51 protein-coding genes and 3 tRNA genes (1 of these 54 running past the window's edge) are annotated in these 55,953 nt (G+C 62.7%); 28 read left to right on the top strand and 26 right to left on the bottom strand.

From position 1 onward, the window contains the following. The first annotated feature begins 38 nt into the window (after nt 1–38). The 5 genes from ACIQH5_RS04640 to ACIQH5_RS04620 all read left to right on the top strand — a co-directional run bounded on the left by ACIQH5_RS04640 (nt 39) and on the right by ACIQH5_RS04620 (nt 6,250). A complete protein-coding gene (locus tag ACIQH5_RS04640; protein WP_400400721.1) occupies nt 39–1,382 on the top strand; it encodes a GAF domain-containing protein in 1,344 nt (447 codons plus the stop codon). Nucleotides 1,383–1,478: 96 nt separating this feature from the next. Next, nucleotides 1,479–3,002, top strand: a complete 1,524-nt coding sequence (locus tag ACIQH5_RS04635) for an aldehyde dehydrogenase family protein (protein ID WP_400400719.1) — start codon at nt 1,479–1,481, stop codon at nt 3,000–3,002. A 104-nt stretch (nt 3,003–3,106) separates the two neighbouring features. Further along, nucleotides 3,107–4,117, top strand: a complete 1,011-nt coding sequence (gene adhP / locus ACIQH5_RS04630) for an alcohol dehydrogenase AdhP (RefSeq protein ID WP_400401083.1) — start codon at nt 3,107–3,109, stop codon at nt 4,115–4,117. After that, the gene (locus ACIQH5_RS04625; protein ID WP_400400718.1) at nt 4,117–4,533 is read left to right on the top strand and encodes a DUF779 domain-containing protein; all 417 of its coding nucleotides are present in this window, start codon (nt 4,117–4,119) and stop codon (nt 4,531–4,533) included. Before adhP ends, ACIQH5_RS04625 begins: the two co-directional genes overlap by 1 nt. Before the next feature lie 163 nt (nt 4,534–4,696). Continuing rightward, entirely contained in the window at nt 4,697–6,250 is a 1,554-nt protein-coding gene (locus ACIQH5_RS04620) for an amino acid permease (protein WP_400400716.1), read from the top strand. Between the two features lie 140 nt (nt 6,251–6,390). Here the strand turns inward: ACIQH5_RS04620 and ACIQH5_RS04615 are convergent, their stop codons facing one another. The 4 genes from ACIQH5_RS04615 to ACIQH5_RS04600 all read right to left on the bottom strand — a co-directional run bounded on the left by ACIQH5_RS04615 (nt 6,391) and on the right by ACIQH5_RS04600 (nt 9,958). After that, nucleotides 6,391–7,026, bottom strand: a complete 636-nt coding sequence (locus tag ACIQH5_RS04615) for a DUF2461 domain-containing protein (RefSeq protein ID WP_400400714.1) — start codon at nt 7,024–7,026, stop codon at nt 6,391–6,393. Nucleotides 7,027–7,157: 131 nt separating this feature from the next. Further along, on the bottom strand, nt 7,158–8,639 hold the full coding sequence (locus tag ACIQH5_RS04610; RefSeq protein WP_400400712.1) for a catalase: 1,482 nt from the start codon (nt 8,637–8,639) through the stop codon (nt 7,158–7,160). Between the two features lie 14 nt (nt 8,640–8,653). Continuing rightward, entirely contained in the window at nt 8,654–9,130 is a 477-nt protein-coding gene (locus ACIQH5_RS04605; RefSeq protein ID WP_017199873.1) for a Fur family transcriptional regulator, read from the bottom strand. A 30-nt stretch (nt 9,131–9,160) separates the two neighbouring features. Next, nucleotides 9,161–9,958 (bottom strand): hypothetical protein, encoded by a 798-nt coding sequence (locus tag ACIQH5_RS04600; RefSeq protein WP_400400710.1) that lies wholly within the window; start codon nt 9,956–9,958, stop codon nt 9,161–9,163. Nucleotides 9,959–10,049: 91 nt separating this feature from the next. Here ACIQH5_RS04600 and ACIQH5_RS04595 point away from each other — a divergent pair, with 91 nt between their 5' ends. Both ACIQH5_RS04595 and htpX read left to right on the top strand, forming a co-directional pair. Then, entirely contained in the window at nt 10,050–11,321 is a 1,272-nt protein-coding gene (locus tag ACIQH5_RS04595) for an MFS transporter (RefSeq protein WP_400400708.1), read from the top strand. A gap of 121 nt (nt 11,322–11,442) precedes the next feature. After that, on the top strand, nt 11,443–12,312 hold the full coding sequence (htpX, locus tag ACIQH5_RS04590; protein WP_062073338.1) for a zinc metalloprotease HtpX: 870 nt from the start codon (nt 11,443–11,445) through the stop codon (nt 12,310–12,312). A gap of 90 nt (nt 12,313–12,402) precedes the next feature. Here htpX and efeB read toward each other — a convergent pair whose 3' ends face one another. From efeB to ACIQH5_RS04570, 4 genes are all read right to left on the bottom strand, one after another. Continuing rightward, nucleotides 12,403–13,818, bottom strand: a complete 1,416-nt coding sequence (gene efeB, locus ACIQH5_RS04585; protein ID WP_400400706.1) for an iron uptake transporter deferrochelatase/peroxidase subunit — start codon at nt 13,816–13,818, stop codon at nt 12,403–12,405. Next, nucleotides 13,815–14,987: an iron uptake system protein EfeO gene (efeO, locus tag ACIQH5_RS04580; protein ID WP_400400704.1), complete on the bottom strand. Its 1,173-nt coding sequence runs from the start codon at nt 14,985–14,987 to the stop codon at nt 13,815–13,817. Before efeO ends, efeB begins: the two co-directional genes overlap by 4 nt. Nucleotides 14,988–15,043: 56 nt before the next feature. Continuing rightward, the gene (efeU, locus tag ACIQH5_RS04575; protein WP_400400702.1) at nt 15,044–15,898 is read right to left on the bottom strand and encodes an iron uptake transporter permease EfeU; all 855 of its coding nucleotides are present in this window, start codon (nt 15,896–15,898) and stop codon (nt 15,044–15,046) included. Between the two features lie 218 nt (nt 15,899–16,116). After that, nucleotides 16,117–16,608, bottom strand: a complete 492-nt coding sequence (locus tag ACIQH5_RS04570) for a YajQ family cyclic di-GMP-binding protein (protein WP_311214629.1) — start codon at nt 16,606–16,608, stop codon at nt 16,117–16,119. Nucleotides 16,609–16,790: 182 nt separating this feature from the next. On the opposite strand from ACIQH5_RS04570, the gene ACIQH5_RS04565 reads away from it, so the two are divergent. Beyond that, on the top strand, nt 16,791–17,078 hold the full coding sequence (locus tag ACIQH5_RS04565; RefSeq protein ID WP_400400700.1) for a hypothetical protein: 288 nt from the start codon (nt 16,791–16,793) through the stop codon (nt 17,076–17,078). Nucleotides 17,079–17,206: 128 nt separating this feature from the next. Beyond that, a tRNA-Tyr gene (locus ACIQH5_RS04560) sits at nt 17,207–17,288 on the top strand. A gap of 161 nt (nt 17,289–17,449) precedes the next feature. Here ACIQH5_RS04560 and ACIQH5_RS04555 read toward each other — a convergent pair. Beyond that, nucleotides 17,450–18,241, bottom strand: coding sequence for a potassium channel family protein (locus ACIQH5_RS04555; protein WP_400400698.1), 792 nt, complete (start codon nt 18,239–18,241; stop codon nt 17,450–17,452). Between the two features lie 46 nt (nt 18,242–18,287). Then, a complete protein-coding gene (locus ACIQH5_RS04550; protein ID WP_400400696.1) occupies nt 18,288–18,509 on the bottom strand; it encodes a hypothetical protein in 222 nt (73 codons plus the stop codon). Between the two features lie 175 nt (nt 18,510–18,684). On the opposite strand from ACIQH5_RS04550, the gene ACIQH5_RS04545 reads away from it, so the two are divergent. Continuing rightward, nucleotides 18,685–19,230 carry an acyl-CoA thioesterase gene (locus ACIQH5_RS04545; RefSeq protein ID WP_400400694.1) on the top strand — a complete coding sequence of 182 codons (546 nt, stop codon included), beginning with the start codon at nt 18,685–18,687 and terminating at the stop codon, nt 19,228–19,230. Nucleotides 19,231–19,241: 11 nt separating this feature from the next. Here the strand turns inward: ACIQH5_RS04545 and ACIQH5_RS04540 are convergent, their stop codons facing one another. The 3 genes from ACIQH5_RS04540 to ACIQH5_RS04530 are packed head-to-tail and all read right to left on the bottom strand — an operon-like array spanning nt 19,242 to nt 21,746. After that, on the bottom strand, nt 19,242–20,042 hold the full coding sequence (locus ACIQH5_RS04540) for an ABC transporter permease subunit (RefSeq protein ID WP_400400692.1): 801 nt from the start codon (nt 20,040–20,042) through the stop codon (nt 19,242–19,244). Continuing rightward, nucleotides 20,035–21,069, bottom strand: coding sequence for an ABC transporter ATP-binding protein (locus ACIQH5_RS04535; RefSeq protein WP_400400690.1), 1,035 nt, complete (start codon nt 21,067–21,069; stop codon nt 20,035–20,037). The genes ACIQH5_RS04540 and ACIQH5_RS04535 overlap by 8 nt, the downstream gene beginning before the upstream one ends. Further along, a complete protein-coding gene (locus tag ACIQH5_RS04530; protein WP_400400688.1) occupies nt 21,066–21,746 on the bottom strand; it encodes a TetR/AcrR family transcriptional regulator in 681 nt (226 codons plus the stop codon). Before ACIQH5_RS04530 ends, ACIQH5_RS04535 begins: the two co-directional genes overlap by 4 nt. 152 nt (nt 21,747–21,898) lie before the next feature. Here ACIQH5_RS04530 and ACIQH5_RS04525 point away from each other — a divergent pair, with 152 nt between their 5' ends. Then, nucleotides 21,899–22,276, top strand: a complete 378-nt coding sequence (locus tag ACIQH5_RS04525; RefSeq protein WP_062073321.1) for a co-chaperone YbbN — start codon at nt 21,899–21,901, stop codon at nt 22,274–22,276. Between the two features lie 125 nt (nt 22,277–22,401). On the opposite strand, the gene ACIQH5_RS04520 is transcribed toward ACIQH5_RS04525, so the two are convergent. Continuing rightward, nucleotides 22,402–22,680 (bottom strand): putative quinol monooxygenase, encoded by a 279-nt coding sequence (locus ACIQH5_RS04520; RefSeq protein ID WP_062073318.1) that lies wholly within the window; start codon nt 22,678–22,680, stop codon nt 22,402–22,404. A gap of 83 nt (nt 22,681–22,763) precedes the next feature. Between ACIQH5_RS04520 and ACIQH5_RS04515 the strand changes: the two genes are divergently transcribed. Then, on the top strand, nt 22,764–24,455 hold the full coding sequence (locus tag ACIQH5_RS04515) for an AMP-binding protein (protein WP_400400686.1): 1,692 nt from the start codon (nt 22,764–22,766) through the stop codon (nt 24,453–24,455). Here the strand turns inward: ACIQH5_RS04515 and ACIQH5_RS04510 are convergent, their stop codons facing one another. The 3 genes from ACIQH5_RS04510 to ACIQH5_RS04500 all read right to left on the bottom strand — a co-directional run bounded on the left by ACIQH5_RS04510 (nt 24,456) and on the right by ACIQH5_RS04500 (nt 27,311). Further along, complete coding sequence (locus ACIQH5_RS04510; RefSeq protein WP_400400684.1) at nt 24,456–25,268, bottom strand: ABC transporter permease; 813 nt, start codon at nt 25,266–25,268, stop codon at nt 24,456–24,458. Next, on the bottom strand, nt 25,268–26,236 hold the full coding sequence (locus ACIQH5_RS04505) for an ATP-binding cassette domain-containing protein (RefSeq protein WP_400400682.1): 969 nt from the start codon (nt 26,234–26,236) through the stop codon (nt 25,268–25,270). Before ACIQH5_RS04505 ends, ACIQH5_RS04510 begins: the two co-directional genes overlap by 1 nt. A gap of 103 nt (nt 26,237–26,339) precedes the next feature. Further along, on the bottom strand, nt 26,340–27,311 hold the full coding sequence (locus tag ACIQH5_RS04500) for a DNA-3-methyladenine glycosylase family protein (protein ID WP_400400680.1): 972 nt from the start codon (nt 27,309–27,311) through the stop codon (nt 26,340–26,342). A 143-nt stretch (nt 27,312–27,454) separates the two neighbouring features. On the opposite strand from ACIQH5_RS04500, the gene ACIQH5_RS04495 reads away from it, so the two are divergent. The 5 genes from ACIQH5_RS04495 (at nt 27,455) to ACIQH5_RS04475 (ending at nt 32,629) form a co-directional block, all read left to right on the top strand. After that, nucleotides 27,455–27,847: a VOC family protein gene (locus ACIQH5_RS04495; RefSeq protein ID WP_400400678.1), complete on the top strand. Its 393-nt coding sequence runs from the start codon at nt 27,455–27,457 to the stop codon at nt 27,845–27,847. A 54-nt stretch (nt 27,848–27,901) separates the two neighbouring features. Continuing rightward, nucleotides 27,902–29,287, top strand: a complete 1,386-nt coding sequence (locus tag ACIQH5_RS04490; RefSeq protein WP_400400676.1) for a cystathionine beta-synthase — start codon at nt 27,902–27,904, stop codon at nt 29,285–29,287. An 83-nt stretch (nt 29,288–29,370) separates the two neighbouring features. Further along, a complete protein-coding gene (locus ACIQH5_RS04485; RefSeq protein ID WP_400400673.1) occupies nt 29,371–30,534 on the top strand; it encodes a cystathionine gamma-synthase in 1,164 nt (387 codons plus the stop codon). A gap of 140 nt (nt 30,535–30,674) precedes the next feature. Next, nucleotides 30,675–31,208, top strand: coding sequence for a winged helix-turn-helix transcriptional regulator (locus ACIQH5_RS04480; protein ID WP_400400671.1), 534 nt, complete (start codon nt 30,675–30,677; stop codon nt 31,206–31,208). After that, nucleotides 31,205–32,629: an MFS transporter gene (locus tag ACIQH5_RS04475; RefSeq protein ID WP_400400668.1), complete on the top strand. Its 1,425-nt coding sequence runs from the start codon at nt 31,205–31,207 to the stop codon at nt 32,627–32,629. The genes ACIQH5_RS04480 and ACIQH5_RS04475 overlap by 4 nt, the downstream gene beginning before the upstream one ends. Before the next feature lie 179 nt (nt 32,630–32,808). Here ACIQH5_RS04475 and ACIQH5_RS04470 read toward each other — a convergent pair whose 3' ends face one another. Genes ACIQH5_RS04470 through ACIQH5_RS04455 form a run of 4 tightly spaced genes read right to left on the bottom strand, consistent with a single transcriptional unit; the run spans nt 32,809 to nt 39,084 of the window. Further along, nucleotides 32,809–35,895, bottom strand: a complete 3,087-nt coding sequence (locus ACIQH5_RS04470) for a glycoside hydrolase family 2 TIM barrel-domain containing protein (protein ID WP_400400665.1) — start codon at nt 35,893–35,895, stop codon at nt 32,809–32,811. Beyond that, nucleotides 35,895–36,809 (bottom strand): carbohydrate ABC transporter permease, encoded by a 915-nt coding sequence (locus ACIQH5_RS04465; protein ID WP_400400663.1) that lies wholly within the window; start codon nt 36,807–36,809, stop codon nt 35,895–35,897. Before ACIQH5_RS04465 ends, ACIQH5_RS04470 begins: the two co-directional genes overlap by 1 nt. Beyond that, nucleotides 36,806–37,753, bottom strand: coding sequence for a carbohydrate ABC transporter permease (locus ACIQH5_RS04460; RefSeq protein WP_400400660.1), 948 nt, complete (start codon nt 37,751–37,753; stop codon nt 36,806–36,808). Before ACIQH5_RS04460 ends, ACIQH5_RS04465 begins: the two co-directional genes overlap by 4 nt. Next, nucleotides 37,750–39,084, bottom strand: a complete 1,335-nt coding sequence (locus ACIQH5_RS04455; RefSeq protein WP_400400657.1) for an ABC transporter substrate-binding protein — start codon at nt 39,082–39,084, stop codon at nt 37,750–37,752. Before ACIQH5_RS04455 ends, ACIQH5_RS04460 begins: the two co-directional genes overlap by 4 nt. Nucleotides 39,085–39,232: 148 nt before the next feature. Here ACIQH5_RS04455 and ACIQH5_RS04450 point away from each other — a divergent pair, with 148 nt between their 5' ends. Next, on the top strand, nt 39,233–39,853 hold the full coding sequence (locus ACIQH5_RS04450; protein ID WP_400400655.1) for a TetR/AcrR family transcriptional regulator: 621 nt from the start codon (nt 39,233–39,235) through the stop codon (nt 39,851–39,853). Between the two features lie 57 nt (nt 39,854–39,910). Here ACIQH5_RS04450 and ACIQH5_RS04445 read toward each other — a convergent pair whose 3' ends face one another. The 4 genes from ACIQH5_RS04445 to ACIQH5_RS04430 all read right to left on the bottom strand — a co-directional run bounded on the left by ACIQH5_RS04445 (nt 39,911) and on the right by ACIQH5_RS04430 (nt 44,649). Next, nucleotides 39,911–41,086: an acyl-CoA dehydrogenase family protein gene (locus ACIQH5_RS04445; RefSeq protein WP_400400652.1), complete on the bottom strand. Its 1,176-nt coding sequence runs from the start codon at nt 41,084–41,086 to the stop codon at nt 39,911–39,913. A 133-nt stretch (nt 41,087–41,219) separates the two neighbouring features. Then, a complete protein-coding gene (locus ACIQH5_RS04440; protein ID WP_400400649.1) occupies nt 41,220–42,746 on the bottom strand; it encodes an APC family permease in 1,527 nt (508 codons plus the stop codon). After that, nucleotides 42,743–43,948 carry a glutathionylspermidine synthase family protein gene (locus ACIQH5_RS04435; RefSeq protein WP_400400646.1) on the bottom strand — a complete coding sequence of 402 codons (1,206 nt, stop codon included), beginning with the start codon at nt 43,946–43,948 and terminating at the stop codon, nt 42,743–42,745. Before ACIQH5_RS04435 ends, ACIQH5_RS04440 begins: the two co-directional genes overlap by 4 nt. 2 nt (nt 43,949–43,950) lie before the next feature. Further along, the gene (locus tag ACIQH5_RS04430) at nt 43,951–44,649 is read right to left on the bottom strand and encodes a Tat pathway signal protein (RefSeq protein ID WP_400400643.1); all 699 of its coding nucleotides are present in this window, start codon (nt 44,647–44,649) and stop codon (nt 43,951–43,953) included. A gap of 152 nt (nt 44,650–44,801) precedes the next feature. Between ACIQH5_RS04430 and ACIQH5_RS04425 the strand changes: the two genes are divergently transcribed. From ACIQH5_RS04425 to ACIQH5_RS04385, 9 genes are all read left to right on the top strand, one after another. Further along, on the top strand, nt 44,802–46,325 hold the full coding sequence (locus ACIQH5_RS04425) for an ATP-binding protein (protein WP_400400640.1): 1,524 nt from the start codon (nt 44,802–44,804) through the stop codon (nt 46,323–46,325). Next, a complete protein-coding gene (locus ACIQH5_RS04420) occupies nt 46,322–46,996 on the top strand; it encodes a response regulator (protein ID WP_400400637.1) in 675 nt (224 codons plus the stop codon). Before ACIQH5_RS04425 ends, ACIQH5_RS04420 begins: the two co-directional genes overlap by 4 nt. 64 nt (nt 46,997–47,060) lie before the next feature. Further along, nucleotides 47,061–47,717 carry an MOSC domain-containing protein gene (locus tag ACIQH5_RS04415; RefSeq protein ID WP_400400634.1) on the top strand — a complete coding sequence of 219 codons (657 nt, stop codon included), beginning with the start codon at nt 47,061–47,063 and terminating at the stop codon, nt 47,715–47,717. A 440-nt stretch (nt 47,718–48,157) separates the two neighbouring features. After that, a complete protein-coding gene (locus tag ACIQH5_RS04410) occupies nt 48,158–50,335 on the top strand; it encodes a DEAD/DEAH box helicase (RefSeq protein WP_400400631.1) in 2,178 nt (725 codons plus the stop codon). Between the two features lie 152 nt (nt 50,336–50,487). Further along, nucleotides 50,488–50,967, top strand: a complete 480-nt coding sequence (locus ACIQH5_RS04405) for a LysM peptidoglycan-binding domain-containing protein (RefSeq protein ID WP_400400628.1) — start codon at nt 50,488–50,490, stop codon at nt 50,965–50,967. A gap of 153 nt (nt 50,968–51,120) precedes the next feature. After that, nucleotides 51,121–51,192, top strand: a tRNA-Thr gene (locus ACIQH5_RS04400). Nucleotides 51,193–51,254: 62 nt separating this feature from the next. Next, nucleotides 51,255–51,328: transfer RNA gene (locus ACIQH5_RS04395), tRNA-Met, on the top strand. 64 nt (nt 51,329–51,392) lie between these two features. Further along, a complete protein-coding gene (locus ACIQH5_RS04390; RefSeq protein WP_400400625.1) occupies nt 51,393–52,049 on the top strand; it encodes an NAD(P)-binding oxidoreductase in 657 nt (218 codons plus the stop codon). A 178-nt stretch (nt 52,050–52,227) separates the two neighbouring features. Next, nucleotides 52,228–53,799, top strand: coding sequence for a Na+/H+ antiporter (locus ACIQH5_RS04385; RefSeq protein WP_400400622.1), 1,572 nt, complete (start codon nt 52,228–52,230; stop codon nt 53,797–53,799). A 43-nt stretch (nt 53,800–53,842) separates the two neighbouring features. Here the strand turns inward: ACIQH5_RS04385 and ACIQH5_RS04380 are convergent, their stop codons facing one another. Beyond that, the gene (locus ACIQH5_RS04380; protein WP_400400619.1) at nt 53,843–55,066 is read right to left on the bottom strand and encodes an ROK family protein; all 1,224 of its coding nucleotides are present in this window, start codon (nt 55,064–55,066) and stop codon (nt 53,843–53,845) included. A gap of 250 nt (nt 55,067–55,316) precedes the next feature. Here ACIQH5_RS04380 and ACIQH5_RS04375 point away from each other — a divergent pair, with 250 nt between their 5' ends. Beyond that, nucleotides 55,317–55,953, top strand: the start of a protein-coding gene (locus ACIQH5_RS04375; RefSeq protein ID WP_400400616.1) for an ABC transporter substrate-binding protein. The gene runs 638 nt beyond the window's last position; 637 of the gene's 1,275 nt are visible here — the first part of the coding sequence; its start codon is at nt 55,317–55,319; the stop codon falls past the right edge of the window.

Raw genomic sequence — 55,953 nt, 5'->3', positions numbered from 1 at the left:
GTGCAGCGCACTGTTGTTGGGGACTATCAGGGAGTTCGATGAGGAATCCAGTCCATCCACCCGTTCCTGGCAGCGATGCCGCGGCGTTATTGCAGAAGCGTGCCTTGGTTGGGCATGAACGCCTGGATTCTTTGCGTCCCGGGGTGCCTGAGGACATCATCGGGTTGCGCCGCTTGGTCCGTGAGTCCTGGCAGCGTTCGGCGAGCTTTCAAGCCAATCCTGATGTTGCCGAAGCGCCTCTTGCCATGGACCGCGATGAGCTGGAGGAGTGCCGCCGGCAGCATCCCTTGGCCACGATTATGCCTGTCATCAAGAAGCTCCTGGTTCAACCCAGCCATGACAGTGGCTTGTTGGTGGCTGTGGGGGACGACGTCGGCCGGCTCCTGTGGGTTGACGGCGACCCGGTGATGCAGCGCCGCGCGGAGGGCATGATGTTCGTGGCCGGCGCTGACTGGTCGGAAGCCTCGGTGGGCACCAGCGCACCTGGCACCGCGCTTGCGTTGGACCGCAGTATCCAGATCTCCGGGGCGGAGCATTTCAAGCGCTCCGTGCACCCGTGGAGTTGTACGGCTGTTCCGTTCCATGATCCCGATTCCGGTGCAGTATTGGGTGTTGTGGACATCACCGGCACGGAAACCGCTGTTGCCGCGCACACTCTTTCCTTGGTGGAGGCAACAGTTGCTGCCGCCCAGGCCCAATTGCGCATTGAACGCCTGACGCTCGCCGCTGCCGTCAAGGACAAACCTCGACGCCGGAACTCGGCCGCCGCCTCCGGTCACGTCTTGTACCGGAACAGCCTGCAGCTGTTGGGCCGCGACCAAGCGTTGCTCAGCATAGACGGCCGCACGGTTTCCCTCTCTGCCCGGCACAGCGAAATCCTGGCCATCCTCAGCAGCCACCCCGCCGGACTCAGTGCTGAAGACCTCTGCACGCAGCTGTATCCGGGGGACGGCTCTGCGGTGACCCTCCGCGCGGAAATGGTGCGGCTACGGAAAGTCATTCACGAACTCAGCCCGGACGCGGTTCCGGAGTCCCGTCCGTATCGTTTGCCTGTGGAGCTGTTGCCGGACTCCGGCCAGGTCCTGAGTTGCCTGCAGCGCGGCGCACACCGCATTGCCTTGGAAATCTACAAAGGTGGGCTGCTGCCTCGCTCGGAGGCTCCCGGCGTCGTGCAGTTGCGTGAGAGGGTTTCGCACCTGCTGCGTGAGGCGCTGCTTAGCGACGGCAGCGTTGATTCGCTCCTCAAGTACGCTGAGCTGCCCGAGGCGAAGTACGACGTCGACCTCCGCCTTGCGGTGCTGAAGCTTCTGCCGCCGCGCTCACCCAAGCGGGCGTCCGTGGTGGCTGACCTCGAGCGGATCGAAACCGACATGACGGCGTGAGCTGACTCACACGGTTGCAACCTGGCTGCAACCTCCAGACTCCTAGGCTCGAATCAATGGCGATAGCCACCGTGATTCGCAGCAAAGGAGCTAGCAATGACTGTTTACGCACAGCCGGGTGCCGAGGGTTCGAAGGTCACGTTCAAGGACCGTTACGAGAATTGGATCGGCGGCGAGTGGGTGGCCCCTGTCAAGGGCGGCTACTTCGAGAACATCACCCCCGTCACGGGCAAAGCCTTCTGCGAAGTTGCCCGGGGCACGTCCGAGGACATCGAGCTGGCGTTGGACGCCGCGCACAAAATTGCACCCTCGTGGGGCAAGACGTCCGCCACGGAACGCGCAGCTATTCTGAACAAGATCGCCGATCGCATTGACGAGAATGTGGAGCTCCTGGCGGTGGCGGAAACGTGGGACAACGGCAAACCCGTCCGCGAAACCCTCAATGCCGACATCCCGTTGGCAGCAGATCACTTCCGCTACTTCGCCTCCGTAGTCCGCGCGCAGGAAGGCCACCTTTCCCAGCTGGATGAGGACACCACCGCCTACCACTTCAAGGAACCGCTGGGCGTTGTTGGCCAGATCATCCCGTGGAACTTCCCCATCCTCATGGCAGTCTGGAAGCTGGCGCCGGCGCTGGCAGCAGGCAACGCCGTGGTGCTCAAGCCCGCCGAGCAGACGCCCACCTCCATCTTGGTCCTCATGGAGCTGATCGGTGACCTTCTCCCAGCCGGTGTAGTAAACGTTGTTAACGGCTTCGGTGTCGAAGCTGGAAAGCCACTGGCTTCCAGCTCCCGGATCCGCAAGATCGCTTTCACGGGTGAGACCACCACGGGGCGCCTCATCAGCCAGTACGCCTCCAACAACCTCATTCCTGTCACCCTGGAACTTGGTGGCAAGAGCCCCAACATCTTCTTTGACGATGTTGCGGACCAGAACGACGCCTTCTACGACAAAGCCCAGGAAGGCTTCACACTCTTTGCCTTCAACCAGGGCGAAGTGTGCACTTGCCCGTCCCGCGCACTGGTCCAAGAGGGCATCTACGACTCCTTCATGACGGACGCGGTGGCCCGGACCAACAAGATCATCCAGGGCAACCCGCTGGACACCGATACCCAGGTTGGCGCCCAAGCCTCGAATGACCAACTGGAGAAGATCCTGTCCTACATCGACATCGGAAAGCAGGAGGGCGCCAAGGTCCTCGCTGGTGGGGCCCGCGCGGAACTGTCCGGCGACTTGGCCGGCGGCTACTACGTCCAGCCCACCATTTTTGAAGGCCACAACCGGATGCGTATCTTCCAGGAGGAGATCTTCGGCCCGGTAGTGTCCGTCACCAAGTTCAGCGACTACAACGACGCAATCGGCATCGCCAACGACACTCTTTACGGTTTGGGTGCCGGCGTGTGGTCGCGCAATGGAAACGTGGCCTACCGTGCGGGCCGGGAAATCCAGGCTGGCCGTGTGTGGGTCAACAACTACCACGCCTACCCGGCAGGTGCCGCCTTTGGTGGCTACAAGTCCTCAGGTATTGGCCGTGAGAACCACGCCATGATGCTGGACCACTACCAGCAGACCAAGAACCTCCTGGTCAGCTACAACGAGAACAAGCTCGGCTTCTTCTAAAAGTTTTGTACAGCAGATGCCCTCATGGAGCCGTTTTAGGGGCATCAGCTGTACAACAACTCGCATCATTTCGTTCAGATCAAAGGAGATCGTCAATGACCACCATGCATGCAGCAGTAGTCACGAAGTTCGGTACCGACCTCGAGATCAAGGAAGTGGAAAGGCCGACGCCGGGTCCCGGGCAGGCGCTGGTCCGCGTCATTACCTCGGGGGTATGTCATACCGACCTGCACGCCGCCGAAGGCGACTGGCCGGTCAAGCCGACGCCACCCTTTATCCCGGGCCATGAAGGTGTGGGAGAAGTAGTAGCCCTGGGCGAGGGCGTCACGGATGTTGAGATCGGCCAGATGGTAGGCAACGCCTGGCTCTGGTCTGCCTGCGGAGACTGCCAGTACTGCCGGACCGGCTGGGAAACCTTGTGTGAGTCGCAGCAGAACGGCGGCTACAGTGTGGACGGCTCGTTCGGTGAGTACATGCTGGTGGACACCCGATTTGCTGCGCGGATTCCGGAAGGTTCGGATCCGGTGGAGGTTGCGCCCGTGCTGTGCGCAGGCGTCACGGTCTACAAGGGTTTGAAGATGACCGAGGCCAGGCCGGGACAGTGGGTCACCATCTCCGGCATCGGCGGCCTGGGCCACATCGCCGTGCAGTACGCCGTAGCCATGGGCCTGCGGGTAGCCGCGGTGGACATTGCCGATGACAAGCTGGCCCTGGCGCGTGAGCACGGTGCCGAACTTACGGTGAACGCACTCCACGAGGATCCCGCGGAAGTCATCCAGCGCGAAACGGGCGGATGCCACGGTGTTCTGGTCACGGCCGTGCACCCCTCGGCGTTCGGCCAAGCGATCGGCATGGCACGGCGCGGTGGAACCATCGTCTTCAACGGGTTGCCGCCGGGAGACTTCCCGGCGCCGATCTTCGAGATCGTCCTCAAGGGACTTACGGTCCGGGGCTCTATTGTGGGCACGCGCCAGGACCTTGAAGAAGCGCTGGAGTTCTATGCCCAGGGAAAGATCAAGCCCACAGTCTCAACCAGGGAACTCTCCGAGGTCAACGCAGTGTTTGACGAGATGAAGCACGCCAAGATCGACGGCCGTGTGGTGCTGAAGTTCTGATGAACACCATCAGCATGGAGGCCGCAGTGACGCTGCCCGGGGAAGATTTCTCCCGGGTGGCGCTCACCGCGGTGTCCGTGGAACTGCTCCGCAAGCTCTGGGAGCAGCACGGGCCGCTCATGTTCCATCAGTCCGGCGGCTGCTGCGACGGCTCCGCACCCATGTGCTACCCGGCGGGGGAGTTCCTGACCGGGGACTCCGATGTCCTCCTCGGCAGATTCGATATTGGGACCGGCGGGGATCCGCAACCGCTTGAGTTTTGGATGTCAAAGGAACAGTTCAACTATTGGTCCCACACCCACCTCACCGTGGATGTGGTCCCTGGGCGCGGCAGCGGATTTTCTGTTGAGTCTCCTGAAGGTAAGCGATTCCTCATCCGTTCCACCCTCATGGACTGGGACGTGCCTGGCGTCTAGGGAAGGTAACTGGTGGGGCGGGGCAGCCGTTCCCGTCCCACCAGTCACACCCACCTCGCCTCTCACAGGCCGTCTCACTATCTGGGATAAATATGGCCGTCCATTCACCGGACACTATTCTTGATGAGTCCTATACCACTCCCATCCAGAATGTGGCATTTTTATGAACATTTTCAGGACCAAGTCAATCGAGCAGTCGATCGCCGATGCCGACGAACCCGGTCGCAAGCTCAAGCGCAGCCTGAGCACCTGGGACTTGATGATCATGGGCGTCGCCGTTGCTGTCGGCGCCGGTATCTTCTCCGTCGGTGCCAAGGCTGCTGCAAACTTTGCCGGCCCCGCCGTCACCATCAGCTTTGCCATTGCAGCTGTCACCTGTGCTTTGGCCATCATGTGCTACGCCGAATTCGCCACCGCGATTCCCGTGGCGGGCTCCGCCTACGTCTTTACCTACGCCACCATGGGCGAGGTCCTGGCCTGGATCATCGGCTGGAACCTCATCCTTGAGCTCTTCACCGCCGCAGCGGTGATCGCCAAGTACTGGGGCATCTACCTCAGTACAGTCTTTGGCCTGATGGGCGTGGACATGCCGCCGTCAGTCAGCGTCTTCGGCATCGATCTCTACTGGGGCGCTTTCCTCATTGTCGCGATCTTCACCGTACTGCTGGTGCTGGGGACAAAGTTGTCCGCCCGCGTCGGCAACGTCTTCACCCTGATCAAAATTGCCGTAGTGCTCTTCGTAATCGTGGTTGGTTTCAGCTACGTGAAGTTCTCCAACTACACTCCCTTCATTCCTGCCTCCGAGCCCACCGACTCCGGTGCTGCGGACGTCATGAAGCAGTCGTTCTTCGGCTTCCTCACCGGCGCTGCTCCGGCGCAGTACGGAACTCTGGGTGTCTTCGCCGGTGCAGCCCTGGTGTTCTTCGCCTTCATCGGCTTTGACGTGGTGGCAACGTCCGCCGAAGAGGTCAAGAACCCGCAGAAGACCCTTCCCCGCGGTATCTTCGGTGGCCTGGCAGTGGTCACGCTGCTCTACATCCTGGTCTCCCTCGCACTGACCGGCATGGTCTCGTACACGCAATTGGCCGAGGTCAAGAACCCCACCCTGACCACGGCATTCGAGGCCGTGGGCAATACGGATGCTGCCAAGGTCATTGCCTTCGGTTCCCTGGTGGGCCTGACCACCGTGATCATGGTGCTGCTCATGGGCCTGTCCCGTGTGGTCCTGGCCATGAGCCGCGACGGACTCCTGCCACGCTCGCTGTCCAAGACCAGCGAAAAGCGCTCGACGCCGGCCCGTCTGCAGATCATCTGTGGGGCAGCGGTGGCCATAGTCGCAGGTGTCACCAAGGTGGACCTGCTTGAGGAAATGATCAACATCGGAACGCTCTCCGCGTTTGTGATGGTGAGCTTGGGCATCCTGGTGCTGCGCAAGAAGCGTCCGGACTTGAAGCCCGCCTTCCGCGTCCCGTTCGGCAAGGTCCTGCCGTGGGTCTCCGCAGTGCTCTGCTTCTACCTCATGACCAACCTCGCCGTTGAAACCTGGATCTTCTTCGCAATCTGGCTGGTCATTGGCATGGGCATCTACTTCGCCTACGGCCAGCGCCACTCACGGCTGAACGAGAAGTTCGCCGCGGCCAAGGCCTCGGTTGACGGCGCTTCCGAGAACCGCCAGCCCAAGGGCGATGAGGACGAAAACACCTTCACCAAGGTATAGACCAATGTGAGCAGCTTGTCAGACAGCTGCCTGATATTCATGTAAAGGCGCCCGGGAGCCATAGGTTTCCGGGCGCTTTTGCGTGTCCTCACCGGCACCAGCGCAGCTACTGCACCGGCGTACCTACGGCACCGGGCCAGCTACGGCGCCGCATGCTCTCCGACCCACTCCACCAGCGGCCTCAGCGCTTCCCACCGGGCGGCGATCTGTTCCCGGGCCGATGGAGTGTACAGCCACTCCGGTTGACCCACCTCAACGCTCGCTGACAACGACTTGTGCTTGAGCAGCTCGGCGCGTGGATGGTCTTTATCGAAGCCCCGCGGAACGGTCTTGAGCTTCTCACCCTCGACGGCAAATCCTGCCGCCGCTACCGCGTCAACGATTCCCTGCAGCTCCAATCCACTGTCTGGAGCATCCACGGCAGCCCGGAAACGTGCCAGTTGGGCTGGCGTATGAGAGTGGTATCCGCCGCCGATCAGCAGGCCGTCGGCGCTGATCTGGAGATAGAAGCCAACACCCTCCTGCCCGGCAGCGAAGGCGCCTTGGGCTGTCTTGTACGGAGACTTGTCCTGGGAGAACCTGACGTCCCTGTTGGGCCGAAAGATCTTGGCCGGCCCGAACTGCGGCTCCAGCTCCGCAAGGAGACCCACCAGCGGCTCCTTGACCTCGGCGTCGTAGATAGCTTTGTGCTCCAGCCACCACTCACGGTTGTTGTTCTCTTCAAGCTCGGCGTAGAAACGGAATGCGGCGGTTGGGATGCCCTCGAATGTACTCATAGAAGGATCCTAGGGACCCGAAGATCCGCCCGGCCATAGCCAAAGAAGCCTATGTGGAAAAACAAAAAGAACACCCCGCCGCGGAGCGATCCGCAACGGGGTGTTCCTGGAAAGCAGGAGAGCTAAGACGCTTAGAGCTTGTTGGCTGCTTCGGCGTCGGACTCGGTCTGGCCTGCTCCGAGGTTGGCGCGCAGCTTGGCGCCGAGCTCGGAGTCAACGTTGGTCCAGTACTGGATGGCGCGTTCCTTGATGTCGGCGTGCTTCACGCCGCCAACGGCACCGGTGATGGTGTCCAGGAGGCGGGCCTTGGCAGCGTCGTCGTAGACCTCGCGGTACAAGGTACCGGCCTGGCCGAAGTCGTCGTCCTCAGCGTGCAGGGTGTGGGCGGAGAGGGTGAGCTCGCCGTCGTTCTCCCAGCCGCCGGCCGGTGAGGTGGGCTCAACAGCAGCCGGGCCACCTACCGAGTTCGGTGCGTACACCGGGGTGGAGGGGGAGTTGAACAGGAAACGACCCTGGCCATCCTGGCTGTAGTTGTTGACCTGGTTCTTCGGCTGGTTCACCGGGATCTGTGCGTGGTTGGTGCCCACGCGGTAACGGTGTGCGTCGGCGTAGGAGAAGATGCGGGCCTGCAGCATCTTGTCCGGGGAAGCGGCAATGCCCGGTACGAAGTTCGACGGCGCGAAGGTGGCCTGCTCGATCTGCGCGAAGTAGTTCTCCGGGTTCTTGTTCAGCTCCATGGTGCCCACGTGGATCAGCGGGTAGTCAGAGTGCGGCCACACCTTGGTGAGGTCGAACGGGTTGAAGCGGTACGTCTTGGCATCCTCGTACGGCATGACCTGGACGTGCAGTTCCCAGGAGGGGAAGTTACCGTCAGCGATGTTTTCCTGCAGGTCGCGGATGTAGAAGTCCGCGTCCGAGCCTGCAAGCTGCTCAGCCTGGTCGCCCGTGATGGTCTTGACGCCCTGGTTGGACTTGAAGTGGTACTTGACCCAGAAACGCTCGCCGGCGGCGTTGATCCACTGGTAGGTGTGCGAGCCGTAGCCCTGCATTTCACGCCAGGAAGCCGGGAGGCCGCGGTCGCCCATGAGCCAGGTGACTTGGTGTGCGGACTCGGGGGAGAGGGTCCAGAAGTCCCACTGCATGTCAGCGTCACGCAGGTGGCTGCCCGGGAGGCGCTTCTGGGAGTGGATGAAGTCCGGGAACTTGATGCCGTCGCGGATGAAGAAGACGGGGGTGTTGTTGCCAACGAGGTCGTAGTTGCCCTCGGAGGTGTAGAACTTCACGGCGAAACCGCGGGGGTCGCGCCAGGTATCGGGAGAGCCGTTCTCGCCTGCAACGGAGGAGAAGCGGATCAGCATGTCCGTCTCGGTGCCCGGCTGGAGGAAGGCAGCCTTGGTGTAGGCCGAAACGTCCGAGGTGGTCTTGAACGTACCGAAAGCGCCGCCACCCTTGGCGTGCACTACACGCTCCGGGACCCGCTCGCGGTTGAACTGCGCAAGCTTTTCCACCAAGTAGTGGTCGGTGAGGATGATGGCACCGTCAGCGCCGACGGACTTCGAGTGCGCGTCGGACGTAACGGGGGCACCTGACTGAGTTGTTGAAATGGCAGTCATTGTTCTCCTTTTTCTTATTTCTGAGTTACGGAAGTTACGGGAAGCTGTTGTTTGGACTGGCAATCCTGGCAGATGCCTTGGTAGAGGACATCTGCTATCTGGATGGTCATGGGCTTGGAATTTTCATCCCAGTGCGGGGTGAGGCACGGTGCGTGGCCCACTGCGCAATCCACGTCCTCCACCTTGCCGCAGCTGATGCAGACGGCGTGATGGTGGTTGTCACCCACCCGGGTTTCGTAAAGTGCCGGGGAGTGCGGTGGCTCAAAGCGGCGCAGCATCTGCAGGTCCGTGAGGTCGCTGAGCACTACGTAAACGGACTGCGCCGTCAGTTCAGGAAGCTCTTTGCGGGCAGCGGCAAGAATGCCTTCTGCCGGGGAATGCGGATGGTGCTGGACTGCGGCGAGTACTGCCAGCCGCTGTTTGGTCACACGCCGGCCGTGGGCATGCAGGGCGGCTGCCCATTCTGCTTGCTCGGCGGTGTGATCTGTCATGCATTCATTGAAACACTTATTTTGAGGAGTTCACAATAAGGCAAGGCTAACTTCCGGTGAACGGAGCAGATCCTCCAGCGGATTGACCTTTTCAGCGGCTGACCGGCCCAACGCATGGACACGCAGCGGAGTACCCGCCGACTCCGATTCCACGGCCACGCAACTGAATCCACTCAGGCCTCCACTCAGGGGAAGCTCAGCCAGGGCAGCCGCCATTGCCAGCAGTTCCACCGGCAGGATCCCGCGAACAGACGCCACAGCACGGACAGGCTCAATGACCGTATGACCGGGCCCTGTTTGCACCGCCCGAGCCAGCGGACCTGAATCAGAAGCGGCCGAACCTAAGCCAGAAGCGGGCACGACGGCGTCGCCCGCCTGAGGCCCGGAACTCACGGCGGCCTCGGATCGCCTCCGTCGAAGCGCCTCACGCACTGCGGCGTCGGTAGTTTCCATGGGGTGATCAGGCTCCCCGAGGCGACGGTGGGCCGGCAACGAAAGCTGAGCCCCCGGCGTCGTGGTTTCTCCGTCCCAGCGGCCGAACACGTGGAACGTGGGAGTTGAAGACTCAGCCACAGGCTCGCCGATGGCGGAGCCCAGCGGGTGCCAGCGGTGGGCGAACATCACCGCGAAGCGGGTAGCCCCGAGGACGTCATGAAGGGCGGCGCGTACAAGGTTGTGGCAGAAGAGCCAGTCGGAGGCCGAGGCCTGCGCGAATTCAGTGGAAGGATCGGACAGCCGGATCAGAATGTGCCCGGCCGTCAGGGGATGGCGTGGCCGGGCGATCTCCCAAAACCCCGAACGGTACAGCAAACGTCGCTCCAAGCCCATGTCAACTCCTTCCCCGGGGTGAGCCTACCAAGCGTTCCCGCACCTAGGGAGAGTTGCGGGAGGTTGCCGCAATGATCGTTAAGGTAGGACGGTGGCGAAACTACTGGCAGACATCACCCCCTTGAAGGAGAGCCCAGCTTTTCGGCGGCTCTGGCTGGGGGCATCGGTGGCTGCCATCGGAACCCAACTGACCTTGGTGGCTGTCAGCCTGGAGGTCTACCGACTCACACAGGAGAGCTTCTACGTGGGCCTCCTGGGCATCTTTGCCCTGGTGCCCCTGGTCATTGCCGGGCTCTACGGGGGCTCCGTTTCGGACGCCTACGATCGCCGGAAAGTTGCCCTCGTTGCGTCGCTTGTCCTATGGGCCACCACGGCCGCGTTGGCCTTGCAGGCGTGGTTGGAAATCGGCAACATTTGGCTTCTTTACGCACTGGTAGCCGTACAAAGCGGCGCTCAGGGCATCAACGGCCCGGCCCGCAGCGCCATCATCCCGCTGCTGGTCCGCAAGGATCTGCTTCCCGCGGCCAACGCCCTGAGCATGCTGACGTTCGGTCTGTCCATGACCGCCGGGCCGCTCCTGGCTGGTGTCCTTGTGGCCACCATCGGATTCGGCTGGACGTACACCATCGATGTGATCAGCTTTACGTTCGCGCTGTGGGGGCTCTTCAAACTCCCGCCCCTGCCGCCGTCCAAGGATGCCGTACGGCCGGGGCTGCGCTCCGTGGTGGAGGGCTTCCGGTTTCTGGGGACACGGCCCAACGTTCGCATGACGTTCATCATTGACCTCATCGCCATGATCTGTGCCCAACCCCGGGCTTTGATGCCTGCCATCGGGGCAGTGATGATCGGTGGCGGCGAAACAACCGTGGGTGTGTTGCTCGCCTCCACAGCCGTGGGTGCTTTCCTGGCCGGGCTGTTTTCCGGGCCCCTGGGGAGGGTTCGCAAGCAGGGCAGCGCCGTGGTGTGGTCGGTGATTGGCTGGGGCGCTTCCATTGCCGGCTTCGGTCTGGTGGTGCTGCTCGCCGGGGATTCCGGCCGCGACGGCGTCACGGCGTGGCTGATCCCGGCTGCCCTGTGCTGCGCCCTCGCAGGGATATCGGACTCCATCAGTGCCGTCTTCCGCACCACTATCCTCCAGTCAGCCACGCCGGACCACATGCGGGGCCGGCTCCAGGGTGTGTTCATTGTGGTGGTGGCCGGAGGGCCCAGGGTGGGGGACATGCTTGCCGGCGGAGTCACCCAGTTCCTGAGCGAAGGCGGGGTGTTGCTCCTCGGCGGCCTGCTTTGCATTCTCCTGGCATGGGTGGCCTCCCGAATGCAGCCCGGATTCGTCGCCTACGATGCCAAGCATCCTGTGCCCTGACCCCGCCTGAACCGTGTCAGCCACAGCGCCAACGTAGGCTGACAACGGAACACGGCGGGCGGCGTCGGCGTTAATGCGTACAGAACCCCTGCCACAGACGAGGAAAGCGACGAGAACAAGCGTGCATAAACACAACAATGGACTCAAGACAGCGGCGCTCTTCGGTGTGCTGTGGGCGGTGTTGTTGGGTTTGGGCGCCATCATCGCGGCCGGGACGCGCAGCACCACGCCCATCTGGATCATGGCGCTGATCGGTGTGGGGACCACTGCGTATGGCTATTGGAACAGCGACAAGATCGCCATCCGTTCCATGGCTGCCTACCCCGTCACCGAGGCGCAGGCGCCGCAGCTCTATCAGATTGTTCGGGAGCTGTCCGTGCGAGCCAACAAACCCATGCCGCGGATTTACCTTTCGCCCACCATGACACCCAACGCCTTCGCCACAGGACGCAATCCCAAGAACGCTGCCGTGTGCTGCACCGAGGGCATCCTCCACCTGCTGGACGCCCGCGAACTCAGGGGCGTCCTGGGTCATGAGCTGATGCACGTATACAACCGCGACATCCTGACGTCGTCCGTTGCAGCTGCCGTGGCCGGTGTCATCACCTCCGTGGGGCAGATGCTGCTGATCTTCGGCAGCGGCGACCGGCGCAACGCCAACCCGCTGGCCACCATCGCCATGGCCTTGCTTGCGCCGTTCGCGGCCTCGCTGATTCAGATGGCGATCTCCCGCACCCGGGAATTCGACGCCGACGAGGACGGCGCGGAGCTCACCGGCGACCCCCTGGCGCTCGCCTCAGCCCTGCGCAAGATCGAATCCGGGGTCAGCCAATTGCCGCTCCCGCAGGACCAGCGGCTGGTCAATGCTTCGCACCTGATGATCGCCAACCCGTTCCGCGGCGGCGGGATGAGGCGTATGTTCTCCACACACCCGCCCATGAAGGAACGGATCAGCCGACTGGAACGGATGGCCGGACGCCCGCTTTCCTAGGTTCCTGCTGAACACGTCGCATACCCGCTGTTCTGTTGTTGGCCAACAACGGAACAGCGGCTTCACGACGGCGGTGCGGGGCCACCACTCCTAGACGAACAGCCCCTCGCCGATGAAACCGCCCGCCTGGATACCCGGAGGCACCGCAAAGAGCCCCGAGCCGGTGTGCTTCAAATACTCCACGGACAAGGTGTCGCTCTTAGCCAACGCCAGCTGCATGGGGACGTAGTGGGTCCGGGGATCCTTGACGAAGGCAATGAAGAACAGCCCGGCGTCGAGGTGTCCCAGCCCGTCCGAGCCGTCCGTGAAGTTGTAGCCACGGCGCAACATCCTCACGCCGTTGTTCTGGTCCGGGTGGGCAAGGCGCATGTGGGCATCCATGGGAATCAGCGGATCGCCGTTTCGGCCGGCCATGGCGAAATCCGGCGTGCTGAACTCGTCCCCGCCGGACAACGGAGCGCCAACTCCCTTGGTGCGGCCAATTAGTCCTTCCTGTTCGCGCAGGGAGGTCCGGTCCCAGATTTCAATGTGCATCTGAATCCTGCGCGCCACCAGGTAGCTGCCGCCGTTCATCCATTGCTCGCCCGCGGAGCCCGCGCCTACCCACACGTGCTCATCAAGCAGCGCGTTGTCCTCGACCTTGAGGTTGTTGGTGCCGTCCTTGAACCCGAACAGGTTCCGGGGAGTCACCTGTGAACGGGACGTAGAGGACGTGCGTCCAAAACCCAACTGAGACCACCGGACCCGGACCTTGCCGAAGCCGATCCGTGCAAGGTTCCGAATAGCGTGGACTGCCACTTGGGGGTCATCAGCGCAAGCCTGGATGACGATGTCCCCACCCGTGCGGCCCGGTTGAAGATCGTCCCCGGGGAAATGCGGAAGATCGATCAGGGCCTGCGGGCGGCGCCCCTCCAGACCAAAGCGCGCCTTCCCGTCCTTCTCGAACAGCCCCGCGCCAAAACCGAATGTCAGCGTCAATTTCGCAGCCGCCAAATCCAACGCTTCACCGGTGTCTTCAGGCGGGGCATCGTACGGCCCGTCCACAGCGCCCGTCGCACCAGTGGGGAGGCCGGTTGTCATGGATTCAGCCGCGGCAGTCCAGTCTTTGAGGAGCTTGATGAGTTCCTTGCGGTCTTCAGCGGTGACATCAAAAGCGGCCATGTGCAGGCGATCCTGGGCCGGGGTGGTGATGCCGGCCTGGTGCTCGCCAAAGAACGGGACCACCGCTTCGCCGGTGCTGGTGTCCGTTGCGGACGCAGCAGCGGCAGATAACGCGTCATGTCCCAGGAACCCGGCAGCCAGACCAGCTACCGCGCCCGCGCCGCCAACCCCGGCCAGCGAGAGCAGTCCCCGTCGGGAGACACCTTTCAGGGAGACGCCGTTGCGGCGGCTTTCAGCGGCAGCCGCTGCACCGCCGTCGGCCGCTTCCCGGGAGGTTACGACGGCGGCACCCTCGCTTGGGCGCTCAGCGTCCGCATCGGTGTGCCCGAAGGGGCAGCCGCTCATAGCACCACGGCTGCGGTGAGCTTGGAGAGGGGCTCACCCAGCGAATCGACCAAGGCAGCGAGCTGCTGGACCTGGTCCTGGCTCAGCTCGTTGTAGAAAACGAAGCCGTCGCCCTTGGCATGCTTCTTGAGCTCGGTTTGGAGGGCCGTGAACTTCTCGTCCAAGGACTTGGCGAGCTCGGAGTCCTTCTGCTCAAGCGCAGGCTTCAGGTTCTCAAAGGCGATGCGTGCGCCGTCAACATTGGCTTGGAAATCCCAAAGATCGGTGTGGGACCAAATTTCCTCTTCACCTGTGACCTTGCCGGTGGCGACTTCGTCCAGGAGCTCCTTTGCGCCGTTGCCGAGCTTGTCCGGCGTGAGTTCCACCGTGCGGGTGCGGGTCACCAGGTCCTCGGTGTCTGCTACCAGCTGCGTGGAGATGGCGGTGCGCTCGGCCGGCGTCATGGCCGTGTATTCCGCAGGCGGGAAGAGGTCCTTCTCGGCACGGTGCCAGCCGGTCCATTCCTGGCCAGGCTCAAGGTCCGCTTCGCGGGCATCCAACTTGGGATCGAGGTCGCCGAAGGACTCAGCTACGGGTTCGATCCGCTCCCAGTGCATGCGGGTGGAGGCGTAGAGCTCGCGTGCCTTGGCGGCGTCACCGGAGGCGAACGCCTCAGCGAACGTCTTGGTACCCACAATGAGCTGCTCGGTCTGGTCCTTGACGTAAGCGGCGTACTGCTGGGATCCGTTGTCCAGGAGTTTCTGGAAGTCGGCGTCCACGCTGGGTTTGTTGCCGGATTCGGTGACTTCGAACGAGGCACGGATGCCCTCGCCCTGCATCCCGGGCTTGCAGGCAGTGTTGTATTTGCCGGCCGGGGCGGTGACCACCAGGTTGCGCGTGATTCCGGGGCCGATGTTCTCCACTTCGCCCAGGATCCGCAGGCCGTCCTCAGCCAGCAGGTAGAACTCGGTAACCTCAGTGCCTTCGTTTTTCACGGCGAAAGTGAGGTTGCCGCTCGGCGCGGTGCCCGTGGACACCTTGCACTCGTTGGCGGTGCTGCTCACCTGGATGGGGCCGTCTGTGGCGCCCGAGGTCTTGGTGTTGTCAGTGCAGCCGGCAAGTACCAGCGGCACTGCTGTGGCGGCGCCAATAACGGCGAGGGTCCTGCGAAGTTTGGGGGATCCGAGCATGATGGGTCCTTATGTTGAAGGGCGTGACGGGAGTTACCCGGAAAGACGGTGGTGGCCTAAGCCTGTGTTGCGATTGCAGAGACTGAGGCGGCGCTGGAAGCCTTGGGCGGCGACGAACGGTTGGCCCGGAGATACAGGAACAGCACCGGGATCACATAGAGCACCCAGGCTGCGGCTTCGAGCCAAGTGGTGGCGGGGGAGAAGTTCAAGGTGCCCTTCAGCAAGGTCCCGTACCAGGACGACGGCGGTATGGCCGCTGAAACGTCGAAGGCCAGGTTATTCAAGCCGGGCAGGATGCCGGCTTCCTGGAGATCATGGATCCCATACGCCAGGACGCCGCCGGCAATAATAATCAGGCCAACACCTGTCCACGTGAAGAAGCGGCCCAGGTTCACCTTCAGGACTCCCCGGTGCAGCAGGTATCCGAGCCCGGCGGCCGTGATCAGGCCAAGCAGCGCACCGAGCAAGGGCAACGTGGTTTCGCCGGTGGCCTGGGCTGCTGCCCAGATAAACAGGGCGGTTTCGAGGCCTTCCCGGCCCACGGCCAGTGCAGCAACCACCACAAGGCCCCAGGCGGCGCCGTCGGCTGCTTTATCCACTTGCGAGCGGAGTTCGCCGCCCAGGCTGCGCGCCGTGCGGGCCATCCAGAAGACCATCCAGGTCACCAGCGCGACCGCCACGATGGACAGGCCGCCGCCGATCGCTTCCTGGGCCTCGAACGTGAGGCCACGCGGGCCGAAGGTCAGCAGAGCGCCGAAGCCAAGAGAAATGGCGATTGCGAGGCCTACGCCCATCCATACACGGGAGATCAGATGCCGCCGGCCGGTCTTGATGAGGTAAGCCATCAGGAGGACCACGATGAGTGAGGCCTCAAGGCCTTCGCGCAGGCCGATCAGGTAATTGGCGGTCATGGAAGTTCTTTCACTAAGGGGAACCGTACTTAGGTTCGCCTAAGGAAGAAGGATACTGTGACTTGACTATTACGCAAACTAATCGTGTGCTAATGCGCAGGCTCATTACGACAGTCGGTGTAGTTTCTAGGCAACAAAAAGCCGGGACACAGCGCCCTGGTGAGCGTGCGTCCCGGCTTCGAGGCCGTTGAGTGCCCCGGTGCTTTTTTGCGAGGGTGCTAGCTGCGGAAGTTCACGAACTGCAGATCGGCCTCGTCGAACTTCTTGAGGATGTTCATGGTCTCCTGCAGATCATCGCGGGACTTGGAGGTCACGCGGAGTTCGTCACCCTGGATCTGGGACTTGACCGACTTGGGGGCTTCATCGCGGATGATCTTGTTGATCTTCTTGGCGATGTCCTGGGCAATGCCCTCCTTGATGGTGCACTCCAGGCGGAATTCCTTGCCGGAGGGGAAGGGTTCGCCTTGGTCCAGGGACTTCAGGGAGATGCCGCGCTTGATGAGCTTGGACTGGAAGACATCCAGGACGGCCAGGACGCGGTCCTCGGAGTTGGCCTTCATGAGGATCTTCTCGCCGCTGAAGTCGATCTCAGCGCCGACGCCTTTGAAGTCGTATCGCTGGGCGATTTCCTTCTGCGACTGGTTGAGCGCGTTGGCAACCTCTTGCTTGTCTACTTTGCTTACGACGTCGAATGTGGATTCGCCTGCCATGACTCTCCTTAGGTTGGGGGCCCTGTGAGGGCGGGTTGGTCTGGCATCCAGCCTAGTACGGAAGGCGCGGCTTGGGGCCGGGGAGTTCTTTCACAGTTCGCTCACAGCGCATGCAGGGTTGGAACTGAGGCAGCAGGTTGAGAGTTGTACCAGTTGGAAGAACGCATCCACGGAGGATCAGCATGAGCAGCAAGGCCGTCCAGTCCATCAGCAAATCCGCTTCTGCAGCAGCAGGTTCCATTGGTGCAGCCGCAGGTTCCCTTGGTACGGCCGCGGTTGCCGCAGCAAGTGCCGTAGCTGCCGCGGCTGTCGCCGCCTCGATCGTCCTCAGCCCGGTCCCTGACGCTGCCTCCCGGATGGATGGAGTCCACGCGGACTTGCTGCGCGCTGTGCAGCTCAACCAGATCACTGCCGAGCAAGCCGAAAAGTTTGAGGCCAAACTGGCTGGCAGGATCCTCGGAGAAGCCTGAAATCCCGCTAAATCCCAGGCGTCCGGCGCCGATTAGATTCTTCGCGGAAAGTTCTGTAAGGTTGTCTCTGCCTTCGGTTACCGGATCTAAAAGAAACGGTCTCCGGAAGTGATCTTCTTTTGAAGTTCGGCAGATTACCCGAGCGGCCAAAGGGGGCTGACTGTAAATCAGCTGGCAACGCCTACGGGGGTTCGAATCCCTCATCTGCCACCCAAGGAAAATCCCCGGAACCACTGGTTCCGGGGATTTTTTTGTGTACCTGGGGACGTCCATTTTCGTCCGGGCCGGGCACGCCGCAAACTACGGCATGTCGCGCGAGATTCGTGCTCAAAGAAGGTGGTGACGGCACGGGAGAGAGTCCGACGCCTGGACTACGCCTCCCTCTCCTGACCGACCTGCGTGCCCTGCCGGATCTCCGTGGCTTGCCGGAGTTCCGCAATCTCCATCCGAAGGGCCGCGATTTCGGTCACGAGGTCCGCCATCTCGGCGCGGACCGGTTCTTCGGCAGCTGCAGCCTTGACTTCCGCTGCTGCGGCCACGCCCTCGGCATTCTCCTCAATGCGCTGCAGGAGCCACGAGGCAATGGAGGCCGTGACAATACCCAGGACCGCGATCCCGCTCATCATCAGGGCGGCAGCCACCATCCTGCCGATGGGAGTCACAGGGTAGAGGTCTCCGTAACCCACAGTGGTGATGGTGGTGATGGCCCACCAGGCGGCGTCCCCGAAATTGAGGATCTTGGCGTCGGGAGCGTTCTGCTCCACGTCCAGCACGGCCAGCGCCCCGATGAGGATCAGCATTGCAGCGGCACCGGCAACGTACGTGGCCACGCGTCCGCGCAGTGTTTCGCCCACCGTGCGCTGCAGGACGGAGAGCAACGTGACCAGCCGCAGCAACCTGAGTGGCCGGAAGAAGGGGAGCACCACAATGAGGAGTTCGTGGAGATTCCAGAGGAACCACCGCATGCGGTCCTCGGCAAGCCAAAGATTGACGAAGTAGTCCAAGGCGAAAATTCCCCACGTGATCCAGAGAATCACTTCGAAGGGGATTGCGTCGGTCCCGCTGACGCGACCTATGACTTGCCACGCGTAAGCCGTGAGGAAAATCAATGCTGTGGCCATGAGGGGCCATTCAACCAGGTCCCTGTATCGCGCTTGAGTCATACGGGAATACTAGCCACAGCGAAAGCCCTGCCTTTACTACAAGGGATCAGGAGGCCGGTGTCTCCAGCCAGTAGCCGTCCAGATGGTGGATCAGTTGACGCCCCAGGCCGCCTTTGAGTTGGATCCACAACGTACTGCGATCGTTGGTCATTCCATCGATGGTTCCTTCGATCCGGTTGCCGCGGGCATCCTGGAGGACCACGTGCTGGTGGCGGGAGAGTTCAGGCCAAACATCACCTTGCGGCCTGGCGGTTTGCAGCGTGCTCAAAGGTGTCCCCCTTGTGTGTTCCATCAATACGAGTTTCAGATATTGTGCACGTCTTTCATGAACCAGCGGTAAACGTTAGTGCAAACGTTGGACATAAACCCGCTTCGTCCACGAACCGGGTCCACTATGCGGTCCCCGTATTCCCCGCGAAGTTACTGATGGGTAACATTGAGTCATGCATCTGCTTCTTCGCACCCTCATGTTGCTGTTCACGTCCTCCAAGCGCTCGCCCTTGGGCGTTTGGGAGGAATCGTCGCTGCCACTGCGGGTTCTGCCCACTGACATCGACATCGCAATGCACGTCAATAACGGCATGTATTTCTCGTTGATGGACCTCGGCCGGTTCGACCTCATGGTCCGCAGCGGCATCTGGGCACGGATGCGCAAGCGTGGCTGGAGCCCGGTGGCAGCGGGTGAAACCATTGCCTTCCGCAAGTCCCTGCAACTTTGGCAGCGCTACACCATTGAGACGCGCATCATCGGGCTGGACACCAAGGCCATCTACTTTGAACAGCGCATGGTGGTGGACGGTGAGATTTACGCCCGGGCGCACATCGCCACCCGCTTGGTCAGCAAGGGCAAGCCCGTCACGCAGGAAGAAATCATTGCTGAGTTCGGAGCGCCACCGGCTGACCTCGAATTGCCCGAGTGGATCCACGAGTGGCGCGAAAACAACGCCCTTCCCGGAGCCAGGCGTCCGGCACCGCACGTCTGGCGCTAAGACATCTGGAGCTAGACCCCTACGTCCCGGCGCTGCAGCGCTACGGCTCCGAGCACGATCAGCGCTGCAGAGATTCCATATAGACCCGCGGTAGCTCCCCAGTCCGCGCCGTTGGCTACCGGGGAATTGCCGTACGCCCAGTGGTATGGCGAAAGGTTCAGCAACCACTCGACGTCGGGGCTTTGCCGTCCTACTGCGTTGAACACGTACCCGAGCACGGCCACTGCGGCACCAGCTGCGATCCCGTAGATCTTCCGGCCGCTCAGCGCACCGGCGAAGAGGGCTGCAGTCCCGCTCAGCAAGGCCAGTGCGGCAAACAGCAGCACCGCCCCGGCGAGATGCCCGACGTCGATGCCAAGTTGCGAGGGCCCGTTCAGTCCCAGCACCAGCAGGAAAACGAGGACCGAAAGCAACGCAACACGAACCACCATCGCCAGGGTGCGTTCCAGGACTACCTGCACGCGGGTGACGCTGTGGGCGAGCGTCAGTTCGAGCAAGCCGGACTCCTCGTCGCCGCCCACCGCCGCGGCACCCCAGCTGATCGAGGCCATGGACATCAGCAGGAATCCGATCAGTCCGAACATGGTGGCCTGGGTGTAGCCGGGTCCCGAGGCGATTTGATCGTAGTTCAGGGCCTTTGTCATTTCGGGAGGAAGGGCATTGATCAGGTCCTGCATCTGCGCGCTGCCACCGATCGAGGGATAGAGCGGCAGATACAGCATGCAGGCCGCCGACAAGCCCACTGCCCACGCCAGCGTTGAACGCCACGAGTCGCTCATGGCCTTGGTGAACAGGGGGAGGATCCTAGGCACGGTGTGCTCCTTCCACGTGCCGGCCAGGTAAGTGACCGTTTCCCGAAGACTGGTCCGGCCCTGTGGGCTGGCTCGGCCCCGGAGGCTGGCCCGGCAGATCCGACGGGACGGCGTACAGCTTCAGTATGGCTTCCTCCAGGTCCGGTTCTTCGAGGACCAGATCCGTCAGGTTCAACCTGGCCAGTTCCTGGACCAAGGGCTGAACCTGGCCGGAGAGCGTCGCCGTGGCCTCGACTGTTGGGGCAGCGTGGCCGTCGGCCTTGAGTTCCCGGACAGCGACGTTGGCGACGCCGGGTACGCGAGCCAGCAGCGCGCCGACGTCGTGCGCTTCCGTCCCGGTGCTGTTGAAGCGCAGCTGCCGGACCGCTGCCGTCCTGAGCTCCTCCACGGTGGAAACGGTGACGATTTCGCCGTCACGGAGGATGGCCACGGCGTCGGCGGCCTGCTGTACTTCACTGAGGACGTGCGAACTGAGGAACACCGTTGCGCCATCATCCACTGCCTCGCGAACCATCGCGTGGAACACCTGCTGAACCAGCGGATCCAGGCCACTGGTTGGTTCGTCCAGCACCAGGAGTTCGGGCTTATGCATGAAAGCCTGCAGCAGTCCGAGCTTCTGCTTGTTGCCTTTGGAGAGTTTCCGGGTCTGGCGATCGAGATCCAGGTTCAGCCGTTCGGCGAGTTGGTTGACATGCTGGGGGTCCACCGGCCCGCTGATCGCCGCGAAGTGCTCCAGCATGCGGCGCCCCGTGGTCCTGTTCTCCAGGTGGAGCTCGCCGGGAAGGTAGCCGATCCTGCGGCGCAGCGCTGTTCCGGCCGAACGGGGATCCTGTCCCAGCACGGAAATGGACCCCGCGCTGGGCCGAATAATATCCAGCAGGCAGCGCATGGTGGTGGTCTTGCCCGCTCCGTTCGGTCCGATGACGCCGAACACTGTTCCTGGTTCCACCGCGAAGTCGAGTCCGTGCAGGACCTCCCGGGATCCGAACTTCTTTCGCAAACCCTCCACCACAATCGCGTGGGTCACGGGGCATGCTCCCTTCCTGTGCTGGTGCTGGTGTTGTTATTGATGGCTTGGCGGGCCGCGTCCAGGAACCGCGCATCGGTGTAGAAGCCGTGCGTGTAAATCTCCAGGGCGGGCAGGGTTAGTTGCCGGAGGAGTTCGGGGCCGATGCCGTGGGACTCCGGGCCTACGGCCCCCAGCGTCCGTGAGAGGTGCCGGCCCAGCATGAGGATGGAGAGGCTGTTGGAGGCGATCACGACGGCGGTGGAGCGGACGTCGTCGAACTTCCGTATGGTTCCGGCCTCCATCCCGGCGTGGATGATGTCCTGGGTTTGCTTGACAACGGCGTCGAAGAAGGCGTCGCCGGCCGCGGACTCATCGCTGAGGGTGCGTCGGATGTACGTGATTTCGTCGGCGTACTGGTCCGGGTGGTTCATGTAGTCCTGGATGAGCTGCCGTGTGGATACCGGATCGGCTTTTTCGCGACCCTGTGTTGCTGTTTGCGCGAGGACATGGTGATCGCAGGCATCGCGCAGCCCGGCTTTGCTTCCGAAGTGATGGATGACCAGGCCTGGACTGACGCCGGCGGCAGAGGCAACGTCCCTGACGGTGGCGCGGGCGAATCCATCGCGGCCGAAGAGCCTGATGGCGGCGTCGCGGATGCGGGCCCGGGTGGTTAGATCCTCTGCGCTTGAACGCATGTTCCATAGACTAAACACTTGTTCAATCAGTAACAAGGGGTTTAGGCGACCCACGGAAAACTTTGGCATGGGCGTTTATTCCCGGTGACGCAGACAGCGAACAGGGAGCCCCTCCGCGGGACTTCGCGGGCGGGGTCGCGTACCGTGGAAGCATGGCTACAGTTGACATCACTGGAGAACAGTTCGCATCGACCATCGAGGACAATGACATTGTCCTGGTGGATTTTTGGGCATCCTGGTGTGCCCCGTGCCGTCAGTTTGCCCCCACATACGGGGCAGCGTCAGAGAAGCACGCTGACGTGGTGTTCGCGAAGGTAGACACCGAGGCTGAGCAGCAGCTCGCCGCCGAGGCCGGGATCACGTCCATCCCCACGCTCATGGCCTTCCGCGAAAAGGTCCTCGTCTTCTCGCAGCCGGGCGCCCTCAACGGTCCGCAGCTTGAGCAGGTCATTGAAGCCGTGAAGGGCCTGGATATGGAAGAAGTCCACGCACACGTCGCCAAGGCACGTGCCGAGGCTCAGGAAAGCTAAGTCCAATCGGCGGCTTCGGTCATCGAAGCCGCCGGAAAGCAGCGAGGTCGCCGGAAAATTCCGGCGACCTCGATGTGTTTAAGGCGTACTCGCAGTCTTCCCGCGGTTTCGCTGAGTAACGGTGGCTAGAGGCGCTCGAGCTTGACGGGCTCGGCCAGGAGTGCGCTGAGGGACTCGTTCAGGTCCTGGACGGCGATGCCCTTGGAGTGCTTCTCCAGGAGCTCCTCGGATTCCCAACGCTCGGTCAGGACGAGCTTTTCCTCGGTAGCTTCGGTCAGTTCGTAACGGATGCAGCCGGGCTCGTTGACCACCTCGTCGATCGCGATTTCCAGGGCGAGTTTCACACGGAAAAATTCGCCGTCGTTGGGGATGAACGTGGCCTGCAGGTCAATGGGTGCACTCATGGTTCCAACACTACCGGCAGGACACGGCCGCGCTGGAGGTGGTTACGGTTCTGTTGCGGGCAGTCCCTTGGTAGCGTTCCGTCATGTTGTCCTACACCGCCGGAGACACTGACGTCCCGCTGCTCGAAGAGACCATTGGTGCCAATTTTGAGCGCGTCGCCGCGCGGTTCCCCTTGCGGGATGCGCTGATCGAGGCCGCTGCCGCACCAGGCGGTGATGCCCGCCGGTGGAGCTACCAAAAGCTGAACGACGACGTCGATCACCTCGCCCGCGCGTTGCTCGCCATGGGAGTGATCAAAGGCGAAAGGATAGGCATTTGGAGCCCCAATTGCGCCGAGTGGACCATCCTTCAGTACGCCACGGCCAAGATCGGTGCGGTGCTGGTGAACGTGAACCCGGCCTACCGGAGTCACGAGCTGGAGTTCGTGGTGAAACAGAACGGTATGCGGATGCTGGTAACCGCGCCTTCGGATAAGAACAGCGACTACGTTGGCATGGCCAGGAATGCCGCCCGCAACTGTTCCGATCTCCGGGAGATCGTCTTCCTTCCGGGAGCGCCGGAGCTGGGGCTCAGCACGGGTGTCCCGGAAGCCAACCACGAACTCACGTACGGCGAACTCCTCACCCGGGCGGACGGCGTCGGGCCTTCAGCGTTACGGGACCGTATGGCGGAACTGGACCCGCACGATCCCATAAACCTGCAGTACACCTCCGGGACCACAGGTTTCCCGAAGGGTGCCACCCTGACGCATCACAACATCCTCAATAACGGGCACTCGATCGGCCGGCTCCTGAACTACACCGAGCACGACCGGGTGGTGATTCCCGTGCCGTTCTATCACTGCTTCGGCATGGTGATCGGAAACCTGAATGCGCTGAGCTTCGGTGCGGCCACCATCATTCCGGGCCGTGGGTTCAGCGCCTCGGCGGCGTTGGAAGCGGTGCAGGATTTTGGCGGGACGTCCCTGTACGGGGTGCCCACCATGTTCATTGCCGAGCTCGCGCTGGAGGACTTCACCTCCTATGACCTCTCCACACTCAGGACAGGGGTGATGGCGGGCTCCTTGTGTCCCATCGAAGTGATGCGCCGGGTGATTGATGAGATGCACATGGTTGACGTGGCCATTTGCTACGGCATGACAGAAACTTCGCCCGTGTCCACCATGACCCGGGCCGGCGACACCTTGGAACAGCGAACCGGCACGGTGGGCAGGACAATGCCGCACTTGGAGAGCCGCATCATTGATCCGGTTTCGGGGGAAGTAGTGGAGCGTGGTGTGATCGGCGAACTCTGCACCCGGGGTTACTCGGTGATGCAGGGCTACTGGGGCCAGCCGGACAAAACCGCTGAGGCAGTAGACGCTGAGGGGTGGATGCACACCGGTGACCTTACCCGCATGGAGGCGGACGGGTACCTGGTGATCGAGGGCCGGATCAAAGACATGGTGATCCGTGGCGGCGAGAACATCTACCCCCGTGAGATCGAAGAATTCCTGTACCTTCACCCATCCATCCAGGACGTGCAGGTCATTGGGGTTCCGGACGAAAAGTACGGCGAAGAGCTGATGGCCTGCATCATCCTCAAGGCGGGCTCACCTTCCCTGACCGCCGAGGATCTGGCTGACTACTGCAGGGCCAAGCTGGCCCACTACAAGATTCCGCGCTACGTCGATATCCGCGAGCAGTTCCCCATGACGGTCTCGGGCAAGGTGCGGAAGGTGGACATGCGCCAGGACGCGGTGACCCGGCTGCACCTGGGGAACGAGGCCGGGTAATTAGTTGGTATTCCGGCTGATGGTCCGGATTCCCACTACAAGCCCGACGGCGGCCGTCACCACAGCGGCCACAAGGCCCCACAGGGTGTCCATGCCGATTCGCCCGGCAAACAACTCGCGTTCAGCATTCACCAGGTAAGTCAGGGGATTGAACAGGCTGGCCACCTTCATCCACCCAGGCCCGGCTTCAATGGGCAACATGATGCCGGACAGGATCATCAGCGGGAACAACAGGGTTTGCTGCACGCCCCAGAAGATCCATTCCTTGTTCTGCGAGACCAAGGCAAGTGCATAGGACAAAGCACCCAACCCGATGCCGAAGATCCCCAGAATGACCAACCCCAACACCACGTGGAGCGGATGGAAAACGAAACCAAAGGGGATGCAGACCACGGAGATCAACAAGCCCTGCACCACCAAGGGTGCCCACTCTTTCAGGGCCCGGCCAATCATGAGCGAAGACCGGGAAAGCGGAGTGGCCAGGATCCGTTCATAGGACCCGGTCATGAGTTCATACTGCAGGTTTGAGCCGGTCATGGACGTGCCGAACAGCGCGATCATCACCACCACTCCAGGAAGGAACCACTGCAGGGTGGATTGGCCTCCGAAAGCCGGGGCGCCCACGGCCGAGCCCAGCAGTGGCCCGAACAACCCCAGGAACACCAATGGTTGGATGAGGGAGAAAATCAGCGAGAACGGATCCCGCAGGGGGAGCAACATTTCACGCCAGAACACGAACCACGTGTCAGTGACTATGCTGCGCGGTCCACGCTTTTGGACGTCCACACCCGGGGCGACGGCTTGCTCAATCATCAGACTTCAGCTCCTTCCCGCAGGCTGCGGCCGGTCAATTCCAGGAAAACGTCGTCCAGGGTGGGCGGCTTCAACTCGAGCGACTGTGCGGGAGCTCCGGCGTCGTGCATTTCCTTCAACAAACCCGGTGCCAGTTGGGCACCCTGGGCCAGCCGAAGGCGGAAGCGGACCACGCCGTCGTACGCGTTTTCCTCCATGTCGCCTTCCGCGGCCGCCCTGCCCAGCAGCCCCCGCACCTCGGATGCAGAACCGGCAGCAACTTCTACGGCGAGAAGGTCCCCGGCGAGGTTCGCTTTGAGCCGTGAAGCGGTGTCGTCCGCGATGATGGTCCCGTGGTCGATTACGATCACGCGCTCGGACATGGAATCGGCCTCATCCATGTAGTGGGTAGTCAGCACAATGGTGGTCCCATGTTCCTCGCGCATCCGCATGATGTGCTCCCAAAGGTTGGCGCGGTTCTGGGGATCCATGCCGGTGGACGGTTCATCCAGGAACAGCAAGCCAGGGGAGTGCATCAACCCGAGGGCCACGTCCATGCGGCGGCGTTGTCCGCCGGACAGCTTGATCACCGTGCGTTTGGCGAGGTCGCTGAGGTCCAGGGATGCCATGAGTGTCTCGGCCCGGGCTGTCGCATCCGTGGTGTTCATGCCGTAGAACCGGCCCTGCATGATGAGCTCGTCAATCACGCGGTAGCTATGGCCGCCGCCGTTTCCCTGGCCTATGTAGCCGATCCTGGCCCGGACTCCCGCCGGGTCCTTGGCGACATCAACTCCTGCGACCCTGGCCGAGCCTGATGTGGGTTTCAATAATGTGGTGAGCATCCGCAGGGTGGTGGACTTGCCCGCGCCGTTCGGGCCGAGGAAAGCAACGAGCTCGCCCGGGGCGATGTGGATGTCCACGCCCTTCACGGCCTCGACGGTTTCCTTCTTCACAGTGAAGGTCTTGGTGAGCTTATCGGTGTGGATCACGGTCACTCCAGGAATGTCAGGTGATGGCTCCTGTGCGTCACGCTATACCCGTGGATCAGGGCAGTCCATGGCCCTGCGGACAGTTCCCGTCCGCAATGAAAACTCAGTGGCGGCGGTGATCCTGGACGGTCATTCGGGGACCGAAAGTGGGCTTGCGGAAGCCACTCAGGTAAAGCATCCGGACCAGCCGCTGCCTCTGACCACGCCACGGCTCCAGCAGCTCGATCATGCCCGCGTCGTCGGTCTTTTGACCCGTCAGGGCGTATCCCACGTAAGCGGCCAAATGGTAATCGCCCACGGAGATTGAGTCCGGGCAGCCGTGGGTGCGTTGGACCACTTCGGCAGCAGTCCAGATTCCGATGCCCGGTATGGTCTGCAGTTTGGCACCGGCCTGGGCGGAGTCCAAGTCCGCCAGCCGTTCAAGCGCGACGGCGGACTGCAGCGCCCGCATCACAGTGGCTGAACGTTGTGGTCCAACCCCGGCTTTGTGCCACTCCCAGGACGGGACGGCCAACCACTGCCTGGCGGTGGGAGGGACCAAGAGACCCGCGGGGGCCTTGCCCGGCGCCGGCGTCCCATGCCGATACATCAAGTACCGGTAGCCTCGCCTCGCCTCCAGAGTGGTGACCTTTTGCTCCAAAATGGTGGGAACAAGGGAGTCAACCACCCGCCCTGTGGAAGGCAGCCGCAAAGCCAGGTTCCGGCGTCGTGATTCTGTGACCAGCCGCGGGAGGGTGGAATGGAATCCGGGCTCATCGAAAGCCGACCAGTCGTCGTGGGCGCCCAAAAGCCTGGGCACAGCAGCCACCGCGTCTTCTGCTCCCGGTCCCCAAGCCTGGGCATCCACGAAGGACCCGTCCCCCAAGCCACCTCCTGAAAGGCGGAGCGACACCGGACCGGAAGGGGTAGTGAAGGCCATCCAAAAACCGCTGGAATGCGCCGCGAAGGAAGGATCCGCAGCGCCTCGCATGAGCGGAAACATGGTCTGATCCAAACGGAACGAAGCCCCGGGATGCCACCGGATGGCTGCATCAGCCGCGGCCGCAACAAGGGGCGGGGCTTCTGCGATGGTCATGTTTTTATGGTCCCACGTGCGGCTGACAATCTGCAGCCGGAACCCCTTACGGCAGCAACCACCCGCCGCTAGACTCCCTGATGTGGCGTGGGTGGTCCGCGCCGCATCCAAGGAACAACTTCCAGGAACAAGGAGCGCGAACCATGGCCGGCGTAGTGCATTTCGAGATTCCCACGGACAACAAGGACAGGGCCAACACTTTCTACCAGAGTGCCTTCGGCTGGAGCCTTATCCCCATGGAGGGCATGGAGTACACGGCGGCCATCACCGCGCCCTCCAATGAAGAGACAGGTGCCCCCACCGAGCCAGGTGCCATCAACGGAGCCCTGTTTCCGCGCACGGACGATCTGAAGACTCCCATCCTCACCATTGATGTTGACGATCTTGACGCCGCCCTGGCACAGATCGAGTCCGCCGGCGGAAGCGTGGTCCAAGCCAAGGATGCCGTACCGGCCATGGGGTGGTTCGCCTACTTCAAGGACACCGAGGGCAACATTTTGGGTGTCTGGCAAAACGACACCTCTGCCGGCACCTAGCCCCTCGCTGCCTCGCGTCAGGTTCAGTAGCGACCAGACGGTAACTTTGTATCTATGAAGTATGCCCAGTCCGTGTTGGACCTCATCGGCAATACGCCGCTCATCAAGCTCAACCACGTCACGGAGGGCATCAAAGCCACCGTCCTCGTGAAGCTCGAATACATCAATCCCGGCGGATCCATCAAGGACCGGATCGCCGTGAAGATGATCGAAGACGCGGAAAAGGATGGTCGGCTCAAGCCGGGCGGAACCATCGTTGAGCCGACGTCGGGCAACACCGGAGTTGGACTGGCGCTCGTAGCCCAGCAAAAGGGCTACAAGTGCATCTTCGTAGTGCCGGACAAAGTGGGAGAGGATAAGCGCGCCGTGCTGAAGGCATACGGCGCCGAAGTTGTTGTGACGCCCACCTCCGTCGCACCCGACAGCCCTCAGAGCTACTACGGCGTCTCCGACCGCCTGGTCAAGGAGATCCCGGGCGCCTTCAAACCGGATCAGTTCTCCAACCCCGCCGCACCCGGCAGCCACTTCGAGTCCACGGGCCCGGAAATCTGGCAGGACACGGACGGCCGGGTCACCCATGTGGTCATCGGTGCTGGTACCGGTGGCACCATCACCGGTACGGGCCGCTACCTCAAGCAGGCCTCGGCTGACCGCGCAGAGTCCGACGGCGGCCAGGTCAAGGTCATCGGCGCGGACCCGGAAGGTTCGGTCTACTCAGGCGGAACCGGCCGGCCCTATTTCGTCGAAGGGGTGGGCGAGGACATGTGGCCCGGCAACTACGATCCCACCGTTCCTGATGACGTGATCGCTGTGTCTGATGCCGACTCCTTCTCCATGACCCGCCGCCTCGCCCGTGAGGAAGGCCTCCTGGTGGGCGGTTCCTCCGGCATGGCCGTGGTGGCGGCGCTGCAGGCTGCCAAGGATTTGGACGAGTCAGCCGTTGTGGTGGTGATCCTCCCGGACTCCGGGCGCGGCTACCTTGCCAAGATCTTCAACGACCAATGGATGCGTTCCTACGGCTTCCTCTCCGGCGGTGAAGAGTCCTCCGTGGGTGAGGTCCTCAAATCCAAGACGGGCGAGATGCCGGATTTGGTCCACATCCACCCCAACGAAACAGTCCGCGATGTCATCAACATCATGAACGAGTTTGGCGTCTCCCACATCCCGGTGCTCTCCCAGGAGCCACCCGTGGTGATGGGTGAGGTGATGGGCGCTGTGGACGAGCGCAGCCTCACCAGCAAACTCTTCCGCGGTGAAGCGAAGCTGGCGGACAAGGTCTCCGAACACATGGGTGAACGGCTCCCGGTGATCGGATCCCTGGAATCCATTTCCGCCGCGCGTGAGCTGCTGTCCGACGTCGATACCGTCATGGTGACCTTCGCCGGAGCGCCCGTGGGCATCCTGACGCGCCACGACCTCCTGGCGTACTTGAGCAGCTGAGCGCCCGGCGCTCACTCCGCAATTTCTGAACCTATCTATCAGTTGAACGAACCTATCCGTTGAACGAACCTAGAGGAGCTTCCATGTCTGCCACCAACAACGCCGGGTTCAACACGCGCGCCGTCCACGCCGGACAGGCTTTCGAACCGGTGACCGGCGCTGTGGTGCCCCCGCTGCACTTCAGCACCACGTACGCCCAGGACGGCATCGGCAACCTTCGCTCGGGATACGAATACGGCCGGGGAGGCAACCCCACCCGTGACGCGCTCCAGGAGCAGCTCGCTGCCCTTGAAGGTGGCACGGCTGCATTCTCCTTCGGCTCGGGCCTGGCAGCTGAGGATTCGCTGATCCGGGCGCTTGCCCGGCCGGGGGACCACATTGTGCTGGGCAACGACGCATATGGTGGCACCTATCGCCTGATCAATCGCGTGCTGGGGGACTGGGGCATCGGCAACACCCCGGTGGACATGTCTGATCTCGACGCCGTAACCGCTGCGGTTGCTGCGAACAAGACGCGCCTGGTGTGGGTGGAGACGCCGTCCAACCCGATGATGAAAATCACGGACATTGAGGCTCTCGCCTCCGTGGCGCACGACGCCGGTGCCCTCCTGGTGGTGGACAACACCTTCGCGTCTCCCTACTTGCAGACCCCGCTCGCCTTGGGCGCCGATGTTGTGGTCCACTCCACCACCAAGTACATCGGCGGACACTCCGATGTGGTGGGCGGCGCCATTGTGGTTAAGGACGCCGAACTTGCCGAGAAGATCGGTTTCATCCAGTTCGCGGTGGGCGCGGTGTCCGGCCCGATGGATGCCTTCCTGACTACCCGCGGTCTGAAGACGCTGGGTGTTCGCATGGACCGCCACAGTGAGAACGGCCAAGCTGTGGCCGAATGGTTGCTGCAGCGCCCCGAAGTGGAAGCCGTGCTCTACCCGGGCCTCCCTGATCACCCTGGGCACCAGCTTGCTGCCAAGCAGATGAAGAAGTTCGGCGGCATGGTCTCCGTGCAGTTCAAGGGCGGCGAAGCGGCCGCCCGCACGGTTGCCGAATCCACCTCGGTGTTCACGTTGGCCGAATCCCTGGGTGGCATTGAATCCTTGATGAACTATCCGTCAGAGATGACTCACGCTTCCGTGAAGGGTACTGAGCTGGCCGTCCCGGTCAACCTCCTTCGCCTCTCTTGCGGCATTGAAGAAGCTGAGGACCTGATCGCAGACCTTGAACAGGCCTTCGCCAAGATCAGCTAGTCCGTCGCGGCTCGTCCTTCGAATCCGGCTCTTGTTCGCACTCCTCACCGTTCTGCGGCGAGGGCGACGAACAAGAGCCGGATCTTTTTCGCCCGCGCAACACCTAGCTTTCTTTAGAGAAGTCAGCTAGTTTTGTGCGCATGCCTCTTCGTTCCGACTGGTCTGCCCGCACGTGCAGCCTTGCCCGCGGCCTTGATGTCCTTGGCGACCCCTGGGGGAGCCTGGTCCTTCGCGAGATCTTCTTCGGCAACGGCCGATTCGACGCCATCAAGCAACGCCTCGAAGTAGCCGATGCCGTCCTCAGCAAACGCCTCGGATGGCTCCTCGACGCCGGGCTACTCGCTCAACGTCCCTACCAGGACGGTGCCCGCACGCGCCAGGAATACGTACTCACCCCCAAAGGAGAGGACGCACTCCCCGTCCTCAACGCCATCATCATCTGGGCCGAGAAACACCTGGACGCCCCCAACGAGGTGTCCCATATGAAGGTCATCCACACCGACTGCGGGCAAGCCACCATGTCCGCGGATACCTGCACCAACTGCGGCGCCCGGCTCACCGCCGCCAACACCAGCTGGCACAGTTTCAAACGCAGCGACCATCCCCTCCCACTCGCCGTTGCGCCCCCTGAAACACGCACCACAGCTTCCCCTGAAATGGAGATCCCCGCATGACCGCTCCCGACGTCACGGGGACCCCGCCCGAAAAAACAGGGTCCCTGGCCGGATCCCGCACGGGCAAAACCCCTTCCGGTAAGAACCGGCGCCTCCACCCTGCCTGGATTGTGGCAGCAGTTGCCTTCCTGGCCCTGGTAGGAGCCGCAGGATTCCGTGCGGCACCGGGCGTGCTGATGGTGCCTCTGCAGGAGGAGTTCGGCTGGTCCACCACGGTGCTGTCCCTGGCCGTGAGTATCAACCTGGTCCTGTTCGGGCTGACGGCCCCGTTCGCGGCGGCCCTGATGGAGCGCTTCGGCATCCGCAAGGTCACCTCGCTGGCACTCTGCCTGATCGGACTCGGCTCAGCACTGACTGTCTTCGTCAACCAGTCCTGGCAGATCCTGCTCACTTGGGGGCTGCTGATCGGCCTGGGCACAGGTTCCATGGCACTGGTCTTCGCCGCGACCATCGCCAACACGTGGTTCGCCAAGAGCCGTGGCCTGGTGATCGGCATCCTCACCGCAGGCAGCGCCGCCGGACAACTGGTATTCCTGCCCTTCATCGCAGCACTTGCCCAGAACCCTGGCTGGCGGGGTGCTTCCTTGCTCATCGCTGCGGGTGCGCTCGCCGTGGTCCCGCTGGTGCTGCGCTGGCTGCGGAACTCTCCTGCCGACGTCGGGGTGTTGCCGTACGGTGCCGCGGAAGCTGCCGCCGAGAAACCTGAGACTACAGCCTCCGACGCCGGAACGACCGCTGCGACGCCAGGCAAGCCCGCCGCTGCGGTTGCTGTGCCGGGGGCAGGGGATTCCCCCAACGCCGCGATTCGTGCCCTGCAAGTCCTCAAGCGCGCGAGTAAAGTCCGCACATTCTGGGCCTTGGCAGCCGGCTTCGCGATTTGCGGGGCCACCACCAACGGACTGATCGGCACGCACTTCATTCCGTCTGCACACGATCACGGCATGCCTGAAACCACAGCGGCGGGTTTGCTGGCCGTCGTCGGGATCTTCGACATCGTGGGGACCATCGCGTCCGGTTGGCTGACGGACCGGTTCAACCCCAAGGTGCTGTTGGCTGTTTATTACCAGTTCCGGGGGATCGGACTGTTGGTGCTGCCGCTGTTGCTGGGCTCGTCGGTGGAGCCGAGCATGATCATTTTCGTAGTGGTCTACGGGCTCGATTGGGTAGCCACTGTGCCTCCCACTGCAGCAATTTGCCGCTCGGTATTCGGTGCCGACGGGTCTGTGGTGTTCGGCTGGGTCTTCGCTGCCCACCAATTGGGTGCTGCCGTGGCCGCACTCCTGGCCGGGTTCATTCGCGATGCCACCGGGCACTACAACTACGCCTGGCTGGGTGCAGCCGCCATGTGCACCGTGGCCGCGGTCATCAGCGCCACCATCCGCAAGGACGCCGTGAAAAAGGAACCCGTGGCGGTCACCTGATACGGGGTTCTCCAGGCCCCACAACGCAGGGGGTTGTGTTGTGGGGCCCGCTCTGCGTGGTATTCCTGTGTTGAATCGCGCAAAACGGGCCCCACAAGCAAGGGGGGTGTGTTGTGGGGCCCGCTCTGCGCGCTTCGGGAGCCAGGAAGGGCGCAGAGCAGGCCCCACAACGGGGGAATCTAGCCCGCTTCAGTGATCCGGAACGTCAACGTCCTCGCTTCCGGCCGCAGCGCATAGTCCGGCCACACGTCCGGTCCGCAGGCCCTGGACCCGAGCCCGTGCTGGGCGGCATCGAGGTACAAGTAGCTGCCCGTGCTTGCCGGCAGCTCGTGCGGGTGTGCCGCGGCGGAGACCTCCTGCGCCGTGTGCCGGGAAAGCGTGAAACCGGGCAGGCGGCCACGGGAATCAGGGATAGCCCTGAACCCCAGCCACGGCGCTCCGGAGTTCTGCAGGTCCAGCGTCCGGACAGCACTCCGGTGTCCCGTTTCCTGCGGTTTGGCGTAGTTCACCGAAAGATCGTCGATGCCTGCGGAGTAGCGGCCCACAAGCGTCGCGTGCATGCTGTCCGGGTAGGACTCGCGGGGACCGGCGCCGAACCAGGAGGCGCCGTCCACGGATTCCGGGAGGTCGAAACGGACACCCACGCGCGGCCAGATGATGTTCCATCCGGCGCTGGGAACAATGTCCAGACGGAGCCACAGCTCGCCGTCTGACAGTTGCCAGTTCTCCTCCACAGAGACCCAATGCGCGGCATCGGCGGCGGCGTAGCGGGTTTGAACCAGAACGCCTGAATCGCTGGCAGTTACCCTCTCCACCCGGCCCGTGATCCGGTTCAGGCCAGCATCGCGCCACACCACTTCCATTGAGGGTGCGGCAACGCCGTCGCCGTTGTTGAGCCAAGGGTCGGCGAGGTCGTAACTGCCACGGCCGGCTCCGGCGTCGTTATCCGTGGGTGCACGCCACAACTCCAGGCGTGGCCCGGACACCGGCAACCCGGCGAGCGAGACGAGCCTGCCTTCCTCAAAGAGCGCCGGGCCCAAGGATACTGTCCCGGCAATGTCCCCGCGCGCCCGTCCGGCCGATGCCAGCGGGCGCGGTGCGCTCAGATGAGGGCGGGCTTCGGTCAGTTCCAGCTGCGCCGCGGAGACCACATGCCCGGCATCGGCCCAGGACGTGTCCTTGCTTAGGACTGCCTCCACCGTGAGCCAATGCTCGCCGGATGCCACGGGCGCGAACTCCGGGAACCCGATCAGCGCCGAATGCCCCGCGGGGAGCGACTCGCCGGAGGCAGTGACGACGTCGAGCTCCCCGGACGCACCCAGGACGCCATCCACCTCCGTGCGCCAACGGAGCACGACGTCCGAGGCATCAGCCGTGTGCCGCAGGTTGGCGACGGAGACGAAGCGGCGCGTGCCGCCGTCGTGGGTTTCCGTGGTGAAGCCCAAGCGCAGGGGAGCGACAATCTGTTTGTACTCAAAGAGCCCGGGGCTGGGCGTGGAATCGGAGAGGACCATGCCGTCCATCACGAAGTTGCCGTCGTGGACTACTTCGCCAAAGTCGCCGCCGTAGGCGAAAAACTCAGTGCCAGCGTCCGTGGTGGTACGGATTCCGTGATCACGCCATTCCCAGACGAATCCGCCATGCAGCCGCGGGTAGCGGTCCACCAGGTCCTCGTACTGGTCGATGGCACCGGGACCATTGCCCATGGCGTGGACGTACTCGCAGAGAATAAACGGTTTGGTGCGCTGCCGTGCGGATTCCGCCGCGGAGCAACCCAACAGCTGCATGCCGGAGTCGTCGCGGCCGATCGCCTCGGTTTCCGGCACGGAAGAATACATGCGCGAGTAGACGTCCGTGTACGCGCCGGTGTAGTCGCCCTCGTAGTGGACGGGACGGCTGGCGTCGCGGGCATGCGTCCAGGCGGACATGGCTGCGAGGTTGGCGCCGGTACCGGACTCGTTGCCGAGGGACCACATGACGATTGAGGGGTGGTTCTTGTCGCGCTCCACCGTGCGTTCCATCCGGTCCACGTAGGCTTCGCGCCAGGCGGGATCATTGCTGGGGTTGCCTACCCAGCCGTGCCGCTCAAAGCCGTGTGTTTCAAGATCGCACTCGAGGATCACCCAGAAACCCATTTCGTCCGCGATATCCAGCAGACGAGGATGCGGCGGGTAGTGGCTGGTGCGGATGGCGTTGACGTTGTACTGCTTCATCAGTGCGAGGTCCGCACGGGCAAAGTCTTCATCGAACACCCGGCCGCGGTCCGGATGCGTCTCATGACGATTCACCCCGTGGAACACCACGCGCTTTCCGTTCACCAGGAACTGATCACCCTTGATTTCCACCGTCCGGAAACCCAGGCGCAGCGAAATGGTCTCGCCTCCGCTTTGAACCGTTGCGTTGTAGAGGCGCGGAACCTCTGCGGACCAAGGTTCGACGCCGGTGATCGCCACCGGGGCGACGTCGGCAGGGGAGTGCCAGACGACGTCGACGTCCAGTTCCGGAACTGCCAGCCGAACTGGGTAGGCGGCGTTGTCTGCGGTGATTTCAGGGTCAATGATGCCTGAACCGTCGGTGTAGGACGTCCGCAACCAGACGTCGTCGATGCCCTTTTTCGGGCGGGCCTGCAGGGTGACATCGCGGAAGATGCCGGGCATCCACCACTGGTCCTGATCCTCCACGTAGCTCGAAGCGGACCATTGATGGACCCGCACAGCCAACACGTTATGTCCTGGGCGCGCTGCCTCGGTGACGTCGAATTCCTGGGCCAGGCGGCTGCCGGTCCCCACACCGATTTCGCTGCCGTTAAGCCATACCTTGTAGCGGGACTCTACGCCGTCGAACCTCAGCACGAGGCGTTGGGCGTCATTGAACTCCGTGGGCAGATCAAAGCTTCGGCGGTAATCGCCGGTGGGGTTCTCATCCGGGACATGGGGTGCATCAGTAGGGAAGGGGAACTGGACGTTGGTGTAAATGGGGCGCCCGTAACGGCCTTCGCCCTCCAAAACCCAGTGAGCCGGAACCGGGATCTGGTCCCAACCGGAGTCGTCCAGGGTTTCCCCGCCCACACCTTCGATTGCCTCACCCGGGGGAAGAACACCGCGCCCGCCGGGTGTGCCCGGAGCCCCTGGGAGAAGGCGGAAACGCCACTGCCCGTTCAAGGACAGGGTTGGTGCGTCGGTGTGCAACCATGAGCGGGCCGGGAGTCTCCTGCCGGTGCCCGGACCTGTGTCAGTGATGTAGCTGGCGTCGAATGACGTGGTCATTACTTAACGGCTCCTTCTGTCAGCCCACCGCGCCAGAAGCGCTGCAGGACAACCATGGCGATGCTGAGCGGAATGATGGAAAGCAGCACCCCGCCCGTGGTCAGTTCATAGAATTCGGGCAAACGGTCAACTTGGCTCAGCCAGTTGTTCAGGCCGAGGGTGATGGGGTAAAGCTCGGAATCGGACAGCATGACCAGCGGCAGGAAGTAGTTGTTCCAAATACCCACCAGCTGGAACAGGAACACGGTGACCAAAGCGGGCGTGAGTACCTTCAGGCCAATGGTGTGGAAGATGCGGAGCTCGCCGGCGCCGTCGATCCTGGCGGCCTCTATCAGCGAGGTGTCCACCGTGGCCTGCGCGTAGATGCGGCAGAGGAACAGTCCGAAAGGGGATACCAGCGATGGCAGCAGGACACTCCAGTACGTGTTGGCCAGGCCCATCTGGCTGAACAGCAGGAAGAGGGGCAATGCGGTGGCTGTGCCAGGAACCAGGACGCCGCCCAGAATGGTGCCGAACACTAGGTTGCGTCCGCGGAACTCGTACTTGGCCAAGGCATAGCCACCGGCTGCGGCAAAGTATGTAGCCAGAAGTGCGCCGACGCCGGCATAGATTGCTGAGTTCAGGAACCAGCGGCCAAAAATGCCGTTGTCGTAAGTGAGCACGCGGCCGATGTTCTCCCATAAAGAGAACGTGGGGGCGAACCAGAAACCGTTGGTGGAGAAGAGGTCCTCTGTGGACTTCGTGGAGGCCACAAACACCCAATAGACGGGAATCAGGAAGTACAGGGCCACCACCACCAACAGTGCGGTGACAATGATGGTGGATGACCGGCGTCGTCCGGCGGAACGGTCAGGGCCCGCCGAAGCTTTGCTGCGGACCGGTGAGGTGGTTGGCTTCGTTGCGGTGGCGGTCATGAGGACTTCCTGTTCGTCAGGGCGAGGAAGGCGAAGGAAAGGGCAAACGCGGCCACGGCAATGATGACCGATTGGGCTGCAGCGACGTTGTAGTCGTTGTAGGCGAACGCTGTTGTGTAGGCGCTGAGGTTCGGTGTGTACTGGCTGTCGATCGCCGGGGCCACGGTCTTCAAGACCTGGGCTTCAGCGAAGAGCTGCAGGGTTCCGATGATGGAGAACACCGTGGTGAGCATGAGGGCCGGACGGATCAGGGGCAGCTGGATGCTGCGGGCCACGCGCCACGTGGAGGCGCCGTCAACCTTCGCGGCCTCGTAGAGTTCCACCGGGATGGCTTTGAGCTGCGCCACGATGATCAGCATGTTGTAGCCCGTGTAGCTCCACGTGACGATGTTGGCGATGGACCACAGAACGCTGTTCGCGCCCAGGAAATCCGGGGTGAGGCCAACGATCTTGGCGGCATCAAACAGCGGGCTGAGTCCGGGCACGTAGAGGAAGGACCACAGAATGGTGGCAATGACGCCAGGGACGCCGTAAGGGAGGAAATACGCGGCACGGAAGAAGCCCGGCCACTTTGCCGAGGCTGATTCGAGCATGAGGGCCAACGCCGTGCACAGCACGATCATCACGGGCACCTGGACAACCCCGAACAGGAGCATCCGGCCAATGGAAGCGACGAAGCTGCCGTCTGCCAGGGCTTGGGCATAATTGCTGAAACCGGCGAACTCACTGGTCACCCCGGCCTCACCGAAGAGTCCGCTGCGGGTCACCTTGGTGAAGCTGGACATGATGGCCACAACAATGGGCAGCAGGAAAGTGAGCACGAAGAGCCCCAGGAAAGGTGCCAGCAGAAGCCAGGGCGCGCGTGAAGCAGCGCCGGCCCGCTTGCCGGTACGGCTTGGTCCCGTGGGGCGCTGCACTGTGGGTGCGGTGCGGGTGGTGGTCATGCCGTTTCCCTTCGAATGCTGAGGCCCTTGTTCTTGAAAACGGTGATGATCTGCTGTTCGGAAGCCGCGATGGAATCAACCAACGAGGTACCGAATGCTTTCTTACGGAAGCCGTCGCTGAGGATATTGAAGGACTGTTGGGTCACCGGCCACCAGGACCAGTCCGGGTTCTGCTGTTGGGTGGCGGGGACAAAAACTTCCTCGTTGTAGCGTTGGCCACCGAAGAACGCCGAGGGTTGCTGCCGATCCGTGCCGATGAAGTCCGGGTTGGGTGACCAGCCGATGCCGCTGTTCTTGATCTCGGCGTCGATTCCCTCTTTGGATGTGGTCAGCCACACCGCGAACTCGAGTGCTTCCTTGGGGTGTTTGCTGTTGGCCAGGACTGCAGCCGTGGAGCCACCCAGGTAGCTCGATCCAAACCCTGTACCGCCCCACGTAGGCATCGGGGCGACGCGCCACTTACCCTCGGAGTCGCTGACACCCTGCACCAAGGCATCACCCCAGCTGCCGGTAATGGTCGAGGCAATGCCACCCTTGCCGGCTGCCGCAAACCAGCCCGGGGAGAAGGCGCCGTACGCGGTGGTGACGAGGTCGTCGTCGATCGCTTTGTCGAAGAAGCGCGCGGTGTTGAGCGTGGCGTCATCTGTCATGTTGATGACCCAGCCATCCTCTTCCGGGCGCAACCACTGCGCGCCGGCCTGCCCTGCGAAAGAGGCAAACGGAGAGGCATCACTGATGGGGAAGCAGTCAAGGTAGCTGTCCACGGAGCGAAGTTCGGCGGCCAAGGCAGCCCACTCGTCCCAGGTTTTCGGAGTGCTGCCGCCCACCTTGTCCAGGATGGCCGGCTGGTAGAACATGCCCATGGGGCCGGCGTCCTGGGGGATGCCGTAGACGCCGCCGGTGTAACTGACTTGCTTCCAAAGCGTGGGATCGTACAAGTGGGCGTAGTCGTTGGCGCCGTAGCGGGTCAGATCCACCAAGCCGTTCACCAGCATGAACTCCGGGATGGACCGAAGCTCCACCTGGGCCAGGTCCGGCCCGCCTCCCGCTGCCAGTGCCGAGTACAGCTTCTGGTATCCGCCCGCATTGCCGCCCGGGATCCACACCACGTCCACCTGGATATTCGGGTTGGCTGCATTCCAGACGTCAGCGACATTCTGGAAATCCTTGAGCCAGGCCCAATAGCTCAGCCGCACGGGCTCCCTTGCCGCGGGGATGGTTGGTGCAGCGTTGACGGATTGTGTTCCTGGAGTAGCGCACCCGGTCAGCAGGCCCATGGCTGCCGTGCCCAGTCCTGCGCCCAGGAGTTGTCTTCGCGTGAATCGGGTCATGAGCCTTCACCTCTTCGTGTCAGGTTGACGATGCCTCGCGCCTGGATTTTGGGTCCCGCGGTGGCAAGTGTGACCACGGTAACAGAAAATTCGAGTGACTACTCGAATTTCACAATTGAGGTCCAACCCGCATGTACACTGGCTAGCCATGACCACAAAGGACGTGGGCCGCGCAGCGAGGCGGGGTCCGTACGCGAAATCCGAAGAACGGCGCCGGACCATCCTTGACGCCGCCCATGAGGTGTTTGCTGCGCACGGCTACCGCGGTGGATCACTCCAGGGCGTTGCCGACCGGGTGGGTCTCAGCCAGACCAGCCTGCTGCACTATTTCCCGTCCAAACGCGATCTCCTGATGGCCGTCCTTGAGCGGCGCGACGAAATTACCGGCGATGCCTTTCCGGACGACATGGAAGAAGGCCTGGTTGATTCCGTCATTCGGACGGCGCTCTTCAACGAAAACATTCCGGGCGTGGTTGAGCTGTACACCGTTCTGTGCGCGGAGTCCGTCACGGATTCGCACCCCGGAAGGGACTATTTCACCGAGCGCTTTGAACGGCTGCGCAAAAGCTACGCTCGTCGTTTTGCCGAGCTGGCAGCCGAGGGCAGGTTGCGTCCCGGCCTTGATCCTGATGAGGCCGCCATGTCCCTGGTTGCACTGTGGGACGGGCTTCAAACGCAATGGCTGCTGGCCCCCGACGAAGTGGACGTGGTGAAGGGCCTGCGTGGCTACTTCAATCTGGTGGTCCTCCCCGAACCCTCACCCAACTGAGTAGCAGATCAGGTCGTTCCCAGCGCTCAGAACGACCTGAACTGCTACTTAGTTAGGCTAGCCGCGGAAGGCCCCGATCCCCGTGATGTGTTGACCCAGGATCAGGGTGTGGACCTCGTCTGTGCCCTCGTACGTCCGCACGGATTCCAGGTTGTTGGCATGGCGCAGCGGAGAATAATCCAAGGTGACGCCGTTGCCTCCCAGGATGGTGCGGGCCTCGCGGGCGATCTTGATGGCTTCGCGGACATTGTTCAGCTTGCCCAGGGAAATCTGCTGTGGCTGCAACTGCCCGGCGTCCTTCAACCGGCCCAGGTGAAGGGCCAGCATGGTGCCCTTCTGGATCTCCACCAGCATGTTCACCAGCTTCTCCTGCGTCAGCTGATAACCGGCCAACGGACGGCCGAACTGTAGCCGGTTCCCGGCGTACTCCAGCGCAGCTTCGTAGGAGTCCCGGGCAGCTCCCATGGCACCCCATGCGATCCCGTAGCGCGCCTCATTCAGGCAGGAGAATGGTCCCCGGAGTCCCGAGACACCCGGGAGGATGGCATCAGGACCCAGCCTTACGCCGTCGAACCTTACATCGCACTGAATGGAGGCCCGCATGCTGAGCTTCGGCTCGATCGGCGTGGCGGTCACCCCCGATGTACCGGCGGGAACCAGGAACCCGCGGATACCGTCTTCAGTGTTCGCCCACACCACCATCACGTCCGCAATGGACGCGAGGCCGATCCAGCGTTTGGCGCCGTCCAGAACCCAGCCGTCGGCCGTTTGGCGTGCAAAAGTAGTCATGGATGACGGATCAGACCCTGCGGTCGGCTCTGTCAGGGCGAAACAGCCGATCAGCTCTCCTGCGGCCATTCTCGGCAGCCACTGCTCTTTCTGAGCCTCCGAACCCCATTTATGGATAGCCGTCATGGCAAGGGAGCCCTGAACCGAGACGAATGTGCGGATCCCCGAATCGCCGGCCTCCAGCTCCATTGCCGCAAGGCCATATTCGACGGCGGTCCGGCCGGGGCAGCCGTAACCCTCCAAATGCATGCCCAGGACGCCGAGCTCGCCCAACTCCGGCGCGATTTCTCTCGGGAAATGAGCGTCCTCGTACCAGCGTGCAATGTTGGGGCGGATCCGTTGCGCCGTGTAGTCGCGGACGCGGTCGCGGAGGGCCAGCTCGTCCGTGGTCAGCAGGGAACTGAGTGCCAGGACGTCGGAGGTGTTCGTCGTTGAATCGCTCATTCCAGCATCCTAGGCGCCCAACACTGCGTTCCTCCCCGGTTAGTTCCCCGCTTCAACGAAAGAAGGGCCGGAAACACCAGTGTCGCAAGGTGTTTCCGGCCCTTTCGGGAGACTAACTGGGGAGGAGCGCAGCCTACTCGCCGCGAACCACCCCAACCTCGGCCCACTCACCGGTGAAGTAACCCCGGGTGGAGGGTGCGAAGCGGCAAACGATCGCCAAAACAACGCCCAAGGCCAGCAGCAGCACGCCGCTGACGAACGCCCCGCCAATGCCGAAGATCTGCGTGTCCCCGTATGCCGGGTCCCACATCTGGACTGCGGAAATGAAGAACGCCGCAGTGAGGGACAGTGCGCCGAGGAACGGCAGGATGCCGCGGAACCACAGGTTCCTGGCGGAATCCCGGAGCGTGGAGCGGAAGAACCATACGCAGGAGAATCCGGTCAGTGCGTAGTAGAACGCGATGAACAAGCTGATGGCACTGATGGAGTCCGAGAGCAGGTTTTCACTCAGGAAGCTCATGGCAACGTAGTAGACCACGGCCACCGCACCCATCACCTGCGTGGAGAACCCGGGGGTCATAAAGCGCTCATGGACCTTGCCGAACCGGGGAGGCAGGGCACCATGGACGCCCATGGACAGGGTTCCGCGGGCAGTGGGCAGGATGGTGGTTTGTGTGGAGGACAAGACGGACGCCAGCACGGCCACAATGATCAGCCAGCCCCAAGGGCCCAGCACAACGTCTTTCATGGCCAGGAAGACGTCGTCCTGGTTCGCCTCGTTGCCCAGTCCGATGCCGTCGGTACCGATCGTGGCGTACATCATCACCAGGAGGGCCACGGAGACGTAAATCGCCAACAGGACAGAGGCGGAGATAACGGCGCCACGGCCGGGGGTCTTGGCAGGGTTTTCTGTCTCTTCGTTCAGTGCCAGGCAGGTGTCCCAGCCCCAATAGATGAACAGTGCCAGCAGGACACCGTGAACCACGGCGCCGGGATCGGCAAAGGCGCCGGCAGGGTTGAACCACTCGAAGTCGAAGGCCTGCCCCTCAGGCGCTCCACCGGCGATCCGGAAAACAATGGCCACCGCGAAGATGCCCAGCGAGATGTATTGAATGTAGGTCAGGGTGCGCTGGACATGCTCGCCCAGCCGGATGCCGCGGTGGTTCACGTAGGTCATGAACACAATGAAGAGCACACCTGTGGCCGTCACCAGCCACGTGTTGTCAGCCAGGGAACCGTCGCCAATCAACAGCCACAGATACTTGCCGGCGATTTGAGCCAGGTTGGCCAGCACCACCACGCCTGCCAAGGCCACGCCCCAGCCGCCCAGCCAACCAGCCCACGGACCGAAGGCCTTGCGGGCCCAGAAGAACGTAGTGCCGCAATCAGGCATGGCGCTGTTGAGCTCACGGAACGCATACGCGATGAACAACACGGGGATGAAGCCGAGGATCAGGATCAGGGGAGTGTAGTTGCCGTTGACGGCAACAATGAGCCCCAGCGTTGCTGCGAGCGAGTAGACAGGGGCAGTGGAGGCAAGGCCCAGCATGACGGAGTCGCCGAGGTCCAGGATCCCGGCGTGGAGGCCTTTGGGAGGTACGACGGCGGTACGGTTGCCGCCCGCTGAGCCGCCACCCGGCGTCGAGGTTTCAGTGCTCATAGTGCAGCTCCGTAGGAAGTAGCAGGGGGCGCGATGGGCGCCGGGGCGTCAATGGTGTTGGGAACAAAGCGGCAGAAGTAGTCCGTGATGGGTCCGTCGGATTCGCGGATGCCACAGCCCACGGATTCACCGTCCACGACCCACAGACCCAGGACAGGATGGTTCCCGTCAAAGTCCGGCAGGGAGTGGTACTGCTGGAAGCACCAGCCTTCACGCCCGTAACCACCGGGTTGCTGGATTTCGATGCCGGGGGCATGAATGCGGATGTTGTCGCCCTCGCGTCCGTGCAGGGGCTTGGCCACCCATTCCTTGAGTGGGCCTGGATCGCCGAGGTAGGCGGGCAACAGGTTCGGGTGGTCGGGGTAAAGGTGCCAGAGTGCAGCCAGCAGGGCTTTGTTGGACAGCAGCATCTTCCACGCAGGTTCAACCCAGCGCGGGTTGTGGGCGCGCTGGAGGAGACGGTGCCCAAAAGGCTCCTTCATCATCAGTTCCCACGGGTACAGCTTGAACATGGTGCTGATCATGAAGTTGTCCAGGTCCACGAACCGGTTCAGGTTGGGGTCCCAGCCGATATCGGACATATTGATGCCGATGGTGGTCCAGCCACCCTGGCTCGCGACGTCCCGCATGTAGGCCGCGGTCATCCAGTCCTCGCCGGATTCCTCCGCCTCCGAGTGGGCAACATGCAGGGTGCTCATACCCGTGCGGAACTGCAGCTTCTTCCACTGACGAATCAGTGCCTCGTGAATTCCGTTCCACTGGTCCTTTTCCGGGAAGACGTCCTGCAGCCAGAACCACTGGGCAACGGAAGCCTCGATCAGCCCGGTAGGGGTATCGGCGTTGTACTCCAGCATCTTGGCCGGACCACCTTTGCCGTCATAGATGAAGTCGAAGCGACCGTAGATATCCATGTCCGCGGCCTGCAGCGACTCTCCGGCGAGTTCCAAGGCCTGCTGCCCGATGCCGATATCGCCCATGGCACCGGTGGCGAGGTACTTTGCGGCCTCCAAGGACATGATGTGCATGTCCTCGGCGGTCTTCTCGAGGGTTTCCACCTCGTCTTCGGTGAACTCGTAGTAGGCCGATTCGTTCCAGTACTCGATTTTCCGGCCATTGGGCATGGTGGTAGTGGAAAATACCAGGCCCTGTTCTTCGATCTTTTGCTTCCAGTCCGGCCTGGGCTCGGAGGGCAGTCGACGCACGCCTAGCCTCCCGAGCTTCCGCCGCTTTTGGAGCTGCTGCCGAAGCCGCCGCGGCTGACCGTGCCGCCCTTGGTGCTGTACCCCGTGGACGACTTTGCGCCCGTGGGGACAGTCTTGGTGTAACTCGGGTAGGAGCTGCGGTTCTGGCCCACAGCGGGCACACTGGCTCCACGGGAATAGAAGTACCAGGCGTAAGCCCCGGAACTGCGGCCCCCCGAGCTGCTGTTGTCACACTGGTTATCGTCTACGCGCTCGCCGGTTTCCTCGTTGAAACAGACCTGCGCGTAGTCAGCTTCCTCTTTGTTGCTGGCCACAATCGCGGTGATGGTTCCGGCCAAGAGAGCAGTCACGCCCAACCCCACCACCAGGGTGCGGCGGTGCGAGCGTTTTTTCTTCTTGGCCGCCTCGGCTTCACCCCGTTCGCGTTCTTTGGCGAACGGGTCAACCACGGGGAGGGGTTGGCCGGGTTTGGGTGCAGCAGCCCCCGCCTGGGGTGCCCCAGCGGGCGCTTTCCTGCGCTTGCCGGTGCTGCCTTGCGCAGGCTCTTTTTCGACGGGTGTGAACAGCTCAGGGTGGAGCTCGGGCTTGGGTACCTGCCAAGGCGGAGGCTTGGGCGGGTTGTTGCCCGCCGCAAAGTCGGCGTTGTTGTCCCTGCTGCTGCCGTCGTTGCCGGCTGCGTCAGGGCTGTCTTTCGGGCCCATGTATATCCCCCTGGATAGACCGTTGAAGTGTCCAGCGCCACGCCGGACCAGAATACTCAGAGCAAGCCTAGTCCCTGCGTGCCGCGCAGGCACGGGTAACAGCCGTAAATGGGGATAAGTCCCCATACTGGGAAGCATGTAAGGATGTAGCCATGGCGGGACCTGAAGCAAACAGCAACGGCGACGACGGCGTGCTGCTGAGACTCCCGCCGGTCCGCGGCATCGGCGCCGGGCGCGTCATCACTGGCCTGGTGTTGGCTGTTCTCTTACCGCCGGGCATCGAAATCATGGTCACGGTTCTCGGATTCCGCAACTTTGCCATGATCATGCTGTTGCAACTGGCCGTAGCTGTTGCCGTGGCTGCCATCGGAGGTTTGTGGCCGGCGGTAGTGGCCGCTGTGCTGGGCAGCTTCCTCCTCAATTACTTCTCCGCGGACCCCGTGGGGTCCCTCTCCATCGCCGATCCCACCACCTTGTTCACGTTGGTGGTTTTCCTGGCGGTGGCGTGCGGGGTTGCGCTCGCCGTGGGCCTTGCCAGTCGCAGGGCGCAGGAAGCAGCCCGCTCAGGCGCCGAAGCCACGGCCCTCAGTGAGCTCGCCCTGCGCATCCTCAGCTCGGATGGAAGCCTGGAATCGTTCCTTGAGAAAGTGCGCGGCAATCTGGGTATGGAAGCGGTGACGCTGCTGGGTTCACCTCTTCAGGGTGCGGCCGGCACGCCACCGGAATGGCGTGTCCTGGCCGGTGCCGGCCCGAATCCGCCGGTGACCCATGCCGCCGCAGACCATGCCGCCGTCGTCGATCCCCACTACACTTTGTTGCTGCGCGGCGGTCCGTTGTCGGCGCACCAGCAACGGATGCTTGCTGCGTTCGGGGCTTTCGTGGTGGCTGTCCGGGACAGGCAGCAGTTGGTGGAAAGCCGGCGTGACAACGTGCGCTTGGCTGAGGGCAATAAGATGCGGACCTCCATCCTGCGCGCTGTCTCACATGACCTCCGGACGCCGTTGGCCGGAATCAAGCTCGCTGTCAGCAGCCTGCGCCAAGAGGACGTGAACTTCCCGCCGGACGTGGAACGCGAGTTACTGGAGACCATCGAGGAGTACGCGGACCGCCTGGACCATTTGGTGGACAACTTGCTGGACATGTCCCGGATCACGGCCGACGCTGTCAATCCGCTGCTGACAGGCATTGTGTGGGCTCAGGTGTTGCCGCAGGCGTTGCGGGGAGTTTCCAAGGAGCGGCTGCGTAACGAACTGCCGCCCAACCTCCCGCCGGTGCATGCGGACGCCGGGATGCTGGAGCGGGTGGTGGCCAACATTGTGGAGAACGCCGTGAAGTATGCGCCGGACTCCGATGTTGTCCTCACTGCCCGCGCGGGTGAGGGGATCACTCTGGGGGACCGGCCCGCCAGCGAACTGCGAATCATTGATCACGGCAGGGGAGTAGGGCACAGGGAAGTGGTGGATATTTTCCAGCCGTTCCAACGCTTCGGTGATTCCCCGTCCCCTTCGCCGTCGCCGGGCGGCGGTATCAGTGCCGGTGGCGGGATCGGATTGGGCCTGGCTGTCGCGAAGGGATTCAGTGAGGCCATGGGTGGCAGGCTCGCCGCGGAGCCGACGCCGGGCGGTGGCTTGACCATGGTGGTCACGTTGCCGCTGTGGACAGGAGATGCGCAATGACGTTGGTGCTAATAGTCGAGGATGAAGCCCGCATCGCCCGCGCCATGCAAGTGACCCTTCAAGCCCATGGCTACCAGGCGCTGACTGTGGGAAACGGTGCCGACGCCCTGCAAGCTGCCGCCAAGCAACCCGTGGAGATTGTGGTGCTGGACCTCGGCTTGCCGGACATGGACGGAGTGGAGATCATCCGCCGCATACGTGGCTGGAGCAGTATGCCCATCATTGTGCTGTCCGCGCGGCACGCCTCCGAGGACAAAGTGGAAGCGCTCGACGCCGGTGCGGACGACTATGTGACCAAGCCCTTCGGTTTGGATGAGCTGCTTGCGCGGCTTCGGGTCGCCTCGCGCCGGGTCGTTACCGAACATGAGGAGCCAACGCTGGCCACCATGGACTTCATGGTGGACCTGGCGGGCAAGAAGATCATCAAAGATGGTTCGGAAGTGCGCCTGACACCCACGGAATGGAACATCCTGGAGCTGCTGGTCCGCAATAAGGGGAAGTTGGTGAGTCAGCAGCAGATCCTCACCCAGGTTTGGGGGCAGGCGTACGCGAAAGAAACGCAGTACTTGCGCGTATATATAGCCCAGCTGCGGCGGAAGCTGGAGCGGGACCCCGCCGAGCCGCGGCACCTGCATACGGAAGCCGGCATGGGCTACCGCTTCGATCCCTGATCCCGGCCAACACCTGCCCTGATCCTGGCCCATCCCGGCCCCGGACGTCCGTACACTGGTGTCCATGAACACCGCATCCCTCCTTGCCGTCTGCCGTGTGCACCAGTTGCTGCCCGACCCCGCGGGGAGTGTGGGCGTCACCGGCATGGACAAGCGGCCTGTGGAGGAACCGGTGAAGGTCCACAAGCTGGGGCTCCACGGGGATGTCCAGGCAAACCGGGTGGATCATGGCGGCGAAGACCAGGCCTTGTATGCGTATTCGCAGGCAGATGCGGACTATTGGGCCGGTGAACTACAGCGGGACATGCCCGCCGGGATTTTTGGCGAGAACCTGAGGGTCACCGGAATCGAAACCACCGGGGCGGTCATTGGAGAGCGCTGGAAGATCGGCCTGGACGTAGAGCTTGAAGTGACGTCCCCCCGTGTCCCGTGCGCTACCTTCCAACGGGTGATCGGCGAGCCACAATGGGTGAAGCGCTTCACCCAGGCCGGCAAGGTTGGAACCTACCTCCGGGTGATCAAGACAGGCACCATTTCCGCGGGAGACCACATCCACCGCACCTTCGTCCCCAAGCACGGCATTACCGTGGGCCAATGGTTCAGCGAACCCACGCCGGAACTGGTGCAGATTCTGCTGGATGCCGATGCTGACGGAGAGATCCGATTGCAGGAGGACTACCACCCGGTCTTCGAGAAAGTTTTGCGCAGAAGCGGCCTCTAAGGTTTGCGCGAAAGCGACCTCTAAGTCTGCCCAGAAGCGGCCTCCAAGCGGTGCCGGGGCGCTACCAGATACGGGTGTGAACAAGCTCACCCGAGTTTTGCCGTCCCCCAAGTCGCGGTGATGGGCCTCTGTGCCCTACACTTGAAATATCCCCCACTCCGGAAATCCCTTTATCCTGCCCAATTCTTGAGGCAGGACTGGTAAGTGTTGGGGCCCGCAAATGTGTGTGGGCATTTTCATAGGGAGAGCCGGCTAAAGAAAACGCTGTACAGACTGCTGGGATAGCAGCCAAGAGATGCAGCGGGAAGTCCTGCCATGGGATTGCGATAGCGCCGGACTTCTTGCGAAAGCAGGGCACCTTTCCTGTTTCTCGCGACGAGTAATGCGGCCAAGCCCAACCGGGCCGCGCCGACTGCCCTATGGATGAGGAATTTCCCCCTATGACCGAAAATCTCAACGAAAACTTCGACGCCGAGTCCGCTGATGTAGCGACCCCCGTTTCTGCTGATGTTGCAGAAACCTCCGCTCCCGCCGAAGCTGAAGCACCGGCCGTTGCCGCTGCCCCCGTCGAGAACGCTGTAGCTGAGACTGCAGCCCCCACCTTCACCGAAGCTCCTGCTCCCAAGGCAGACGCTGAGGAAGAAGAAGAAGGCGTCAAGTTCGTCGATCTTGGCATCGACGGCCGTGTTCTGGCCGCCCTGCAGGATGTCGGCTACGAGAAGCCGTCCCCCATTCAGGCAGCCACCATCCCGTTGCTGCTCGAAGGCCGCGATGTTGTAGGCCTCGCCCAGACCGGTACCGGCAAGACCGCGGCTTTCGCCGTTCCTGCGCTGTCCCGCCTGGCTGAACTTCACGACCTCAACGGCCCGTCCCGCAAGACCCAGGCCCTGGTCCTGGCTCCGACGCGTGAACTTGCCCTCCAGGTTGCAGAGGCCTTCACCTCCTACGCCAAGCACATTGACGATTTCACCGTCCTCCCCGTGTACGGTGGCTCCGCTTACGGCCCGCAGCTGGCAGGCTTGCGCCGCGGTGCACAGGTTGTTGTGGGTACCCCCGGCCGCGTGATCGACCACATCGCCAAGGGTTCCCTGGACCTGTCCGAGCTCCAGTACCTGGTACTGGACGAAGCTGACGAGATGCTGCGCATGGGCTTTGCCGATGACGTTGAGCAGATCTTCCAGCAGACCCCGGAAACCCGCCAGGTTGCCCTGTTCTCTGCCACCATGCCAGGCCAGATCCGCCGCATGTCCAAGCAGTACCTGAACAACCCTGCTGAGATCTCGGTGAAGTCCAAGACCACCACCGGCGCCAACACCAAGCAGCGCTACCTCCAGGTCATGGGCCCGCACAAGCTGGACGCCCTGACCCGCATCCTCGAGGTTGAAGAGTTCGACGGCGTTATCGCCTTCGTGCGGACCAAGATGGCTACCGAGGACCTCGCCGACAAGCTGAAGTCCCGCGGTTTCCAGGCTGCCGCCATCAACGGCGACATCCCGCAGCAGCAGCGCGAGCGCACTGTTGACGCGCTGAAGGAAGGCCGCATCGATATCCTCGTGGCCACCGACGTCGCTGCCCGTGGCCTTGACGTTGAGCGCATCAGCCACGTCATCAACTACGACATCCCCCACGACACCGAGTCCTACGTGCACCGCATTGGCCGCACGGGCCGTGCAGGCCGTTCCGGTGACGCCATCCTCTTCATGACGCCGCGCGAGAAGTACTTGCTGCGTTCCATCGAGAAGGCAACCCGTCAGCCGGTGGAGCAGATGCACCTGCCCACCGCTGAGACCGTGAACACCCTGCGCTTGGGCAAGTTCGCCGAGCGCATCACCGAGACCCTCGCTTCCGAGGATGTCGCAGCGTTCCGTGACCTCATCTCCTCCTACGAGGAAGAGCACAACGTTCCGGCTTCGGAGATCGCTGCAGCCTTGGCCGTCATGGCCCAGGGTGGACAGCCGCTTCTGGTCAAGGAACTGCCTGCCGCTCCTGAGTACCAGAAGCGTGAGCGCTCCAAGGATGGCTTCGGCTCCCGTGGCCCCACCCGTGCACTCACTGAGGGCAACGCCACCTACCGGATCTCCGTGGGACGCCGCCAGCGCGTCATGCCGGGTTCGATCGTTGGCGCCATTGCCAACGAAGGCGGCATCTCCTCCGCACAGATCGGCGGCATCGACATCCGCTCGGACCACTCCCTGGTGGAGCTCCCGGCAGACCTGAGCGCCGATCAGTTGCGTGCACTGTCCCGCACCCGCATCGGTGGTGAGTTGATCAACCTTGAGCTGGACAACGGCCGCAGGCCCAGTGGCGATCGTGGCAGCTACCAGGGTGGTGGACGTGGTGGCTATGGCGACCGCGAAAACCGCGGTGGCGGAAACTTCAAGGGTGCCGGTGGCTTCAAGAAGGACTTCCGCAAGTCCGAAGGCGGCGAGCGTACCTCCGCTGACCGTGGTGGCCGCTCCTACAGCGACCGCTCCGAGCGCACCGCAGGCAGCTTCGGCGACCGCGATCGCGGCCAGGCCAGCGGATCACGCTTCGGCGGTCACGGTGATGGCGCACGCAAGCCCCGCAGTGGTGGCGAAGGCGGACACCGCGATTTCAACCGCAAGGGCAAGTGGTAAACACTTCCTTGGTGGTAAACACTAAGTAGTTCCCGTCAGGGGGTCGGCTTTCGAGCCGGCCCCCTGATGTGTTTAACGGGGTTACATGCATCCCCGCCCCGCCGTACGATCGAGGCACGGCTGAACGCAAGCAGAACGCAGGAGGGTGCTCCATGGGATTGCTGGACAACGTGAAGAAGAGCCTGGGCTTCGGTGGCAAGGGCGCTGAGGAAACAAGCGAAGCAGCTCCGATGGATCGCTCGGCGGCGGCCCAGGCCGCCGAGGATGTTGCCGCCGTCGAGGTAGCAGCGACGGATCAGGCCCCGGCGGAGGCCGCCGCCGCACAGGCGGCCCGGCAGCAGGCGGCTGCGGACGCTGCAGCAGCACAGGAGGCCGCGAATGAGGGCTTGGAGCCCGGGGCCCCTGAAGTCCGTCCACAAGCGGAGGAAGCCGCCGCTGAGGCCGCGGCAGGGGCCGGGCAGCCAGGACCGGTGGCGCCGAGGGCCACGGAGGTTGTGGTGGAGCAGGGCGACACCATGAGCGGGATCGCTGCGCAGTACGGCGTGGACTTGGGTGCCCTCATCGCCACCAACGCGGACACTGTGCCCAATCCGGACCGGATCTACCCCGGACAAGTGCTCCGGCTACCCTGACAGCGAGCCTCGAAGGGGGCGGACAGCGATGGCCGATGAAGCGGCAGATGAATCAGAAAAATGAAGCCTTCGCAAATTGTGTCGGTGCGGTTTTTCCGCGTTTTTTCGCCGATTTGTAGCTTCTGAAATCGTCCGGTAGAGTATTTACTCGTTGCCCCCCTAGCTCAGTGGTAGAGCGCGTTCTTGGTAAGAACGAGGTCACCGGATCGATTCCGGTGGGGGGCTCTGGATGAGGGCCTGTGTCAAGGCGGTTTTTGACCGGCTTGACGCAGGTTTTTCTCATTCGTGGCGGTGTAGCTCAGTTGGTTAGAGCGCACGACTCATAATCGTGAGGTCGGGAGATCGAGCCTCCCCACCGCTACAGAGCAAGACCCCGCAGCTTTCGCCTGCGGGGTCTTTTTTTGTTTGTGGGACAGAATAGGTCCATGAGCCGAATCGCAATCATTGGCGGCCACGGGAAAGTGGCCCTGCATCTGTCCCGCATTCTGAGTGGCGAAGGTCACGACGTCACCTCTTTTATTCGAAATCCCGATCATGTGGCAGATGTCACGGAGACCGGCGCCTCTGCTGAAGTGCTGGATGTGGAAAATTCGACGACGACGGAACTCGCCCAGGCGTTCCAAGACCATGACGCCGTGGTCTGGTCAGCCGGTGCCGGCGGAGGGAATCCTGCCAGGACCTATGCCGTGGATCGTGACGCTGCAATCCGCTCGATGGACGCAGCGGCCCAGGCAGGCGTCAAGCGGTACGTGATGGTTTCCTACCTTGGTGCCTCGAAGGACCACGGAGTCCCCGCGGACAACCCGTTCTTTGCCTACGCCGAGGCTAAAGCGGCTGCGGATGACTACTTGCGCTCTACGGACCTCGACTGGACAGTCCTGGGCCCGGGAACTCTGACCGACGAGCCCGCCACGGGTTTGATCCAGACTGACCCGCAGAACCCTGGTGAAGGTACGGAGACCTCGAGGGCGAACGTTGCCTTGGTGGCGGCCGCCGTTTTGGAACTGCCGGGCACCATCCATCGGACCATCGCTTTCAAAGATGGAACCCGGGATGTGGTGGATGCCCTGACTGAGGACTGACCCGGCAACGGAGGACTGACCCTGTACGGAGGCGTCGGCAACGGAGGCGTCGGCCCACGCGTCATCCCGCGTGGACTGTGGGCGCTCCGGGATATGTTGGTAGGGAACTTTTTCGGCTTGGCCTGGGTTATCGGCTTGGTCCGGGGAAGTGCCGTGCAACGTCAGGGGAAGCAGGAACATGGATCAGTTGGCGCTCATTGTCGGGTTGCTGCTTGCGACGGTGGTGGCAGTGGGCTTGGGGGACAGGCTCCGGCTTCCCTATCCGGTCCTGATGCTTCTCCTGGCTGTTGGGCTCACCTTCATCCCGGGCTTCCCCGAGTTTGAGATCTCGCCTGAACTGATCCTGCCGATCTTCCTTCCGCCGTTGCTGTTCGCTACAGCGCAGAAGAGTTCCTGGGCGGTTTTCCGTGTGCGTTGGCGGACACTCCTTCTCATGGCTGTGGCCTTGGTGGTGGTCTCCACTGCAGTGGTGGCCGGTGCTGCCTGGCTCATGATCCCGGGCATCGGCATTCCGGCCGCGATTGCCCTCGGTGCCATGGTGGCCCCTCCGGACCCCGTAGCTGTGGAGTCCGTGGCGGGCCGCGTGCACATGCCGCGCCGGCTCATCACAGTCCTTCAAAGCGAAGGACTCTTCAACGACGCCGCGGCAATCGTGATCTTCCAGGCAGCCGTGGCGGCAACCATGTCCGGCAAGGAAGTGGGCCCTGAGGTCATTCCGCAGTTTGTCATAGGCGCTGCGCTGGCCGTGGTGATTGGCATCGCCATGGGTTGGCTCACCAGGTTCATCACCACGCTGGTGACGTCCATGGTTGCCCGCAGTGCCGTGACCTTGGTGGTCCCTTTCGCGGCCTACATCCTCGCGGAAGAGCTGCACGCCTCAGGCGTGGTGGCCGTCGTCGTCACAGCCTTGGAACTGCAGCGCCATACGCGGCCGCAGGACGCTGCTGAACGCGTCACACGGACCGCCTTCTGGGACGTAGTGGAGCTCCTGGCCACCGGACTTGCCTTTGGCCTGGTGGGCCTGGAAATCCGTCACGTGATCCGCGATGAAGGCACTGCCATTTTCGGGATGATCGGCATGGCCGTGGTGATCTGCATCCTGGTGTTCGTGGTGCGTTTCCTATGGCTTGGCCTGCTGGCCCTCACGGCGCAAAAACGCAGGAACCTCCTGCAACCAACGTCGCCCAAGGAAGTGCTGATCCTGACGTGGTGTGGCATGCGGGGCTTGGCCACTCTGGCGCTGGCCTTGGCCCTCCCCATGACGCTGCCGGATGGCAGCGACTTCCCGGCCCGCCACGAGATTCTGGTGATCGCCTGTGCGGTGCTCCTGGCCACACTGGTCCTGCCCGGGCTTACTCTGCCGTGGCTCATGCGCGTACTGGACGCGACGGAGGACGGAACACATGAACAGGACGCCGCGAAGGTCCTGGCCAAGCGGGCCCAATCGGCTGCAGTGGCCGCGCTGAAAGACCACGACCTCATGAAGGAACTTCCTGCCGAGAAGGTGACCCTGGTCAAGGAAAAGATGCGCCGCCTCCATGCCGAGCTGTTGGACGGCACGCTAAAGAACGAATCCGTTGCTGAGAAACGCAAGCGTGGACGGGAACTCTCCATTGCCGTGCAGACCATCGCGTTGGATGCCGCACGCCAGGAAGTGGTGGCTGCCCGCAATGAGCCGGGTACCGATCCGGAAGTAGCTGACAGGGTACTCCGGCAACTGGACCTGCGGACCATGTCGATGCCGGACTAGGGAGACGCGGGATTAAGGCGTTGCCGGACCGAATCGGGGCGGATCAGTCCGCTGTTACGTGCTGGGGCAATGACGCCGGGTAGAGATCCAGGGCGTGCTCTTCCACATGGTCCAGGGCATGGCGGATCGCGCCGAGGGACACGATGCCGTCGCCGAGTTCGGATGTTGCCAGGCGTGGGGGAGTGAAGGTGAAATCCTGCACTTGTTTTTCCATCGCTGGGATCAGGGCATGGGCGGAGGCTGCAACAGCTCCGGCAATGACCACCAACTCAGGATTCACCAAAGTGCTGATGGAGCCCACAACCCGGGCCATGCGGTGTGCCATGCGGTCCAGGACGTCGCGTGATGCTTGGTCTCCCTCCGCTGCTGCCCTGAAAACCATCTCTGCGGTCAGGGCTTCAGGATTGCCGTCGCACAGTGCGCCCAGCGTCGTTTCCGTCCCCGAGTCAAGGAGTTCCCGGCCCCATAGCCTTGCATAGTGGGCGATGCCGTAGGTGTCACCCACCCCGTCCACGGTGTCCAGGTATCCCAGCTCGCCAAAGCCGCCCAGCTGCCCATGGAGCAAACGGCCGGATTCCAGGATGCCTGACCCCAGGCGGTCGCCGGCCAGCATGACCACGAGGTTGTCCACGCCCTGCGCGCTGCCCTGCCAGCGTTCTGCGAGGGCTGCGAGGTTGGCGTCGTTTTCCAGGAGCACGTGCCACCCGTGGCGCTCGGACACGATCCGGCGCACATCAAAGGACTTCCAGAATTCCTGGGCCGTGAGGACCTCGCCCTGACGGCTGACCGGTGCTGCCACACCAACAGATACGGCGAGTACAGAATCTGCGGAAATGCCGGCCTTCTCCAACGCATCGGCCACGATCCGGTCCAGCACGTCTGCGCGTTCATCGGCCGGGACGTTGTAGGCGCGGAAAGGCAAGGTGACTTGGGACAAGGGGTTTCCGGCCATGTCAGCCACGATCGCCGTGATCTTGTTGGCTCCTATGTCGATGCCAATCACGCTGGCAGCGCTGTCGTCGAAAGCGAAGCGCCGTGCGGGCCTGCCCTTGACGTAGTCGCCGGCTCCTCGCTGGTTCTCCAGTTCCTGGAGCCACCCGAGACGGACCAGTTCGTCGCAGATCGAAATGACGGTGGCGCGTGAAAGTCCGGTGGCAGCCATGAGTTCGGTGCCGGTTAGGATGCCGGCGCCGCGCATGGCCTTGAGCATGGCGCTGGCATTGACCCTGCGTACCAGTTGCGTTGACGGTGCGGTCCCGGGCTGCATTCGTAGGCTCCAACTTCTCAGCCGCCCACCGTGATGATAGAGCGGTCCCTCTAAATTTAGTGCATAAATTTAGATGACGACGCATTTCGCCCAACTCTTGACGGTGTGGCGGGCATCACTCACCATGGTTAGCGATAGGTAATAAATTTATCGCCTATCTAAACTTTATGTGGCGCTGCATTCAGTCCGCTGCATGATGCAATGCGGCCACCGAGGTCCGCAAGACGAAAGGGCTACGGTGTCTGTGAAAATGACACACAGGAAACGCTTCGCAGCGATGGGCTTGGGCTTGGCGCTGCTTTCCGGACTTCTCTCCGGCTGCTCTGGAGAATCAGGTGCGGGAGAATCGGGGAAAGAGACCATCCGCTTCACGTTCAGCAAACGGGAAGCCATTGGGTTCATGACCAAACTGGTTGCCGACTACAACGCTTCGCAGGATGACACCGAGGTGGTCCTGGACACTTCCGGCGTCGACGTCGTGTCCGCGAGTTTCGTCCGCGGCAATCCACCGGACATTGCCCTTGCCAACTACAACATGGAAACGTCCCGGTTCGTTCAGCGCGGAGCGTTGAGCGATCTGTCCGGAACGGAAGCGGCTTCCCGCATCCGCGAGGACCTCAAGCCGCTCATGGATCAGTACGGTTCATATCCTGGCCGGACCAGCGCCTTGCCGTATTCGGTCATGGCGTCCTCGGTGATCTACAACAAGGAAATCTTCGCTGCACACAACATTGCGGTGCCCACCACCTGGAGTGAATTGATCGCAGCGTGTGAAGCGCTGAAGGCCGCCGGAGTAACACCGTTTTATGCCACGTGGAAAGACGACTGGACCATCGCCCAAGGGTGGTTCGACTACGCCGTAGGTGGCCAGTTGGACACGCTGGACT

Origin of the sequence: Paenarthrobacter sp. NPDC091711 (genome assembly GCF_044756605.1) — a bacterium.
In the GTDB taxonomy this organism is placed as follows: Bacteria; Actinomycetota; Actinomycetes; order Actinomycetales; family Micrococcaceae; genus Arthrobacter.
Note: the sequence above shows the minus strand (reverse complement) of the source record. Positions and strands in the feature narration are given on the sequence as shown.

What these genes read in the sequence shown, in the direction of transcription:
- ACIQH5_RS04640 (WP_400400721.1), top strand. Translation starts at nt 39, where the DNA reads ATGAGGAATCCAGTCCATCCACCCGTTCCTGGCAGCGATGCCGCGGCG.
- ACIQH5_RS04635 (WP_400400719.1), top strand. Translation starts at nt 1,479, where the DNA reads ATGACTGTTTACGCACAGCCGGGTGCCGAGGGTTCGAAGGTCACGTTC.
- adhP (WP_400401083.1), top strand. Translation starts at nt 3,107, where the DNA reads ATGCATGCAGCAGTAGTCACGAAGTTCGGTACCGACCTCGAGATCAAG.
- ACIQH5_RS04625 (WP_400400718.1), top strand. Translation starts at nt 4,117, where the DNA reads ATGAACACCATCAGCATGGAGGCCGCAGTGACGCTGCCCGGGGAAGAT.
- ACIQH5_RS04620 (WP_400400716.1), top strand. Translation starts at nt 4,697, where the DNA reads ATGAACATTTTCAGGACCAAGTCAATCGAGCAGTCGATCGCCGATGCC.
- ACIQH5_RS04615 (WP_400400714.1), bottom strand. Translation starts at nt 7,026, where the DNA reads ATGAGTACATTCGAGGGCATCCCAACCGCCGCATTCCGTTTCTACGCC.
- ACIQH5_RS04610 (WP_400400712.1), bottom strand. Translation starts at nt 8,639, where the DNA reads ATGACTGCCATTTCAACAACTCAGTCAGGTGCCCCCGTTACGTCCGAC.
- ACIQH5_RS04605 (WP_017199873.1), bottom strand. Translation starts at nt 9,130, where the DNA reads ATGACAGATCACACCGCCGAGCAAGCAGAATGGGCAGCCGCCCTGCAT.
- ACIQH5_RS04600 (WP_400400710.1), bottom strand. Translation starts at nt 9,958, where the DNA reads ATGGGCTTGGAGCGACGTTTGCTGTACCGTTCGGGGTTTTGGGAGATC.
- efeB (WP_400400706.1), bottom strand. Translation starts at nt 13,818, where the DNA reads ATGAGCGGCTGCCCCTTCGGGCACACCGATGCGGACGCTGAGCGCCCA.
- efeO (WP_400400704.1), bottom strand. Translation starts at nt 14,987, where the DNA reads ATGCTCGGATCCCCCAAACTTCGCAGGACCCTCGCCGTTATTGGCGCC.
- efeU (WP_400400702.1), bottom strand. Translation starts at nt 15,898, where the DNA reads ATGACCGCCAATTACCTGATCGGCCTGCGCGAAGGCCTTGAGGCCTCA.
- ACIQH5_RS04570 (WP_311214629.1), bottom strand. Translation starts at nt 16,608, where the DNA reads ATGGCAGGCGAATCCACATTCGACGTCGTAAGCAAAGTAGACAAGCAA.
- ACIQH5_RS04565 (WP_400400700.1), top strand. Translation starts at nt 16,791, where the DNA reads ATGAGCAGCAAGGCCGTCCAGTCCATCAGCAAATCCGCTTCTGCAGCA.
- ACIQH5_RS04555 (WP_400400698.1), bottom strand. Translation starts at nt 18,241, where the DNA reads ATGACTCAAGCGCGATACAGGGACCTGGTTGAATGGCCCCTCATGGCC.
- ACIQH5_RS04545 (WP_400400694.1), top strand. Translation starts at nt 18,685, where the DNA reads ATGCATCTGCTTCTTCGCACCCTCATGTTGCTGTTCACGTCCTCCAAG.
- ACIQH5_RS04530 (WP_400400688.1), bottom strand. Translation starts at nt 21,746, where the DNA reads ATGCGTTCAAGCGCAGAGGATCTAACCACCCGGGCCCGCATCCGCGAC.
- ACIQH5_RS04525 (WP_062073321.1), top strand. Translation starts at nt 21,899, where the DNA reads ATGGCTACAGTTGACATCACTGGAGAACAGTTCGCATCGACCATCGAG.
- ACIQH5_RS04520 (WP_062073318.1), bottom strand. Translation starts at nt 22,680, where the DNA reads ATGAGTGCACCCATTGACCTGCAGGCCACGTTCATCCCCAACGACGGC.
- ACIQH5_RS04515 (WP_400400686.1), top strand. Translation starts at nt 22,764, where the DNA reads ATGTTGTCCTACACCGCCGGAGACACTGACGTCCCGCTGCTCGAAGAG.
- ACIQH5_RS04510 (WP_400400684.1), bottom strand. Translation starts at nt 25,268, where the DNA reads ATGATTGAGCAAGCCGTCGCCCCGGGTGTGGACGTCCAAAAGCGTGGA.
- ACIQH5_RS04500 (WP_400400680.1), bottom strand. Translation starts at nt 27,311, where the DNA reads ATGACCATCGCAGAAGCCCCGCCCCTTGTTGCGGCCGCGGCTGATGCA.
- ACIQH5_RS04495 (WP_400400678.1), top strand. Translation starts at nt 27,455, where the DNA reads ATGGCCGGCGTAGTGCATTTCGAGATTCCCACGGACAACAAGGACAGG.
- ACIQH5_RS04490 (WP_400400676.1), top strand. Translation starts at nt 27,902, where the DNA reads ATGAAGTATGCCCAGTCCGTGTTGGACCTCATCGGCAATACGCCGCTC.
- ACIQH5_RS04485 (WP_400400673.1), top strand. Translation starts at nt 29,371, where the DNA reads ATGTCTGCCACCAACAACGCCGGGTTCAACACGCGCGCCGTCCACGCC.
- ACIQH5_RS04480 (WP_400400671.1), top strand. Translation starts at nt 30,675, where the DNA reads ATGCCTCTTCGTTCCGACTGGTCTGCCCGCACGTGCAGCCTTGCCCGC.
- ACIQH5_RS04475 (WP_400400668.1), top strand. Translation starts at nt 31,205, where the DNA reads ATGACCGCTCCCGACGTCACGGGGACCCCGCCCGAAAAAACAGGGTCC.
- ACIQH5_RS04470 (WP_400400665.1), bottom strand. Translation starts at nt 35,895, where the DNA reads ATGACCACGTCATTCGACGCCAGCTACATCACTGACACAGGTCCGGGC.
- ACIQH5_RS04465 (WP_400400663.1), bottom strand. Translation starts at nt 36,809, where the DNA reads ATGACCGCCACCGCAACGAAGCCAACCACCTCACCGGTCCGCAGCAAA.
- ACIQH5_RS04460 (WP_400400660.1), bottom strand. Translation starts at nt 37,753, where the DNA reads ATGACCACCACCCGCACCGCACCCACAGTGCAGCGCCCCACGGGACCA.
- ACIQH5_RS04455 (WP_400400657.1), bottom strand. Translation starts at nt 39,084, where the DNA reads ATGACCCGATTCACGCGAAGACAACTCCTGGGCGCAGGACTGGGCACG.
- ACIQH5_RS04450 (WP_400400655.1), top strand. Translation starts at nt 39,233, where the DNA reads ATGACCACAAAGGACGTGGGCCGCGCAGCGAGGCGGGGTCCGTACGCG.
- ACIQH5_RS04445 (WP_400400652.1), bottom strand. Translation starts at nt 41,086, where the DNA reads ATGAGCGATTCAACGACGAACACCTCCGACGTCCTGGCACTCAGTTCC.
- ACIQH5_RS04440 (WP_400400649.1), bottom strand. Translation starts at nt 42,746, where the DNA reads ATGAGCACTGAAACCTCGACGCCGGGTGGCGGCTCAGCGGGCGGCAAC.
- ACIQH5_RS04430 (WP_400400643.1), bottom strand. Translation starts at nt 44,649, where the DNA reads ATGGGCCCGAAAGACAGCCCTGACGCAGCCGGCAACGACGGCAGCAGC.
- ACIQH5_RS04425 (WP_400400640.1), top strand. Translation starts at nt 44,802, where the DNA reads ATGGCGGGACCTGAAGCAAACAGCAACGGCGACGACGGCGTGCTGCTG.
- ACIQH5_RS04420 (WP_400400637.1), top strand. Translation starts at nt 46,322, where the DNA reads ATGACGTTGGTGCTAATAGTCGAGGATGAAGCCCGCATCGCCCGCGCC.
- ACIQH5_RS04415 (WP_400400634.1), top strand. Translation starts at nt 47,061, where the DNA reads ATGAACACCGCATCCCTCCTTGCCGTCTGCCGTGTGCACCAGTTGCTG.
- ACIQH5_RS04410 (WP_400400631.1), top strand. Translation starts at nt 48,158, where the DNA reads ATGACCGAAAATCTCAACGAAAACTTCGACGCCGAGTCCGCTGATGTA.
- ACIQH5_RS04405 (WP_400400628.1), top strand. Translation starts at nt 50,488, where the DNA reads ATGGGATTGCTGGACAACGTGAAGAAGAGCCTGGGCTTCGGTGGCAAG.
- ACIQH5_RS04390 (WP_400400625.1), top strand. Translation starts at nt 51,393, where the DNA reads ATGAGCCGAATCGCAATCATTGGCGGCCACGGGAAAGTGGCCCTGCAT.
- ACIQH5_RS04385 (WP_400400622.1), top strand. Translation starts at nt 52,228, where the DNA reads ATGGATCAGTTGGCGCTCATTGTCGGGTTGCTGCTTGCGACGGTGGTG.
- ACIQH5_RS04380 (WP_400400619.1), bottom strand. Translation starts at nt 55,066, where the DNA reads ATGCAGCCCGGGACCGCACCGTCAACGCAACTGGTACGCAGGGTCAAT.